52 protein-coding genes and 1 tRNA gene (1 of these 53 only partly in view) are annotated in these 55821 nt (G+C 68.4%); 29 read left to right on the top strand and 24 right to left on the bottom strand.

Annotated features, from left to right (window positions below; all coding sequences use genetic code 11):
• A tRNA-Gly gene (locus tag AC1DF3_RS23165) sits at positions 1-34 on the bottom strand (it extends 40 nt beyond the left edge of the window).
• Between the two features lie 181 nt (positions 35-215).
• On the opposite strand from AC1DF3_RS23165, the gene AC1DF3_RS23160 reads away from it, so the two are divergent.
• Positions 216-1313 carry an acyltransferase family protein gene (locus tag AC1DF3_RS23160; protein ID WP_286531521.1) on the top strand — a complete coding sequence of 366 codons (1098 nt, stop codon included), beginning with the start codon at positions 216-218 and terminating at the stop codon, positions 1311-1313.
• 51 nt (positions 1314-1364) lie between these two features.
• Here AC1DF3_RS23160 and AC1DF3_RS23155 read toward each other — a convergent pair whose 3' ends face one another.
• Positions 1365-2279: a hypothetical protein gene (locus tag AC1DF3_RS23155; RefSeq protein WP_478140963.1), complete on the bottom strand. Its 915-nt coding sequence runs from the start codon at positions 2277-2279 to the stop codon at positions 1365-1367.
• A 67-nt stretch (positions 2280-2346) separates the two neighbouring features.
• Positions 2347-2619 (bottom strand): hypothetical protein, encoded by a 273-nt coding sequence (locus AC1DF3_RS23150; protein ID WP_478140962.1) that lies wholly within the window; start codon positions 2617-2619, stop codon positions 2347-2349.
• A gap of 162 nt (positions 2620-2781) precedes the next feature.
• On the opposite strand from AC1DF3_RS23150, the gene AC1DF3_RS23145 reads away from it, so the two are divergent.
• The 5 genes from AC1DF3_RS23145 to AC1DF3_RS23125 all read left to right on the top strand — a co-directional run bounded on the left by AC1DF3_RS23145 (position 2782) and on the right by AC1DF3_RS23125 (position 7544).
• Positions 2782-3678 carry a S1C family serine protease gene (locus AC1DF3_RS23145; protein WP_286531516.1) on the top strand — a complete coding sequence of 299 codons (897 nt, stop codon included), beginning with the start codon at positions 2782-2784 and terminating at the stop codon, positions 3676-3678.
• A 2-nt stretch (positions 3679-3680) separates the two neighbouring features.
• Positions 3681-4052: a response regulator transcription factor gene (locus tag AC1DF3_RS23140; RefSeq protein WP_478140961.1), complete on the top strand. Its 372-nt coding sequence runs from the start codon at positions 3681-3683 to the stop codon at positions 4050-4052.
• A gap of 8 nt (positions 4053-4060) precedes the next feature.
• Positions 4061-5053, top strand: coding sequence for a S1C family serine protease (locus tag AC1DF3_RS23135; protein ID WP_478140960.1), 993 nt, complete (start codon positions 4061-4063; stop codon positions 5051-5053).
• A 470-nt stretch (positions 5054-5523) separates the two neighbouring features.
• Positions 5524-5874 (top strand): alpha/beta hydrolase, encoded by a 351-nt coding sequence (locus AC1DF3_RS23130; protein ID WP_286531510.1) that lies wholly within the window; start codon positions 5524-5526, stop codon positions 5872-5874.
• Positions 5875-5990: 116 nt separating this feature from the next.
• Positions 5991-7544 carry an MFS transporter gene (locus tag AC1DF3_RS23125; protein WP_478140959.1) on the top strand — a complete coding sequence of 518 codons (1554 nt, stop codon included), beginning with the start codon at positions 5991-5993 and terminating at the stop codon, positions 7542-7544.
• A gap of 43 nt (positions 7545-7587) precedes the next feature.
• On the opposite strand, the gene AC1DF3_RS23120 is transcribed toward AC1DF3_RS23125, so the two are convergent.
• The 3 genes from AC1DF3_RS23120 to imuA are packed head-to-tail and all read right to left on the bottom strand — an operon-like array spanning position 7588 to position 13028.
• Positions 7588-10953: an error-prone DNA polymerase gene (locus tag AC1DF3_RS23120; RefSeq protein WP_478140958.1), complete on the bottom strand. Its 3366-nt coding sequence runs from the start codon at positions 10951-10953 to the stop codon at positions 7588-7590.
• Positions 10946-12262 carry a Y-family DNA polymerase gene (locus tag AC1DF3_RS23115; RefSeq protein WP_478140957.1) on the bottom strand — a complete coding sequence of 439 codons (1317 nt, stop codon included), beginning with the start codon at positions 12260-12262 and terminating at the stop codon, positions 10946-10948. The genes AC1DF3_RS23120 and AC1DF3_RS23115 overlap by 8 nt, the downstream gene beginning before the upstream one ends.
• The gene (gene imuA, locus AC1DF3_RS23110; RefSeq protein WP_478140956.1) at positions 12231-13028 is read right to left on the bottom strand and encodes a translesion DNA synthesis-associated protein ImuA; all 798 of its coding nucleotides are present in this window, start codon (positions 13026-13028) and stop codon (positions 12231-12233) included. Before imuA ends, AC1DF3_RS23115 begins: the two co-directional genes overlap by 32 nt.
• Positions 13029-13173: 145 nt before the next feature.
• On the opposite strand from imuA, the gene AC1DF3_RS23105 reads away from it, so the two are divergent.
• From AC1DF3_RS23105 to AC1DF3_RS23085, 5 genes are read left to right on the top strand one after another with little or no spacing between them, the layout of a single operon-like run.
• Entirely contained in the window at positions 13174-13554 is a 381-nt protein-coding gene (locus AC1DF3_RS23105; protein WP_286531501.1) for a type II toxin-antitoxin system RelE/ParE family toxin, read from the top strand.
• Complete coding sequence (locus AC1DF3_RS23100) at positions 13535-13870, top strand: helix-turn-helix domain-containing protein (protein WP_286531499.1); 336 nt, start codon at positions 13535-13537, stop codon at positions 13868-13870. Before AC1DF3_RS23105 ends, AC1DF3_RS23100 begins: the two co-directional genes overlap by 20 nt.
• Positions 13871-13879: 9 nt before the next feature.
• On the top strand, positions 13880-14809 hold the full coding sequence (locus AC1DF3_RS23095; protein WP_478140955.1) for an aldo/keto reductase: 930 nt from the start codon (positions 13880-13882) through the stop codon (positions 14807-14809).
• 45 nt (positions 14810-14854) lie between these two features.
• On the top strand, positions 14855-15094 hold the full coding sequence (locus AC1DF3_RS23090) for a DUF4160 domain-containing protein (RefSeq protein ID WP_478140954.1): 240 nt from the start codon (positions 14855-14857) through the stop codon (positions 15092-15094).
• A complete protein-coding gene (locus AC1DF3_RS23085; RefSeq protein ID WP_286531493.1) occupies positions 15081-15497 on the top strand; it encodes a DUF2442 domain-containing protein in 417 nt (138 codons plus the stop codon). Before AC1DF3_RS23090 ends, AC1DF3_RS23085 begins: the two co-directional genes overlap by 14 nt.
• 30 nt (positions 15498-15527) lie before the next feature.
• On the opposite strand, the gene AC1DF3_RS23080 is transcribed toward AC1DF3_RS23085, so the two are convergent.
• Together AC1DF3_RS23080 and AC1DF3_RS23075 are read right to left on the bottom strand one after the other, a co-directional pair.
• Positions 15528-16409 carry an alpha/beta fold hydrolase gene (locus AC1DF3_RS23080; protein WP_478140953.1) on the bottom strand — a complete coding sequence of 294 codons (882 nt, stop codon included), beginning with the start codon at positions 16407-16409 and terminating at the stop codon, positions 15528-15530.
• Between the two features lie 30 nt (positions 16410-16439).
• Positions 16440-17261, bottom strand: coding sequence for a DODA-type extradiol aromatic ring-opening family dioxygenase (locus AC1DF3_RS23075; protein WP_478140952.1), 822 nt, complete (start codon positions 17259-17261; stop codon positions 16440-16442).
• Positions 17262-17352: 91 nt separating this feature from the next.
• On the opposite strand from AC1DF3_RS23075, the gene AC1DF3_RS23070 reads away from it, so the two are divergent.
• The gene (locus tag AC1DF3_RS23070) at positions 17353-18240 is read left to right on the top strand and encodes a LysR family transcriptional regulator (protein ID WP_478140951.1); all 888 of its coding nucleotides are present in this window, start codon (positions 17353-17355) and stop codon (positions 18238-18240) included.
• A gap of 52 nt (positions 18241-18292) precedes the next feature.
• Here the strand turns inward: AC1DF3_RS23070 and AC1DF3_RS23065 are convergent, their stop codons facing one another.
• The 6 genes from AC1DF3_RS23065 to AC1DF3_RS23040 are packed head-to-tail and all read right to left on the bottom strand — an operon-like array spanning position 18293 to position 24722.
• Positions 18293-19051, bottom strand: a complete 759-nt coding sequence (locus tag AC1DF3_RS23065; RefSeq protein WP_478140973.1) for an ABC transporter ATP-binding protein — start codon at positions 19049-19051, stop codon at positions 18293-18295.
• A gap of 16 nt (positions 19052-19067) precedes the next feature.
• On the bottom strand, positions 19068-19931 hold the full coding sequence (locus AC1DF3_RS23060) for an ABC transporter ATP-binding protein (RefSeq protein WP_478140950.1): 864 nt from the start codon (positions 19929-19931) through the stop codon (positions 19068-19070).
• A gap of 11 nt (positions 19932-19942) precedes the next feature.
• Positions 19943-20851, bottom strand: a complete 909-nt coding sequence (locus AC1DF3_RS23055) for an ABC transporter permease (RefSeq protein ID WP_478140949.1) — start codon at positions 20849-20851, stop codon at positions 19943-19945.
• Positions 20848-21855, bottom strand: coding sequence for an ABC transporter permease (locus tag AC1DF3_RS23050; RefSeq protein WP_478140972.1), 1008 nt, complete (start codon positions 21853-21855; stop codon positions 20848-20850). Before AC1DF3_RS23050 ends, AC1DF3_RS23055 begins: the two co-directional genes overlap by 4 nt.
• Before the next feature lie 43 nt (positions 21856-21898).
• Positions 21899-23518, bottom strand: coding sequence for an ABC transporter substrate-binding protein (locus AC1DF3_RS23045; RefSeq protein WP_478140948.1), 1620 nt, complete (start codon positions 23516-23518; stop codon positions 21899-21901).
• 49 nt (positions 23519-23567) lie between these two features.
• Entirely contained in the window at positions 23568-24722 is a 1155-nt protein-coding gene (locus tag AC1DF3_RS23040; RefSeq protein WP_478140947.1) for a mandelate racemase family protein, read from the bottom strand.
• Positions 24723-24823: 101 nt separating this feature from the next.
• On the opposite strand from AC1DF3_RS23040, the gene AC1DF3_RS23035 reads away from it, so the two are divergent.
• The 13 genes from AC1DF3_RS23035 to AC1DF3_RS22975 all read left to right on the top strand — a co-directional run bounded on the left by AC1DF3_RS23035 (position 24824) and on the right by AC1DF3_RS22975 (position 39500).
• Entirely contained in the window at positions 24824-25600 is a 777-nt protein-coding gene (locus AC1DF3_RS23035) for a FadR/GntR family transcriptional regulator (RefSeq protein ID WP_478140946.1), read from the top strand.
• Between the two features lie 125 nt (positions 25601-25725).
• Positions 25726-26784, top strand: a complete 1059-nt coding sequence (locus tag AC1DF3_RS23030; RefSeq protein WP_478140945.1) for a porin — start codon at positions 25726-25728, stop codon at positions 26782-26784.
• Positions 26785-26878: 94 nt separating this feature from the next.
• Positions 26879-28759, top strand: a complete 1881-nt coding sequence (locus AC1DF3_RS23025) for an ABC transporter ATP-binding protein (RefSeq protein WP_478140944.1) — start codon at positions 26879-26881, stop codon at positions 28757-28759.
• Between the two features lie 22 nt (positions 28760-28781).
• A complete protein-coding gene (locus AC1DF3_RS23020; protein ID WP_478140943.1) occupies positions 28782-28931 on the top strand; it encodes a hypothetical protein in 150 nt (49 codons plus the stop codon).
• 155 nt (positions 28932-29086) lie between these two features.
• Complete coding sequence (locus tag AC1DF3_RS23015; RefSeq protein WP_478140942.1) at positions 29087-30466, top strand: DUF2868 domain-containing protein; 1380 nt, start codon at positions 29087-29089, stop codon at positions 30464-30466.
• Positions 30463-31872, top strand: coding sequence for a GTPase/DUF3482 domain-containing protein (locus AC1DF3_RS23010; protein ID WP_478140941.1), 1410 nt, complete (start codon positions 30463-30465; stop codon positions 31870-31872). Before AC1DF3_RS23015 ends, AC1DF3_RS23010 begins: the two co-directional genes overlap by 4 nt.
• A 53-nt stretch (positions 31873-31925) precedes the next feature.
• The gene (locus tag AC1DF3_RS23005; protein WP_478140940.1) at positions 31926-32684 is read left to right on the top strand and encodes a glutamine amidotransferase; all 759 of its coding nucleotides are present in this window, start codon (positions 31926-31928) and stop codon (positions 32682-32684) included.
• Between the two features lie 66 nt (positions 32685-32750).
• On the top strand, positions 32751-35144 hold the full coding sequence (locus AC1DF3_RS23000) for a penicillin acylase family protein (protein WP_478140939.1): 2394 nt from the start codon (positions 32751-32753) through the stop codon (positions 35142-35144).
• 96 nt (positions 35145-35240) lie between these two features.
• The gene (locus tag AC1DF3_RS22995) at positions 35241-35879 is read left to right on the top strand and encodes a CDP-alcohol phosphatidyltransferase family protein (protein ID WP_286531472.1); all 639 of its coding nucleotides are present in this window, start codon (positions 35241-35243) and stop codon (positions 35877-35879) included.
• Between the two features lie 79 nt (positions 35880-35958).
• Positions 35959-37548, top strand: a complete 1590-nt coding sequence (locus AC1DF3_RS22990) for a phospholipase D family protein (RefSeq protein ID WP_478140938.1) — start codon at positions 35959-35961, stop codon at positions 37546-37548.
• Between the two features lie 25 nt (positions 37549-37573).
• Positions 37574-38188 (top strand): histidine phosphatase family protein, encoded by a 615-nt coding sequence (locus AC1DF3_RS22985; RefSeq protein ID WP_286531469.1) that lies wholly within the window; start codon positions 37574-37576, stop codon positions 38186-38188.
• 20 nt (positions 38189-38208) lie between these two features.
• Positions 38209-39168, top strand: coding sequence for a DnaJ C-terminal domain-containing protein (locus AC1DF3_RS22980; RefSeq protein WP_286531466.1), 960 nt, complete (start codon positions 38209-38211; stop codon positions 39166-39168).
• Positions 39169-39173: 5 nt separating this feature from the next.
• Positions 39174-39500 carry a chaperone modulator CbpM gene (locus AC1DF3_RS22975; protein ID WP_301810648.1) on the top strand — a complete coding sequence of 109 codons (327 nt, stop codon included), beginning with the start codon at positions 39174-39176 and terminating at the stop codon, positions 39498-39500.
• Positions 39501-39525: 25 nt separating this feature from the next.
• Here AC1DF3_RS22975 and AC1DF3_RS22970 read toward each other — a convergent pair whose 3' ends face one another.
• The gene (locus AC1DF3_RS22970) at positions 39526-41262 is read right to left on the bottom strand and encodes a dipeptidase (protein ID WP_478140937.1); all 1737 of its coding nucleotides are present in this window, start codon (positions 41260-41262) and stop codon (positions 39526-39528) included.
• A 134-nt stretch (positions 41263-41396) separates the two neighbouring features.
• On the opposite strand from AC1DF3_RS22970, the gene AC1DF3_RS22965 reads away from it, so the two are divergent.
• Positions 41397-42098, top strand: coding sequence for a hypothetical protein (locus AC1DF3_RS22965; protein WP_478140936.1), 702 nt, complete (start codon positions 41397-41399; stop codon positions 42096-42098).
• 32 nt (positions 42099-42130) lie between these two features.
• On the opposite strand, the gene mmsB is transcribed toward AC1DF3_RS22965, so the two are convergent.
• The 6 genes from mmsB to AC1DF3_RS22935 all read right to left on the bottom strand — a co-directional run bounded on the left by mmsB (position 42131) and on the right by AC1DF3_RS22935 (position 48578).
• On the bottom strand, positions 42131-43021 hold the full coding sequence (mmsB, locus tag AC1DF3_RS22960) for a 3-hydroxyisobutyrate dehydrogenase (protein WP_478140935.1): 891 nt from the start codon (positions 43019-43021) through the stop codon (positions 42131-42133).
• 40 nt (positions 43022-43061) lie between these two features.
• Positions 43062-44177: an enoyl-CoA hydratase/isomerase family protein gene (locus tag AC1DF3_RS22955; RefSeq protein WP_478140934.1), complete on the bottom strand. Its 1116-nt coding sequence runs from the start codon at positions 44175-44177 to the stop codon at positions 43062-43064.
• Complete coding sequence (locus tag AC1DF3_RS22950) at positions 44174-45328, bottom strand: acyl-CoA dehydrogenase family protein (RefSeq protein WP_478140933.1); 1155 nt, start codon at positions 45326-45328, stop codon at positions 44174-44176. Before AC1DF3_RS22950 ends, AC1DF3_RS22955 begins: the two co-directional genes overlap by 4 nt.
• Positions 45329-45338: 10 nt before the next feature.
• On the bottom strand, positions 45339-46862 hold the full coding sequence (locus tag AC1DF3_RS22945) for a CoA-acylating methylmalonate-semialdehyde dehydrogenase (protein WP_478140932.1): 1524 nt from the start codon (positions 46860-46862) through the stop codon (positions 45339-45341).
• Positions 46863-46999: 137 nt separating this feature from the next.
• Positions 47000-47650 (bottom strand): isochorismatase family protein, encoded by a 651-nt coding sequence (locus AC1DF3_RS22940; RefSeq protein ID WP_478140971.1) that lies wholly within the window; start codon positions 47648-47650, stop codon positions 47000-47002.
• A gap of 310 nt (positions 47651-47960) precedes the next feature.
• Positions 47961-48578 (bottom strand): cysteine hydrolase family protein, encoded by a 618-nt coding sequence (locus AC1DF3_RS22935; RefSeq protein WP_478140970.1) that lies wholly within the window; start codon positions 48576-48578, stop codon positions 47961-47963.
• A 149-nt stretch (positions 48579-48727) separates the two neighbouring features.
• Between AC1DF3_RS22935 and AC1DF3_RS22930 the strand changes: the two genes are divergently transcribed.
• Positions 48728-49702: a GlxA family transcriptional regulator gene (locus tag AC1DF3_RS22930; RefSeq protein ID WP_478140931.1), complete on the top strand. Its 975-nt coding sequence runs from the start codon at positions 48728-48730 to the stop codon at positions 49700-49702.
• A gap of 100 nt (positions 49703-49802) precedes the next feature.
• On the top strand, positions 49803-50705 hold the full coding sequence (locus tag AC1DF3_RS22925) for a LysR family transcriptional regulator (RefSeq protein WP_478140930.1): 903 nt from the start codon (positions 49803-49805) through the stop codon (positions 50703-50705).
• 52 nt (positions 50706-50757) lie between these two features.
• On the opposite strand, the gene AC1DF3_RS22920 is transcribed toward AC1DF3_RS22925, so the two are convergent.
• Positions 50758-52290, bottom strand: coding sequence for a flavin-containing monooxygenase (locus AC1DF3_RS22920; RefSeq protein ID WP_478140929.1), 1533 nt, complete (start codon positions 52288-52290; stop codon positions 50758-50760).
• 94 nt (positions 52291-52384) lie between these two features.
• Here AC1DF3_RS22920 and AC1DF3_RS22915 point away from each other — a divergent pair, with 94 nt between their 5' ends.
• The gene (locus AC1DF3_RS22915) at positions 52385-53605 is read left to right on the top strand and encodes an FAD-dependent oxidoreductase (RefSeq protein ID WP_478140928.1); all 1221 of its coding nucleotides are present in this window, start codon (positions 52385-52387) and stop codon (positions 53603-53605) included.
• A gap of 39 nt (positions 53606-53644) precedes the next feature.
• Here AC1DF3_RS22915 and AC1DF3_RS22910 read toward each other — a convergent pair whose 3' ends face one another.
• Together AC1DF3_RS22910 and AC1DF3_RS22905 are read right to left on the bottom strand one after the other, a co-directional pair.
• Positions 53645-54355 carry a YebC/PmpR family DNA-binding transcriptional regulator gene (locus tag AC1DF3_RS22910; RefSeq protein WP_478140927.1) on the bottom strand — a complete coding sequence of 237 codons (711 nt, stop codon included), beginning with the start codon at positions 54353-54355 and terminating at the stop codon, positions 53645-53647.
• Between the two features lie 71 nt (positions 54356-54426).
• Positions 54427-55818, bottom strand: a complete 1392-nt coding sequence (locus AC1DF3_RS22905) for a CoA transferase (protein ID WP_478140926.1) — start codon at positions 55816-55818, stop codon at positions 54427-54429.
• Positions 55819-55821: the final 3 nt, after the last annotated feature.

Genomic DNA, 55821 nt, shown 5'->3' with positions numbered 1-55821 from the left:
GGAAGCTGCCGTTCTACCATTGAACTACACCCGCATTCCTGGACAGCAGCATTCTAGCCACCACCGCCGGCCGTCTCGCCGGCGCCTCATGCTGCCTCAAATAGTGTCACGTTGTAATGCAAAAGTGATATAAATGTAGCATCCAGTTACCGACCTTCACCGCGGCTGTCCGTCGGCGCCGAAAACCCCGTCCAGACCCTTGTCCTGGGAATGAAATGACCAGAGTTCCTGAACTGACCGGCCTTCGGTGCGTCGCCGTGATGATGGTGGTGTTCGGACACGCGCACGACACGGCGCCCGACGGCTACCACGGATGGCTCGCGCCGCTCAACTTCTTCTCGAGCGGAGCGTTGGGCGTGCAGATCTTCTTCGTCCTGAGCGGTTTCCTGATCACCGGCATCCTGGAGGCCGAGTTCAGGAGCAGGAGCCGGATCGACCTCTGGCAGTTCTACCTGCGGCGCGCGCTGCGGATCTGGCCGGCCTTCTATGCCTTCCTCATCGTGCTGGTCCTGCTGTCGTACGCCGGGCTGATCGATATCGCATGGCAGCAATTCGTCTTTGCCGCAACCTACACCTGGAACTACGCGGAAATGCTGGGGATCGGGCCGGTCAACAACGCCCACCTCGAAGGCGCCTGGTATCTCGGCCATTTCTGGAGCCTCGCGCTCGAAGAGCAGTTCTACTGGTTCTGGCCACCGCTGCTGATCTTCATCCTGCTGCGCAAGAGCGAGAAGCTGCTTCCCGTGCTCATCCTTGCCATCCCGATGGTCAGGGTCGTGTCCTACTTCCTGGCGCCCGGCCTTCGAGGCCAGTTGGGAATGATGCTGCACACGGGTGTCGACTCGATCCTGATCGGCTGCTACGCCTCGTTGAAGCGAGAGCCGATCAAGGCTTTTCTCGATTCGGTCAAGTACCGGAATCTGCTGGTGGGCCTGTTGTTCGTCCTGCTGCTGGCACTGCCCTCGGTGAACCTGGGCAGGTACTGGTCGAACACCTATGGAACCACCTTCAACGCCGCCCTCATGGCGCTGATCGTCGTCGCACTCACCCACCTGAAGAATTTCTGGCTGTGCGGGTTGCTGCGCACCCGGGTGTTCGTCTTCGTCGGCACGATTTCGTACAGCCTCTACCTTTGGCAGCAGCTGTTTCTGCACAACGCTTCGCCCGCCACCTGGGGCTTCCCACTCAACATCGTGCAGGCGTTCGCGGCCGCCACGCTGAGCTACTGGCTGATCGAGACGCCCTTCCTCAAGCTCAAGGACGGACTGCACGCGATGCGGCGCTACGCAAAGCCGAGCCGGCGCGATGCGTGAGGGCTTCCGCCCGGCCCGGCCGCGGCCGGATGCCATGACGACGAACGCGTCTCACTCGCCGAATTCGCTCAAAAGCCCTTGCATCTCGTCGTCGAAGCCGGCCACGGGCTGCGCCTTGGCCAGGGCCATCCAGACCGCGAACGGGATTCTCGGCAGCGGGCGGTGCGCCGCCGAGCGCGCGACCACCAGCCGCCCCTGCTGCGCGATCAGCACGCCGCATTCGGCCGGGATCTCGTCCGGCTCGCCGATCGGACGCCCCTTGGCGTCGCAGCCCAGCACGTACCAGCACTCGCCGCCGAGGTCCAGGTAGGCGGCGCGCTTGTCGGGCTTGCGAAGGTCGCTCAGCAGGTCGGCCCGGTTGACCTTGACCTCGTGCACGATCGGCTGCGCATAGGCCTCGACGCTGGTGTTGCGGATCGAGAAGACATCGGGCCGGGCGATGCACCAGCGTGGCTTGTCGCCCTCGGCCGCACCGGCCAGGCGGGCCCGCAGGCTCAAGCCGCGCCAGGCCAGGCGCCCGGCGCGCGTCATCTCGCGCGCGACCTGCTCGACCAGCGCTTCGTGCCGCGACAGCGCGGCCCGGTTGACCACGCCTGTGCGCGCCAGCTGGGCGATGCCCGCATCGGTCAGGCGCAGGGTCTCGTGGCCCTGGGCCGAACGCACGCGCGCCAGCAAGCCCGCGGCGAGCAGGTCGACTTCGATCGCGTCGCAGCAGGGCCAGCCGGCCGAGCGATGGACCTCGCGCAGCCGCCGCGCATGCAGCCGGCCGAGCGCCGACGCGCCCGGCGGCGGGTCGGCGACCGGTGGTGGCGCACCCGGCTCGACCTGCGGCGGGTCGACAGCCGGCGGGTCGCCCGCGGGAGCGGGCGGCGGGAGGGTGGGCGGCGGCACCGGCAGGTCGGGCGCCGGGGGCGGCGGCCCGATCGGCGCACCGACACGGGTGGGCTGCAAGGCGATGGCGTTCATCGCGACAGGTTAGCGAAAACTCGAGCGATCGGATGCTGGTCGACAACCCGGCTGCGCTCTGCGGCTTCTAGAACCAGCCGAGCGCGGCTGCCGCCATGAAGGCGCCGCCGACCGCCACGCTGAGCCAGTGCGCCACATCGGCGACGGCGTCCCAGGCGCGGTAGCGGTCTTCGGCCGCGCGGACGAAGAATTCGGCGATCGGATCGGTGCGATCGGCGCGGTGCCCCAGCGCAGGCGCAGGCGTGGGCGCCGGCCTTGCTTCGGCGGCCCGCGTTGCGGGCGCGTGCGCGCCCGGCACGGTCGTCGCACCGCTGTTCGCACCTTGAAAATTCAGCACCATGATCGCACCTCGTCGTGCGTCGATGCTAGACCTGCAGACGCCTTCTCCTCGATGAAATCGAGTGCGGGCATTGATGCGCAACCGACATGAGTCCGCCTGCCCATCCGGGCAGTTACCGCGGGCCTTGTGGCTTCCCACAATGAAGCCATCTAAGGAGCTCCCATGTCCATCGACCCTTCTTCCCCGACGCTGATCGAACAGTTGTCGACCGCCATGGCCGGCGCCGTGGCCCAGGCCTCGCGCAGCGTGGTCGCGGTGCAGTCCGTGCCACCGGGGCGGGTACGCGCCAGCGGATTCGCCTGGCGCGAAGGGCTGATCGTGACCTGCGAGGAAGCGATTCCCGACGAGGTGGAACTGGCCGTCGGGCTGCCCGATGGCAGGCACGCGGCCGCAACGCTGGTCGGCCGCGATCCCGCCACGGACATCGCGCTGCTGCGCATCGCCGGCGCCTCGCCCACTCCCGCCGCCTTCGATGCACCGCCGGTGCAAAGCGGCGCCATCGCGCTCGGCGTCGGCGCCGCCGACGGCACCACGGTCGCGGCCGCCGGCGTCGTGGCGCTGGCCGGACCGGCCTGGCGCAGCCTGCGCGGCGGCGACATCGACGCCCGGATCGAACTCGACCTGCGACTGCGGCGCAGCGCCGAAGGCGGCCTGGCGCTGGATGCGCGCGGCCGGGCCATCGGCATGACGGTGTTCGGCCCGCGCCGCCGCGTGCTGGTGATCCCGGGCCCGACGATCGAGCGCGTGGCCGGCCTGCTGGCGGCCCACGGCCGGGTGCCGCGCGGCTACCTCGGCCTGGCGCTGCAAGCGGTGAAGGTCGAGCCGACGGGCTTCGGCGCCATGGTGATGGGCGTGGCCGCCGACGGCCCCGGCGCGGCCGCCGGACTGCGCCAGGGCGACCTGCTGCTGGCCTGGAACGGCGAGCCGGTGCACAGCGTGCGCCGGCTGCTGCGCGCGCTCGGTCCGAGCAGCGTCGGCAGCGTGGTCCGGCTGTCGCTGCAACGAGGCGGCGAGCCGCTCGAGGCGCAGCTCATCGTGGGCGAAAGGCCGGCCGATTGAGCATGACGACCGCGCAGGACCCGATCGTGATCGCGCTCGACATCGCCGACCCGCGACTGTCGGAGCGTCTGCTCGCGCTGTTGGCGCCCCTGCCGGAACTGCGGCTGGCGCGGCCCGGCGAGCCGGCCGACCTGCGGCTCGCAACGGCCCCCGCGCAGCCCGCGCCCGAGCCCGACACGGCCCTGACCCGGCGCGAACTCGAGGTGCTGGACCTGCTGGCCGAGGGCGCCTCGAACAAGGGCATCGCGCGCCGGCTGGGCATCTCGGTCCACACCGCCAAGTTCCACGTCGGCTCGCTGCTCGACAAGCTCGACGCCACCGGCCGCACCGACGCCGTGGCCCAGGCCGTGCGCCAGGGCGTCATCCATCTTTGAGGATTCCCATGTTCGACGAACGCCCCGCCACCGACGCCCCCGACGAAAGCGGCCTGCCCGAGGCGCCGCAGGAGGCGCTGCTCGACGCCTACTCGCGCGCGGTAGCCGGCGTGGCCGACAGCGTCGGTCCCGCAGTGGTGCGGGTGCAGAGCGGCCCGCCGGGGAGGCGCGGCGGGCTGGGCTCGGGCGTGGTCATCGCCAACGACGGGCTCGTGCTGACGAACAGCCACGTGGTCGCCGGCGCGCGCCGCGTGCGCGTGGGCAGCACCGAAGCCGGCGACCGCGAAGCCGAGGTGATCGGCGACGATCCCGCGACCGATCTCGCGCTGCTGCGCGTGGAACTGCCGCGCGGCGCCGCCACTGCCCGGCTCGGCGATTCGAAGATGCTCAAGCGCGGCCATCTGGTGGTGGGCATCGGCAATCCGCTGGGCTTCGAATCGACGATCACCGCGGGCATCGTCTCGGCGCTCGGCCGTTCCCTGCGCTCGCAGAGCGGGCACCTGATCGACGACGTGATCCAGACCGACGTGGCGCTGAACCCCGGCAACTCCGGCGGCGCCCTGGTGGCGGCTTCGGGCCAGGTGGTGGGCATCAACACGGCGATGATCGCGGGCGCGCAAGGGCTCGCGTTCGCGGTATCGAGCAACACCGCGGGTTTCGTGATCGGCGAGTTCATCGCCCATGGCCGCGTGCGGCGCGCGCACCTCGGCATCGCGGCGCAGACGGTGCCGCTTCCACGCCGCGTCGCCCTCGCGATCCACTCGGGCGCGAATGCGGTGCGCATCGGCGAGGTGCAACCCGCAAGCGCGGCGGAGCAGGCAGGACTGCGTGTCGGCGACGTCCTCGTGGCGCTGGACGGCAGGGTGGTCGCGGGTGCAGACGACCTGCTGCGGCTCTTGAGCGCAGACCGCATCGGCCGCAGCGTGGAGGTGTCGGTGTTGCGCGATGGGCGGCTCATCACGCGATCGGTGACGGCGCAGGAGCGGCCAGCGCCGCGATAGAACGGCGACTTGCGATCGATGCGAAGCCATTCGCGCCTCGCATCTCCAAGAAAACCCCTTGATTCAATTGAGTCATTTCTCTGCGTTGGAGCTTTGTTTCCTATTTTTATTGGGAATGAGTATTCGCCTTTTCAGATTTATCTGATTAACGCCAGTGAAAGATAGTTTGATACTTGGATCCGCTTCTTCTCGATTGAGATGAAGCAGCGCAATCCTGACCTTGAAAATTCGCGTTCTCGCCTGTGGGAACCGCACTGAGAGCCGTTGCATTTGGGGTTTTATTCGACCTCCGATAACCGCTCGATTGTTTCAGTCCCGTGAACATCACGATCGCATTTCACAGGGTTTATACGCATATAACTGTGGCGGGTTGTCGCTAGCAGAACAGTGCCAACTGATCCGTTCGGCCGGGATCCATGCGTGACCGGTCGAGACATTCTTCAAAACCAGATCCAGGAACGAATCCAAAAATGAATCCCTCGAAACTCATCGCAGCCGCCGCCCTTTCGGTTCTCGCCGTCGCCGGCGCTCAAGCCGAAACCTACGGCGGCGTGCATGCCCCCGTTTCGGCCAACAGCCGCGCCGATGTCCAGTCCCAGGCCGTGATCGCCGCTCGGAGCGGGAATCCGTACAGCGATGCCGCTTCGTCGCACGTGGCGCCGGCGCTGACTGCTTCGGCCGACCGCTCGGGCGTTCGCGCCGCTGCCATTGCGGCAGCCCACTCGCCGAACCAGAACGAGTATCGCGAAGCGTTCGTGAACAGCACGCTTCCGTCACAACTCAAGGCAACCGGGTCGGACGCGCGGCACGCCGGCCGGTAATTTCCCGCCGAATCAACCCACGGCCCGCTGCCGACCGCGGGCCTTTTTTTTGCCCTTCCCTCCATGACGGTCTCCGAACGCGGAGCGGGCTTCTCGTCATCTCTCAGCGCATCCTCTTGCAACCCGCTACCCCCATCCCCGCGCCGAGGCGTTCCATCGACTTCGCAGCCTTCGCGCCGCTGGTCCTCGGCCTCGTCATCGCCATCGACTATTTCGACAGCGCCCTGTTTTCTTTTTTCTCGAGCTATATCGCGGGCGGTGTGAGCGCCACCGCCGACGAGCTCATCTGGGCCTCGAGCGCCTATGCGCTGTGCGCAGTGCTCGGCATTCTTCAGGAGCACGCCTGGGTCGAACGCGTCGGATACCGTCGCTACATTGCCACCTGCATGTTCGCCTTCGGCATTGGCGGAATCTGCGCGGCGCTCGCCGAGACGCCGATTCAGCTCATGTTGGCGCGCGGCTTCCAGGGCTACTTCGTCGGCCCCATGCTCGGCGCCTGCCGCATCCTCATCCAGGTCGGCATCCCGCCTCGACGCCAGCCCTCGGCGCTGAGCTCCTTCGCGGTGTCCGTCACCTTCGCCGGTGCGCTCGCATCGATCATCGGCGCATTCCTCGTCACCCACTTCGAATGGCGCTCGCTCTTCGTCGTCTCCGTGCCTTTCGCGGCGCTTGCCGGCTTTGCCGCGCTTCGCACGCTGCCCGACGTAGGCGACCTCGAGCCGCACGAAAGAACCGAGCCCCACTACGTCGCCTGCATCGTGTTCGCGCTCACTCAGGCGGCGCTGCAGGTGGTCGTCACCCGGACTCGCTTCGAGCTCTTCTCCGGCTCGCCCACGCTCATCGGACTCACCATCGCGAGCGTCGCAGGCATCGCGTGGTTCGCCTGGCACCAGTGGCGCCATCCTGCGCCGCTCATGCGCTTGAGCGTGCTGCGCGAATCGAGCTTTCAGGCCGGACTGGCGCTCTACATCGTCTTCTACTACCTCTCCACGGGCATGAGCTTGCTGCTGCCCCGCCTCATGGAAGGCGGCCTCGGTTTCACTGTCGGCGACACTGGCTACTTCACCGGTTCGATGTCCCTCCTGGGTGCATTGACCATCTTCCTGCACCTCAAGTACGCGCGGCGCGTCAAGCGCCAGCGCTGGCTCGTCGTCTCGGGTTTTGCCTTCGCTACCCTCTCGGCCTGGTGGTTCACGCAGATCACGCCGCAGGTCGACCGCCTGCACCTCGTGGTGCCGCTGGTGCTCTACGGCACCATTCCGCTGTTCGTCATGCTGCCAGTCGGGGGCATGACCTTCCGCGCCTTCAACGACGACGCCTTTGCCCACAGCTACCGGCTCAAGAACCTCGTGCGCCAACTCGCCATCTCGTTCGCGACCGCCACCTTCATCGCGTTGCAGCAGCACCGCATCGCGCTGCACGAAACGCGGTTGAGCGAAGCCACGACCCCTTCGAATCCGGGTTTTGTGCAAGCGCTCGACGCACTCACACGCGGTTTCGTTGCCACGGGCCACGCGGCGGCCGAGGCACACACGATGGCGCTGGCCAGCCTCGCGCGCGTGATGGAACAGCAGGCCACGTTCATGGCCTCGCTGGACGGGTTCGAGGTCCTCGCCGTCATTGCGGTCCTGGCAGGCATCTACGCCGCCTGGCACCGCAGGATCGGCTGAGTCATACCGGCCGAAATGACAAGTCGACTTCGCGCTGGAGCGCTTAGTGGAAATCCCTGCTCTTGTTGCTGTCCGCCAGCCGCCCGAGCAGCGGCGTCAGGTCCTTGAAGCCGGTCGCCACCAGGTGGCGCACCTCGCCGCCGCTGTCGACGTCGCGCTGCCAGGTGCCCTGCACCGCCAGCAGCTGCGACTTGAGCAGCGGCTCGCGCCAAGCCTCGACCACGTGGCTCCAGACGATCACGTTGACGTTGCCGGTCTCGTCCTCGAGCGTGACGAAGATCGTGCCGTTGGCGGTCTGCGGACGCTGGCGGCCCTTGACGATGCCGCAGGCGCGCACGGTCTGGCCGCTGGGCAGCGGGCGCAGCTGCTCGGCGCTCATGAGCCGCATCCGCGCCAGCCGCGAACGCAGCAGCGCCAGCGGATGGCGGCGCAGCGTGAGACCGAGCGAGGCGTAGTCGCCGACGATCTCCTCGCCCTCGGGCGCGGGCGTCAACTGCAAGGACGGCTCGTCGATCGGCACGCCCTTGAGCAGGGCCGGCGCGCGGCGCTGCGCGGTGGCATCCCACACCTGCTGCCGGCGATGGCCCGAGAGCGACATCAGGGCATCGGCCGCGGCCAGCGCCGCCATGTCCCGGGCATCGAGTTCGGCCCGCAGCGCCAGGTCTTCGGTGCTGGTGAAGGCCGCCTGGGCGCGTGCCGCCAGCAGGCGCTTCGCCCCCGCCTCGCTGAGGCTGGCCACGCGCTTCAGGCCCAGCCGAACGGCCGGCGGGTTGTCGTTGCCCAGGCGCTCGGCATGGCGCGCATCGGTGCCGGGCGGCATGCGCGGCGCATCGGGGGCGCGCGCCTCGAGCGTGCTGTCCATGTCGCTGGCCGTGACGTCGACCGGCCGCACCTCGACACCATGGCGCCGCGCATCCTGCACCAGCTGCGACGGGCTGTAGAAGCCCATCGGCTGGGCATCGAGCAGCGCGGCCAGGAAGCAGGCGGGTTCGTGGCGCTTGAGCCAGGCGCTGACGCAGACCAGCAGCGCGAAGCTGGCCGCATGGCTTTCGGGAAAGCCGTAGTCGCCGAAGCCGAGGATCTGCTTGAAGATCGCCTCGGCGAAGCTGCGCTGATAGCCCCGCCCGACCATGCCCTCGACGAGCTTGTCGTGGAACTTGCCGAGGCCGCCCTTGCGCTTCCAGGCGGCCATGGCGCGGCGCAGCTGGTCGGCCTCGTCGGCCGTGAACTCGGCCGCGATCATCGCGATCTGCATCACCTGCTCCTGGAAGATCGGCACCCCCAGCGTGCGCTCCAGCGCGGGCCGCAGCTCTTCCTTCTCGTAGTGGATCGCCAGCCCCTTGCTCACCCGCTCGCGCTGCTTCAGGTAGGGGTGCACCATGCCGCCTTGTATCGGCCCGGGCCGCACGATCGCGACCTCGATCACCAGGTCTTCGTAGGTGCGCGGCTTCAGGCGCGGCAGCATCGACATCTGGGCCCGGCTCTCGATCTGGAACACGCCGACCGTGTCGGCGTCGCAGACCATATCGAACACCTTCGGATCGTCGTGCGGCACCTGGTGCATCTCGATCGTGCTGCCGCGCCAGCGGTTCATGAGCTCGAGCCCGCGGCGGATGGCGCTCAGCATGCCGAGCGCGAGCACGTCGACCTTGAGCATGCCGATGGCCTCGAGGTCGTCCTTCTCCCACTGGATGACCGAGCGGTCTTTCATCGACGCCTTCTCGACCGGCACCAGGCGCGTGAGCCGGGTGTGGGTGAGCACGAAGCCGCCCACGTGCTGGCTCAGGTGGCGCGGGAAGCCCTTGAGGGCGACGGTGAGATCAATCCACTGCTGCAGCCTGAGCGCGTCTTCCTGGACACAAGCGCGCTCGGCCGCCGCCTGCAGCTGCTCTCCGAGCACGGTCTCGTCGAACCAGTAGTGGTCCTTGGCGAATTCGTCAACCAGCCGGGCATCGATGCCGAGCGCCTTGCCGACGTCGCGCAGTGCGCTGCGGGAGCGATAGCAGATCACGACCGCGGCGATGGCGGCCCGGTCACGGCCGTACTTCTCGTAGATGTACTGGATGACCACTTCGCGCCGCTGGTGCTCGAAGTCGACGTCGATGTCGGGCGGCTCGAGGCGATGGCGGCTCAGGAAGCGCTCGAACAGCAGCGTGCCTTTTTCGGGTGGGATCGCGGTGATGCCCAGGCAATAGCAGACCGCCGAGTTGGCCGAGGAGCCGCGGCCCTGGCACAGGATGTTCTGCGAGCGCGCGAAACGCACGATGTCCTCGACCGTGAGGAAGAACATCTCGTAGCCTAGCTCGTGGATCAGCGCGAGCTCGCGCTGGACCTGCCGGCACACGCGCTCGGGAATGCCCGAGGCGAACCTTTCGATCGGGTACCGCGCGAGCGCCCCTTCCCAGGTCTTGCGTGCCAGCGTCTGCGTCGGGGTCTCGCCGGTGCCAACGCTTTCGAGCGGGTACTTGTAGTTCTCGCGGATCACCTGGGGGTCGAAGCGGCAGCGATCGGCCACGACCAGGGTGTTGGCGAGCATCTCGGCCATGTAGAGCCCGGCCAGCCGCACCCGCGGGCGCAGATAGCGTTCGGCATTGGACTGCAGCGCGAAGCCGCACTCGGCGACGGTCCGGCCTTCGCGCACCGCGGTCAGCACGTCGTGCAGCGGCTTGCGCGCCCGCGAATGCATGCGGACGTCGCCGGCCGCCACCAGCGGCACGCCGGCGCGCCGGCCGGCTTCGACAAGCGCGACGAACCAGAGGTCGTCGTCGAGTTCGTTGAGCATCTCCAGGGCCAGCCAGAGACTGTCGCCGAACAGCGCCCTGGCGGCTGTCAGGTCGTCGTGCAGCGCGTCGGCATCGATGTCCTCGCCGGGCTTGCGATCGGGCACGATGAGGATCTGGCAGTGCTGCAGCGAGGCCACCTCGCTGTCTTCCCAGCTCACGCGGTACTCGCCCTTCGGCAGCTCGGTGTTGCGCGCCGCGGTGATGAACTCGCAGAGGTTGCCCCAGCCCTCGGTGTCGTCGGCGATCACCACCAGCCGGAAGCGCTCGAAGCGGAACTCGCTGCCGAACAGCAGCTGGAAATCCGGGTTGCGCGGGATCGGCTGCTCTTCGGGATGTTCGCGCTCCCAGGCATCGAACTTGGCCGGGAGTTCGCGCAAGCCCACGTAGGCCCGCACCACGCCGGCCACCGAGCACTCGTCGGTGATCGCGAGCGCCGCATAGCCGAGCTGGTAGGCACGCTCGACCATTTCTTCGGGGCTGGAAGCGCCGCGCTGGAAGCTGAAATTGGTCAGGCAATGCAGCTCGGCATAGTCCGGCAGGCCCGGCGCAGGCGCATGACGCCGGGCCAGCGGATGCGCTTCGCCGAGCGTCAGCGAGCGGATCTTCTTGTCGCTGAGTTCAGGCATAGAGGCCTTGCAGGTACCAGCGCACCTCGCCCTCCGAAAAGCAGGCCGTCGGGCGCTCGCGGAAGATCCAGACCAGGCCGGCTTCGGGGCTCTCGGCGACGTAGTAGTCGCGCACCGCGGGATGGCCGCCCTCCCCCACGCCGCCCCACCAGCCGGCCTCGACCCGCTGGGGCCCGATCAGCTTGCGCAGCGGTCCGCGCCAGCACGGACGCTCGCCGTCCATCTCGAGGCGCAGGGGTTCGGGCAGCAGCCACGCAGGGTAGATCGCATCGGCCTGAGATGGCGCGGGCGCCGCCACTGCCTTGCCCGCCGTGCGCAGCGCCGGCTGCCAGGACTGCCGGCGTTCGGGGCGGTGATCGGCCTGCGCCACCGCGCGCAGCACCTGCTGCGGGCCGAGCCGCGCGCTGAGCCGCTCGACCAGTTCGTGCAGCTTGTCGCCCTTGCGGTTGTCCTCGGGCAGGAAGCTGGTGCTGGCGCCGGCCCAGGGCGTGGTGTCGAGCGTGCGCAGGCGCAGCCAGCTCGCCGGTGCGGCCAGCGTGGTGAGGGCGAGCTTCTCGGCCATCAGGCGGCGCAGGTGCGCCATGTCCTGGGTCGGCTCGGCCGTGCGCACCACGATCTGCTGGTGCGGCGGCAGGTCGACGCCGTTGAAGCGCTTGAGGTCGAGCGTCCATTGCAGCTCGAGCGACACCGCGCCGCGCTGCCGGGCGCGCAGCCAGATCGACAGTGCGGCGAGCAGCCGGTTGGCCGACCACATGAGCTCGCTGGCGCCCTCGGCCAGCGCGGGCAGTTCGAGCTTCTGCTCGAACACGTCGGGCAGCGTGAGCCAGCGATGGCTCTCGGGACCCAGGCCCCAGGCCGCATCGAGCGCCGCGCGCAGTTCCTTGCCGAAGCGGCGCGTGAGGCCGCCGCGCGGCAGCGCCGCCACCTCGCCCCAGGTGCGGCAGCCCAGGTGCGCCAGCACGTCGAGGTGCGCGTGCGCGGCGCTCAGCGTGTCGAGCGGCAGGCCTGCGGGCAGATCGGCCGGCGGCCGCTGGCCGCGCGCGAACATCCGCAGCCGGGCCAGCGCCACCAGGCTGGTCGCGCCCTGGGCCTGCTGCACGCGCACCGGGGCCGCGGGGTTGAGGCTGGCGATCTGCCGCATCAGGCCCAGCCGCCCGCCCCACAGTCGCTCGCAGGCCGACACCTCGAGCAGCAGGGCTTCGTCGACCCAGGCGACGCGCGGGGTGAACTGCAGGGCCCACCAGCCGAGGGCTTCGTGGGACGGAAGCAGTACTTCATCAGGCTGCCAACGCAATGCGATCCAGTGCATGCCGTTTTCCTGAAAAGATATCGAGCCGCAGCACCGTCGCACCTTCGCCGGGCTGCGCCACACCTTCTTGCTGCCGCAGCAGCTTGCGCCGCAACTGGCTCGCGGCGAGCAGCGCCGTCATGCGCTGGCTGCGCGCCGGCAGCTGGATCGGCGAGGCCAGCGGCGGGCCGCGGCGCTTGAGGATGTGGACATCGACCTGCGTCCGGTCCCCCTCACAGGCCATCAGTTGCAGCCGCAGGCGCGCCGGCGAGGTCGACGCCGCCGCGTTCGCCGGCCGGAACACGAACAGCAGCGACTCGTGCTGCGCCGCCGCCAGCTGCAGCCGCCGCAATTCGCCGACCCGCGCCTGCGGCAGCCAGGCCAGCACGGCGGCCACTTCGGCGCAGCGCAGCGTCTGTTCGCAGGCCCAGAGCCGGGCGGCGGGCGCCTCGCTGCGCACCCACAGCAGCGATTCGATCGGCAGTCCACCGGCCGCCAGGGACGGCCCGAAAGGCTCGTGCGGCGCGCCGATCAGCGCGACCGGGCCGGCGCCGCCCTGCACCGCCTGCGCCAGGGCGGGCAGCAGCAGTTGCCAGGCATGGGCTTCGGGCGCCGACTGCAGCAGTTCGGTCATGGCGCCGACCGGCCAGCCGCCGCCCGGCAGCTGCGCGTCGAGGGCGGCGTGGCCGGTGCCGATGACCTGCGCATCGGCCAGGCCCAGCTCGTCCGCGCGCCAGACCTTGTGGCGCGCGGAGGAGGAGAAGGGGTCGAGGGAAGGGAGGCCCATGATGGTCAAGTTACTGTATTTTTATACAGTATCATTGCGCCCAGTGGTTTTTTGTTTGCATGTCGACTTGCCTGCAGGGACATGCATGGCGTCGACCTCGCCCCCCCCCTTTTGCGCCTTTCATTCCAGTTATGGGATAAATTACATGCCACTCGCTCCGGAAAGAAGGCTCTTCTGGATCGGGAGCAGCAAGAAGGATCTGGTGGCTTTGCCACCCTCCATCAGGAGATTCTTTGGCCACGCCCTCGACTTTGCCCAACACGGACAACAGCATGCAGCCGCCAAGGTGCTGCAAGGCTTTGCCGGTGCCGGCGTCCTGGAAGTGGTCGACAGTGACATCGGCGGGACCTACCGAGCCGTCTACACAGTCAAGTTTCCCGAAGCCGTATTCGTCTTGCATTGCTTTCAAAAGAAAAGCAAAAGCGGCATCGCAACCCCCAAGCACGACATCGACGTCATTCGCATGCGGCTCAAGGCAGCCGAAGCACTGATCAAGGAACTACGCGATGAAAAAACGCATCGTTGACGATATCGAGGTGACAGAGAGCTCCGGCAACGTCTTTGCGGATCTGGCCTTGCCGGACGCCGCGAAACTCCAGATCAAGTCCGGCCTCACCATCGAAATCAACCGCGCGATACAACGCCTGCAACTGACTCAGGACCAGGCTGCCGAACGGATGGGCATCTCCCAACCCAAGGTGTCCGCCCTGATGCGTGGCGCGTTCTCCAATTTTTCGGAACGCAAGCTGATGGACTGTCTCAATCGACTGGGTTACGACATTGAGATCAAGCTCAAGCCCGCCACCCAGCCGACCGGGCACCTGATACTCGCCATCGCCTGAGGACTCCTCATGCCCTCGGCACCCGCCCTCACCCGCAGCCAGTTTCTGCACCTGGGCGCCGCGCTGCCACTGCTCGCCACGCTGCCGATTCTTGCCCCAGCCCAGTCTCCGGGAGTCAAGCGCATGAACACCCGCCCCATCCCCAGCACCCGCGAAGCCCTGCCGGTCGTCGGCTGCGGCACCTGGATCGGCTTCGACGTTGCGCCCGGCAGCGCCGAATTCCAGCGGCTGCCCGGCGTCATCGACGCGCTGTTCGCCGCCGGCGGCTCGGTCCTCGACAGCTCGCCGATGTACGGCCGCTCCGAGTCCGTGACCGGCGAGCTGCTGGCCGCATCGAACCAGCGCGCCAGGGCCTTCCTCGCCACCAAGGTCTGGACCTCCGGCCGCGACGCCGGCATCGCGCAGATGGAGCAGTCCTTCCAGCGCCTGCGCACCGAGCGCATCGACCTGATGCAGGTCCACAACCTGCTCGACTGGCGCTTTCACCTGAAGACCCTGCGCGGCTGGAAGGACAAGGGCCGCGTGCGCTACCTGGGCATCACGCACTACACCGCATCGGCCTATCCCGATGTCGAGGCGGTGCTGCGCGCCGAGCCGCTCGACTTCCTGCAGATCAACTATTCGCTCGATGCGCCCGAAGCCGCCCAGCGCCTGCTGCCGCTGGCGGCCGAGCGCGGCGCGGCCGTGATCGTCAACATGCCGTTCGGCGGCGGGGGACTGCTGCGCCGGCTGCGCGGCAAGCCCCTGCCCCCCTGGGCCACCGAGATCGGCTGCACCAGCTGGGCCCAGGTACTGATCAAGTTCGTGCTGAGCCATCCGGCCGTGACCTGCACCATTCCGGGCACCAGCCAGCCCGAGCACATGGCGGACAACGCTGCGGCCGGCGCGGGCGAGTTTCCGGACGCCGACTTCTGGCAGCGCAATGCGGCGTCGCTGTAATAACCCAAGCGTTTTGGTTAAAATACATTCGAACGCGATGGATTCATGCCTACAGTGCTGCGCCTAGGCAAATTGCGGGTAGCCAACGACCATCGACCGGCGCATGTTCATGTGATCAGTCCGGACGGAGAGGCCGTGTTCGACCTGCATTGTCCGAAGGGGCCGCCCGAACTGCGGGAGAGCATGGGTTTTGCATTGCATGAATTGAACGGGATCGTGAACCAGCTGCAAAGCGCCCTCGACAAGCTCTGCATTCAATGGAGCAGCATTCATGGCACTCACTGAGGCCGCATTGAAGCAAGCCGAAGCGCGAATGCAAAGACGTCGCGACGCCGGCCCTCGTGCCGTTTCGGCGCACTACGATCGCCGTGTGGGGCGGGTCGTCGTGCAGCTGAACACTGGCGTCGAGTTGGGCTTTCCACCGAGCCTCGCGGAGGGACTGGCGCAGGCCCGGCCCAAGGATCTTGTCGACATCGAAGTCAGCCCCGCCGGCACCGGACTGCACTTCCCCCTGCTCGACGTCGATCTCTACGTACCGGCACTGCTCGAAGGCATTCTGGGTTCGCGAAAGTGGATGGCGCAGGCCATGGGCAAAGCGGGCGGAGCGCAAACATCCGAAGCCAAGGCCCAAGCCGCGCGCAGCAATGGAAAATTGGGCGGGAGGCCACGCAAGAGGGTCGAAAGCTGAGCCTGCTTTGCGGACCCGAGCGGACCCGCGCTACCGATCCAGGAAGCGCAGCACCGCCGAGTTGAACTCGTCCGCCCGCTCGAACTGCACCCAGTGCCCGGCGCCGTCGATCACCACACCTTCGCGTTGGGGATGGCCGGCGGCGAGCTGCGCCACCAGCGGCCGCGAATCCGCCGTCACGTCGTGCACGCCCCAGAGCAGCAACTGAGGGCCGCCGATGGCTTCCAGAGCGGCCTGAAGTCCGCCCGACAACGAGACCTCCTTGCTGCGAAAGCGCGTGCCGTGGCAGGAGATGTCGTGGATCGCGAAAGCCAGTGCATCGATTGCCGACTTGTCGTGCAGCATCAGCGCGGCCAGGTTGTGCAGCAACGCGGCGCGCTCCTGGTCGCGGTCCTCGGCGGCGCGCCAGTTGACCATCTCGACCGTCATGCGCCGCAGCGTGCCGTGGCCACCGCTGCCCACCAGGACCATGCGCCGGATGTGGCCCCGGCGCTGGCCGAACTTGGCGGCGACCAGGCCGCCGAACGAGAAGCCGCCGAGGTCGATCGGGGTACCGGCTCCGATCAGGCTGTCGAGCGTTCCGGACAGCGCGTCGAGCAATGGGTCGACCGCGGCCTGGCCGGGCTGCGGCTTCGGCGGCGCGTCGGACTCGTTGAAGCCCGGCAGGTCGGGCAGCCACAGCGTGCGCGAGGCCGACAGCGCCTCGGCGTTGCGCAGCCAGTGCATCCAGCTGCCGTGGCCGCCGTGCAGCAGCACCAGCGGAGGCCGCGTGTCGTCGCCGCCGAAGCAGCGCCAGCGTACGCGCACGCCGTCGTGCTCGACGTCGTGGAGGGTGGCGAGCGCGTCGATGCGCGCGATCAGGTCGAGCGCATCGGCTTCGGCCTGGGGATCGAAGGTCGAGAAATATGGCACCGCGCCATTGTGCCGCGCGGCGACCCAGGCTCAGGCGGACGCGGCCCCGAACCGGAAGCTCGACACCGAGATCCCGCCCATGAACGCATCCTCGTGGTAGATGCGTTCGCCGGCCTCGCCCTCGGCCGCGCCGACTGCGACCATCAGCGGAATCAGGTGTTCTTCTCGCGGATGCGCGATGCGCGCCGCCGGTGCCGCCGACCAGTGCAGCAGTTGCTCGATCCGCTGCTGCGGCGTGGTTCGCACCACTGCGCCGTCGAGCCAGTCGTCGAAGGCCTTCGAGACATCGCGCGCCTGCGGGCCGAAGTTCCGCAGGTTGTGATAGCTCAGGCCGCTGCCGACGATCAGCACGTTCTCGTCGCGCAGCGGCGCGATCGCCCGGCCCAGCGCGATGTGCTCGGCCGGATCGAGGCCGCGCCGCAGCGACAGCTGCACCACCGGCACCTCGGCCTTCGGATAGATCGCGGCCATCGGCGAGAAGGTGCCGTGGTCGAAGCCGCGCTCGGCATCGAGCGCCGCAGGCAGGCCCGCGGCCTCGAGCAGCGACTGCACGCGGCGCGCCAGTTCGGGCGAGCCCGGCGCGTCGTAGTGCACCTGGTAGGTATGGGCCGGGAAGCCGCCGTAGTCGTAGATCATCGGCGGGCGCGGGCTGCCCATCACGGTGAAGGCGGGCTCTTCCCAGTGCGCCGACACCATGAGGATCGCGGCCGGCGTGCGGCCGATCTGGCGCGGCATGTCGGCCAGCGAGGCCTCGAGCTTGTCGTAGGTGGGGCCCATTTCCTTCTTCATCCACGGCCAGGGGCCGCCGCCGTGCGAAATGAAATAGGTGGGCAATCTGGTAGTCGTGGTCATGGGATGCTCCTTGAACGCAAGTCTAGAGATTTCCCAGAAGGAAATCGATAGGCTAGGATTCATCGATTCATTTCCCAGGAGGAAATCATCGATGGATCGCCTGACCAGTTTGCGCGTCTTCAGGGAGGTGGTGGAGTCGGGCAGTTTCGTCGCCGCCGCCGACCGGCTCGCGATCTCGGCCCCCATGGCCAGCAAGCATGTGGCGCAGCTCGAAAAGTCGCTGGGTGCACGGCTTCTTCACCGATCGAGCCGCCACCTGAGCCTTACCGAAGCGGGACAGGCCTGGTATGAGCAGAGCTGTCGCGCGCTCGACCTGCTCGATGCAGCCGAGGCCGCCATCGGACAGACCAGCGCCACGCCGCGCGGGCAGCTCAAGGTGAGCGCGCCGGTGTGGTGCGCGACGCCGCGATTCGCGCGCGTGCTGGCAGGCTACCGCGCGCAATACCCCGAAGTCGTGGTCGACATGCATCTGGAGAACCGCAAGGTCGACCTCGCGGCCGATGGCTACGACCTCGCGCTGCGCGCAACGCAGGAGCCCTCGCCTGCGCTGATTGCACGGCCGCTGTGCCGGCTGCAGTTTCACCTGGTGGCGACACCCGGGTGCATCGCACGCAGCGGGCTCCCCGCCTCGCCGGCCGACCTCGCAAAGCTCGATGCGATCGTGCCCAGTTACGTCAACCTCGAAGGCTTCACGCTCAAGGGTCCGGGCGGCCGGCAGGCGCCGCTGCGGCTGCAGCCGGTGATGAAGTCCGACGACACCAACCTGACATTGCATGCCGTGCACGCAGGGATCGGCATCTCGTTCCTGCCCGAATGGCTGATCGACGACGATCTGGCCGCGGGTCGGCTGGTTCGCCTGGTGCCGGACTACGCCGCGCCGCCGGTGACCCTGTTCGCGGTGTACACGAGCCGGCAATACATGGCGCCCAAGCTGCGCAGCTTCATCGATTTCCTGGACTCCAGCCTGGGCGCGCCGTAGTGCATGCGGAGCGTGCATCTCGCGGCGATCGCCGGTGAAGCGGCCCATTGGCCTAGGCGACAGCTTCTTCTCCCACCTCCCGGTCACGATGGCGCGTCGCGTCCACCAGCATTTGCGTATAGGCATGCCTTGCCTCGCTGCGACACAGCGCATCAGTGGAGAGCGTTTCCACGATCCGGCCCTGCTGCATCACCGCCAGCCGGTCGCACAGGTGGGCGACCACGCCGAGGTCGTGGGTCACCATCAGATAGGTCAGTCCGTCGCGTTCCCGCAGGTCGACCAGCAGGTTGAGGATTTCGGCCTGCACCGACACATCGAGCGCCGAGGTCGGCTCGTCGAGCAGGAGCACGCGTGGCTCCAGGATGAGGGCTCGCGCGATCGCCACGCGCTGCCGCTGTCCGCCCGACAGCTGGTGCGGGTAGCGAAACCGGAAGTCGCTGTTCAGCCCCACCTTGCCGAGGATGCCGTCGATGCGCTCGCGCTGGTCGCCGATGCCGTGGATGCGCAGCGGTTCGGCGAGCGCGGTGTGAATGGTGTGCCGCGGGTGCAATGAACCGTAAGGATCCTGGAACACCATCTGCACCTCCCGGCAGCGTGCGCGATCGCGCTTGTGTCCGAGCGCGTGGCCGGCGATCTCGGCATTGCCGGTCCAGTGCGTGAACTGGCCGGCAAGGCAGCGCAGTACGGTGGTCTTGCCCGAACCCGATTCGCCCACCAGGCCGAACGACTCGCCAGGCTGGACTTGCAGGCTCACATCGTGGAGCACCCGGTTCGCGCCGAAGGCGAGATTGAGCGCGTTGACTTGGATCATGGCCATGGGTGTCCTCTCAGTCGGCAAGCCACGCAGGGTCGCGCCGCAGCACGGGCAGGCGCGCCCGGCGATGGTCCAGGCTGGGCATGGCGCCCAGCAGCCCACGGGTATAAGGATGCTCGGCGCGATCCAGGTCGGTAGCGGCAAGGCTCTCGACCACGCGGCCGGCATACATCACCAGCACCCGGTCACAGAAATGGCGGACCAGATTCAGGTCGTGGCTGATGAAGATGAGGCCCAGTCCGCGCTCGCGAACCAGTTCGCCGAGCACGTCCAGCACCTGAAGGCGCACCGACACGTCGAGCGCGGAAGTCGGTTCGTCCGCGATCAATACCTCGGGCTCGGTGATGAGCATCATCGCGATCATGATTCGCTGCCCCATGCCGCCCGACACCTCATGCGGATAGAGATCGAACACCCGTTGCGGATCGCGGATGCGCACCGATTCAAGCATGGCCAGCGCACGTTCGCGGGCTTCGGCACGGGGGACGTCGTGGTGGGCCAGATAGGCTTCGGCAATCTGCTGGCCCACCCGCACGACCGGGTTCAGCGAGTACTTCGGATCCTGCATGATCATCGACATGCGCTTGCCGCGCAGGGCCTGCATGGTCCAGGGGCTGGCAGTCAGAAGGTCGATGCCATCGAAAGCCAGGGTGCGAGCCTCGACGCGCGCACTGTGCGGGTGCAGCTTGAGCAAGGCGCGGCCCACGGTGGACTTGCCCGAGCCGGACTCGCCGACGATGGCGAGCTTCTCGCGCGAGAGGTTGAACGACACGCCGCGCACGGCATGCATCGGGCCGTCGGGGGTGGCAAAGCGGATGTGCAGGTCGTCGACCTGCAGCTTCGGGCGCAGGGGCGGCTCGGAAACGGGAGAGTGCATGGGAGAGTTCCTCATTCGCTGCGGGGATCGAGGATGTCGCGCAGGCCATCGCCGATCAGGTTGAAGGCGAGGCTCACCAGCATGATCGCCATCCCTGGCGCGGCCACGAGCCACCAGCACTCGATCATGTAGCGCCGGCCGCTGGAGATCATCGCGCCCCACTCCGGCGCAGGCGGCTGCGCGCCCAGCCCCAGGAAGCCGAGACCGGCGGCGATCAGGAGCACGTTGGCCATGTTCATGGTCAACCGGACCACCACCGACGACATCAGCATGGGCGCGATGCAGCGCACCAGGATGCGGGCCGACGAGGCGCCCTGCAATTGCGCGGCCACCACATAGTCGGCATGCCGCAGCGACAGGGCCTCGGCCCGCGCCAGCCGCGCGATCGGTGGCCATGCGGTCAACGCGATGGCGATCACCGCATGGTCGAGCCCCGGGCCCAGTGCGGCCACGAAGGCCAGCGCCAGCACCAGGCCCGGGAACGAGATGAAGATGTCGGTGATGCGCATGAACAGGTTGTCCACCCAGCCACCGAAATAGCCGGCCATGCTGCCCACCGCGAGGCCGACCGGGCCGACGATGACCGTGACCAGCGCGATGATGTAGAGCGAAATGCGCGAGCCATGCACGAGGCGGCTGAAGATGTCGCGGCCGTACTCGTCGGTGCCGAACCAGTTCGCGTGCGATGGCGCCCGGAGTGCCTGCTTCAGATTCTGTTCGAGCGGATCGTAGGCGGCGATCCATGGCGCGAGCAAGGCGACCAGCAGCAATACGGCGATGACCAGCACGCCGGCAACGGTCATCGGATTGCGCAGCAGCCTGCGCAATCCCTGGCGCAGGTTCAGCAGCACGGCCTCTGCAGCCGAGTCGGGCATGCGGGAAGAGGTGATGGTGGTGGTGGTGGTGGTGGAAGCCATCATGAGCGGGTCCTCGGATCGAGCAGGTGGTAGAGCGCATCGGACAGAAGATTCAGCGTGATGAAGATCACCCCCACCACCAGCACGCAACCCATCACCGCGTTCATGTCGCCCAGCAACAGGCCGTTGGTGAGGTACAGGCCGAAGCCGGGCCAGGCGAAGACGGTTTCGATCAGCACGGCGCCCTCCAGCAGGCCGCCATAGGCCAGCGCCACGATGGTCAGCAACTGCACGAGGATGTTGCGGAACGCGTGGTGCCAGACCACGCTGCGCTCCGGCAGCCCCTTGACCCGCGCGGTGGTGATGTACTCCTGCGACAACTGCGCCAGCATGAAGCTGCGCGTCATGCGGCTGATGTAGGCCATCGAATGCAGGCCGAGGACGCAGGCCGGCAGGAAGAGGAACTTGAGCGCGCTGCGAAACACTTCCCAGTTCCCGGCGAGCGCCGAGTCGACCAGCAGCAGGCCGGTGCGCGTGGGCACGACGCCGTCGAACGGCAGGTCGACCCGCCCTGCCCCGCCGGCCCAGCCGAGCCAGGCGTAGAACACCAGCAGCCCCATCATGCCGAACCAGAACACCGGCGTCGAATAGCCGAACAGGCTGATGACGCGCACCAGGTGGTCCGCGAGTCGACCGCGCCGCGTGGCCGCGAACACACCGAGCGAGACGCCGGCGCAGGTGCCGAGCAAGAGCGCCATCGTGGCGAGCTCGACGGTGGCCGGCAACACCCGCGCCAAGTCGTCCGTCACCGCATGTCCGGTGAACAGCGCGTGACCCAGATCGCCGTGAAGCAGGTCGCGCAGGTAGTAGCCGAACTGCACGGTCAGCGGCCGATCGAAGCCAAGCTGCTTGTAGACCTGGTCGTAGGTGGATTTGTCCGCATCGGGGCCGACGATGGACAGCACCGGATCGAGCGGCATCACGCGGCCGATCACGAAGGTCAGCAACAACAGTCCCAGCAGGGTCAGCACCACGCTGACCGCGCGATGCGCGGCCGCGCGCAGCATCGGATGGCTCAAGAATGCGAACACGGAAACCTCCCCATCCAATTCAGACGCCGGCTTCGGCATGCTGCTTGTCGACATCGCGCAGCCGCGTGGTGGCAGCCGGGTGGGCCTGGTAGTTGCGCACTTCCCTGCGCATCACCACGGTGTCCACCATCTGCGAAATCGGCTGGATGCCACCGACTTCGGCGTCGTACAGCCGCTGCGCCTGCCCGTAGTCGGCCATCTGCCGGGCTTCGTCGCGCTCGATCTCGGCCTTGCGGATCAATTGGTTCAATGCGGGGCTGAAGAACGAGGTGCGCCATCCCTGGAAGTTGGTCAGCCGGGCCGCATCGCTGTTGTCGGGGTTGTAGACCAGTGCCCGGAAACTGCCGTGCGGATGCGGCTCCACCCCGACACCGCGCCCCACCAGGATCTCGAACTTGCGCTCGCGCATTGCGCCATACACCTGGTTGCCGGTGCCCGACAGCACGCTCGCACGGATGCCGGCCTGCGCCAGCGTCGCCTGCAGGCTGGTAGCGATGTTGATGAAGGGCGGGTCGGACAGCACGCGGATGGTGGTGTCGAAGCCGTCCGGATAACCCGCCTCCGCCAGCAGCGCCTTGGCGCCGGCCACGTCGAGCTTGTAGCCGGGGCCGGGCAGCGTCGCAGCCAGTCCGAGCGGCACGGGCCGCTGGTTGGGCACGCCATAGTCGGGCATCACGGTGGTGTTGATGCCCTCGTAGTCGATCAGCTTGCGGATCGCGAGGCGCACGCGCCGGTCGGCGTACCTCGGGTCCTTCAAGCTCACGGCCACGTAGTACATCGTGCCGCGCTGCGTCGATCGAACGACGACCTCGGGGTTCTTGCGCATGGCCTCGATGTCGGGCACCGAGAGCCCCGAAGCCAGGTCCAGATCGCCGCGTGAGAGCATCAGCCGCAGCGTCTGCGATTCGGTCATGTGGCGCATGACGACCCGTTTCATCTTCGCCGGACCCCGCCAGTAGCCATCGAAGCGATTCATGATCAGCGTGTCCTTGGCCCGCCACTGGGCGAGCGAGAACGGCCCGGAGCCCGCCGAGTGCGTGGCGAGCCATGCGCGACCCATGTCGCCGTTCTTCTCGTTGGCCATGACGGTGCGGCGATCGAGCACCACGGCGCTGACCGAGGTGGCCAGCGTGAACAAGACCATCTTCGGGTCGGTGACGACAGGCAGGTCGATCACCAGCGTGTGGGCGTCGGTCGCGCGGATGGCCTTCTCGACGTTCTGCGCGCTGAGGCCGTAGCTCTTCCACGGCGAGGCCATGGCCAGGTTGAGCTTGAGCACCCGGTGCAGCGACCACGCCGCATCGTCCGCGGTCAACGCATGGCCCGACTGGAACCTGACGCCATCCCGCAGCCAGAACGTGATGCGGCGGCCGTCGTCCGAAACGCTCCACCGCTCGGCCAGACCGGGCAGGATCTTGTCGGGCACGAGCGCATCCAGCTCGATCAGGTAGTCGTACAGGTTGACGTTGACCTCCACCACGTCGTTGCCGGTGGCGGCGGCCGGGTCCAGCGTGAGCAGGTTGTTCATGCTGAACCCCACGATCAGCTGGTCGTCCGGCGTTCTGGCCTGCAGCCCGCTGACGCCGGCGCACAGCACCACGGCCAGCGCCAGCGGGCGCAGCCATTGCTTTTTATTCATGGCTTGTGTCTCCTCCCCGATTGGACGAACGAACGCGCCTGCGTCCGTCTCAGTATGTGCGGATGGTATGGGCTTCGATGTAGCCGAAATCGATGTCCTCACCCAGCCCCGGCAGCGATGAAAGGTGCACGTAGCCTTCCGCATCCATCGGGTCGGCGAGCTGATTCAGATAGGCCGGCACTTCGTCATAGTCCAGGAACGGGTGAAGCAGTCCGCGCTCGTACCAGCGGCAGTTCTTGATGGCCGCGCAAACGGCCAGGTTGGCCGCACCGTTGCCGTGCACCTCGCACTGCATGCCGAAGGATTCTGCGAGATGCGCCACTTTCAGCGTCGGCGAGATGCCGCCCACGCCCGGCACACCGGCGCGCAGGATGTCGCAGGCACCCGCCTTCACCCAGTCAGCCCGGCTGTGGTGCTTGCCCGAGAGACTTTCGGGTCCGATGATGGGGATGTCGAGCTGCTCGGCCAGCCACGCATAGGACGCCATGCTCTGCTCGTCCATCATTTCCTCGAACCAGGTGAAGTTGAGCTTCTCGAGCGCCCGGCCGATGGAGAGTGCGTCGATACGGCTGTAGTTGTGATAGCCGTCCAGCATCAGCGGGATGTGCGGCCCCACTGCCTCGCGCACGGCGGCGCAGGCCTTGATGTCCATCTCGACGCTGGGCGCGAACGACACCGGGGGCATCCAGGTGTGGAGCTTGATGGCCTTGTAGCCGCGCGACACCAACCTTTCCGCGAAGGCGGCATATTCATCCGGCGTGGACAGGCCGCCCTGAAGCTCGTCGCCGCACATCGTGCTGCCGTAGGCCGGCACCTTGTCGCGGTAACCACCGATGAGCCGGTACACAGGCTGGCCCAGCGCACGGCCCGCCAGATCCCACAGCGCCTGGTCGACGGCCGCCAGGCTGCGGTCGGTGAGCTGCCCCGCGCTGCCGCGCTGCCAATGCGCGAGCCCATGCCAGAGTTGCTCGCGCTGGAACGCGTTCTGCCCGACCAGCACCTTGCGCACGAAGGCATCGAGCACGTGCGGGCGGATCACCTCCGGCGGCGCGAAGGCATGACCGCTTTGACCCTCCTCGGTCACGATGGTCAGCAGCGCCAGCTTGCCCTCGATCTCGAGACCGGGATGGGAATGGCCAGCGGCATCCACTGAACGCCGGGTAGGAAAGCTGAATTCGGTGCCCTGCACCTTGGCAATCTTCATAAAATCCTCTGAATCATCAGTCGTCAGACTTGCATGAAAGTCTATCCAACACGTCTGACGTGTTGGCCCGTATTTACCCTAGGTCGTCTGTCGCCTTGCCCATGAACGAAAACCCGATCCGCGCCAAGAGCCAGCCACAGCGCGTGGTGGACGGCGTCTCCGAGCGCATCCGGCACGGCAGCCTGAAACCCGGCGATCGCGTGCCGCCCGAGCCGAGCCTGATGCGCGAATTCGGCGTCAGCCGGACCGTCGTGCGCGAGGCCATGTCCCGCTTGCAGGCCAGCGGCCTCGTCGAAACGCGGCAAGGCATCGGCACCTTCGTGCTGGCACCGCCGACCAGCGGGCCATTGCTTTCGGTCGACGCGCGGGACGTGCAGGACCGCCAGAAGCTCGCCATGCTGGAACTGCGCATCAGCCTCGAATCCGAAGCCGCCAGCCTGGCCGCGATGCGCCGCCGCGACGAGCAGCTCCAGGGCATGCGCCTGGCACTGGACACCTTCGACGCCCAGCGCCGGGCGGGCGGCAGCACCGTCGAAGCCGACTACCAATTCCATGCGCAGATCGCCGCGGCCACCGGTAACGAGTACTTCGAGGAAGTGCTGCGCAACCTCGGCAATGCCACCATTGCACGCCGCGAGGGCGCGTCAGCGCCCTCCTCCAACGCCCGCTTCGGCGAGGCGCAACCGGCACTGGAAAGCGGCAAGGCCATCACCCAGCGGGAGCACGAAGCCATCTACGAGGCCATCCGCCGCGGCGATCCGGCCGCGGCGCGTGCCGCGATGTTCATGCATCTGAGCAACAGCCGCGAACGACTGCGGGCCAGCGCCCAGGCGCTCGACATTCAAGCCCCGCCGACCTCGGAACCTCCCGTCGCATAGCCCGCCGCCCAGCAAAGGGTTTTCACGGGGTAGCAGGACAAGTGAGCGAGACCTTACTATCAATCAGCACATCTGACGACTGACGTCTTATGAATGTTTGATAGGCAAGGGAGAGGTTTTCAAAAATGAAATCGTCCGCGCTCGCCCCGCTGTGCTGCGCAGGCGTCTTCGCGTCTGCGGCATCCGCGCAATCCAGCCTGACGCTGTGGGGCATCACCGATCTCTGGATCGGCCAAATCACTCAAAAGAGCAGCGACGGCCCCACAACCCGGCAGTCGGTTCTGGAGAATGGCGGCGCATCGGTCAGCCGATGGGGCCTGAGGGGCATGGAAGACCTGGGCGGCGGCCTTCAGGCGCGCTTCGTTCTCGAGCAGGGCATCGCGCCCGATACCGGCACCATCAGCAAGGTGTCGAATCTGGACCAGGGATTCAACCGCGCCGCCTACGTCGGCCTCGTCGGCCCTGCGGGCGAAGTGCGCCTGGGCCGCATGCTCACCGCTTTCGACGCGCTGCGCGGCTCCACCAACCACCTCTATGACTCCTCGGGCTTTGCCTCCACCGGCCAGGTCTGGAGCGCCAGCACCACCGCCGCCCACGGCCTTCCGGCGGTGATCGGCAGCGACTACCTGGCGCGGGGCAACAACACCGTCTACTACGCCACGCCGAGCCTGGGCCCCTTCAGCGGCTCGATCAGCTACAGCGCCGACGAAGGGGCCTCGACGGCCACGCTCAACCCGCGCTTGTGGACAGGGCACATGCAGTACGCCGCCGGTCCGCTGAGGATCGGCTATGGCTACCAGACCGAACGCTTCTCGACCGGAAGGAACAACTTCCACATCGTCGCCGGCCACTACGACTTCGGTCCTGTCAGGATGGTCGGCGCGATGCAGCGACAGACCGACGAACGCGTCCTCGGCCACCTCAAGTCGAACGAATGGGAGATCGGCTTCGATGCACCGTTCGGCGCCGCGACCGCCGCCATCGGCTATGCCAGTTCGATCACCAGGGACGACGCCGGCAGGCGGGTCATCGATGCACGCGGCCTGAGCCTGCTGGGCACCTACGACCTGTCGCGCCGTACGCGCCTCTACATCGGGTTCCGCAAGCGCAAGACCTTGCGCGTCGACGGCAGCGTCTCGCTCGATGCCACGCGCATCGGCACGGGCGTCATGCACCGGTTCTGATCGCGTCACTGCGCGCGAGTCGGCACCAATCCCCGATCGCTGCATGTGCAGAAAGAGGCCGGTACAGTCACCTCCTCACTGGAGACCGTCCGCCTTGTTCCGCTTCTTCGAAAAACTGCTTCCCGCCTACCCCGCCGCCGAACCCGAATTGCCGCCGCGCGGCCTCCTCGCCTTCCTGTGGGCCTGCACCCAGGGCCTGCGCGGCAAGATCGCCGCGATGGCGCTGCTGACGGCCGCGATGTCGGCCTTCGAGGCGCTGCTGTTCGCGATGCTCGGGCGCATCGTCGACTGGCTCGGCGGCCAGGCGCCGGCGCGCCTGTGGGAAGAACGCGGCACCACGCTGATGTGGCTGGCCTTCGCGCTGGCCGCGAGCATCGGCGTGGTGGCGCTGCAGACCATCGTCAAGCACCAGACACTGGCAGTGAACCTGCCGATGAGGCTGCGCTGGAACTTCCACCGGCTGATGCTCGGCCAGAGCATGGCCTTCTACCAGGACGAGTTCGCCGGCCGCATCACGGCCAAGGTCATGCAGACCGCGCTGGCGGTGCGCGAAACCATCTTCGTGCTGGCCGACGTGCTGGTCGCCATGGTGGTCTACGTGGCGACGATGATCGTGCTGGCGGCGGTGCTCGACCGCCAGCTGATGCTGCCCTTCCTGGTCTGGCTCGCGTGCTACATCGGCTCGCTGGTGTTCTTCGTGCCGCGCCTGGGCAAGGTCGGCAAGGCCCAGGCCGATGCGCGGGCCTCGATGACCGGCCGCGTCACCGACGCCTACACCAACATCGCCACCGTCAAGCTGTTCTCGCACACCCAGCGCGAGGCCGGCTTCGCGCGCTCGGCCATGAAGGAGTTCATGGGCACCGGCTATGCCCAGATGCGGCTGGTGAGTGCCTTCGAGATCGTCAACCACACGCTCAGCATGGGCCTGACCGCCGGCATGGCCGGCACCGCGCTGTGGCTCTGGTCGCAGGGCGCGGTCGGCGTCGGCGCGGTGGCGGCGGCCACCGCGATGGCGCTGCGCCTGCAGGGCATGTCCCACTGGATCATGTGGGAGATGACCAGCCTGTTCGAGAACATCGGCACGGTGCAGGACGGCATGAACACGCTGTCGCGCCCGCGCACGGTGCTCGACGCCGCCGACGCGAAGACGCTCGAAGTGCCGCGCGGCGAGGTGCGCTTCGAACATGCCAGCTTCCGCTACGCGGATGCGGGCCGCCGGGTCATCGACGACATGACGCTGACGGTCGCACCGGGCGAGAAGATCGGCCTGGTCGGCCGCTCCGGCGCCGGCAAGTCGACGCTGGTCAACCTGCTGCTGCGCTTCCATGACCTGGAAAGCGGCCGCATCCTGGTCGACGGCCAGGACATCGCCCACGTCACGCAGGACAGCCTGCGCGCCCATATCGGCATGGTGACGCAGGACACCTCGCTGATGCACCGCTCGGTGGCCGACAACATCGCCTATGGCCGGCCCGACGCCGGCGAGATCGCGATCCGCGCCGCCGCCGAACGCGCCGAGGCGCACGATTTCATCCAGACGCTGGGCGACGCCAGTGGCCGGCACGGCTACCAGGCCCACGTGGGCGAGCGCGGCGTGAAGCTGTCGGGCGGCCAGCGCCAGCGCATCGCGATCGCCCGCGTGATGCTCAAGGACGCGCCGATCCTGCTGCTGGACGAGGCCACCAGCGCACTCGACTCCGAGGTCGAGGCCGCGATCCAGGCCAGCCTCTACCGGCTGATGGAAGGCAAGACGGTGATCGCGATCGCGCACCGGCTGTCGACCATCGCGGCGATGGACCGGCTCATCGTCCTCGACCAGGGCCGGGTGGTCGAGGAAGGCGACCACAAGACGCTTTTGGCCCGCGGCGGCCTCTATGCCCGGCTGTGGGCGCACCAGAGCGGAGGCTTCCTCGGCGACGGCGACGAGGACGACGACCAGGAGAGCGGCACGATCGCCGAGCCCTCGACGGTCTGACTCGCGAGTCCTACAGGGGGCGATGATCGCCGACTACACACAGGGCGCGGCGTCGCGCGCAGAGTGGAAACGTCTTCAACAAAGAGGAGTTTCCACCGTGAATTCCATCATCTACATCGTCGGTCTGGTCGTGGTCGTGGTTGCAGTGCTCTCGTTCTTCGGCCTGCGCTGACCCGGCTGGTTTCCTCTTTCATCCGCCCTCCAACGGGGATTCACGGGGTCGCTCGCGGCCCCGTTTTTCGTGGGCCGGCGGCGCGGCATCGACGGGCATAATTTCGCGCTCCACCCCGGTGCGCCGGCACCGCTCCCCCGTTGTGAAGGAAGCCGTTGAATTCCGTTGCGCCCCCCTCTTCGTTCCAGGACGCCGCCGTCACCGAGGCCGTCAAGCTGATCGAGGAAACGGGGCCGCTCGAGGATGCACAGGCGGTGCGGCAGGCGATGGCGCTTCATGGCGACGCGGCGGCCCGCATCGCCGAACGCGCGCGGCTGCTGGGGCAGCGCATCGGGCTGCAGGCCGAGCTGGCGCGCGCACGCGCCTGGGCGCCGTGGGTGCTGCTGGCGCTGGTGGCACTGATCGTTGTCGCCGGGCTGACGCTCGCGGGCAACGTGCTCGGGAGCGGCCAGCGGCAGATCAACGTCGTGGTGGCGCTGACCAGCCTGCTGGGCCTGCACCTGGTCACCCTGCTGCTGTGGCTGGCCGGGCTGGTGCTGCCGCTCCGCGCTTTCCAGGCCTCATTCGGATGGCTGTGGCTGAGCCTCACGGCCCGCGTGGCCGGTGGCCGGAGCGGCCAGGCGCCGGTGCTGCTGCGGGCGATCACCCGGCTGCTGGCGCGCGCCCGGCTGCTGCCATGGGCACTGGGGCTGGCGAGCCATGCGATCTGGACGCTCTCGTTCGCCGTGGTGCTGGCGGCGCTGCTGTTCGCGCTGGCCTTTCGCAACTACACGCTGAGCTGGGAAACGACCATCCTCGAGCCCGACTTCTTCGTGCGCAGCGTCCAGTGGCTCGGGCGCGCACCGGCCTGGCTGGGCTTTCCGGTGCCTGATGCACAAGCCGTGCTGTCGCCGCTCGCGGCGGCGTCGGGCCAGCGTGCCTGGGCCTTGTGGCTCACCGGCTGCATCGTGGTCTACGGGCTGCTGCCGCGGCTGGCGCTGGCGCTGCTGAGCGCCGCGGTCTGGGCCCTGCGTCGGAAAGCGCTGCAGCCCGATCTGTCCGAGCCCTATTTCCAGCGGCTGCTGGCGCGCTTCGATGCCCTCGCCCCGCGGCAGATCGTCGATGCCGATCCGGGCCGGATCGCCCACGGCAGGCCCGCGCACCTGTCAGCCGACGACACCGCCGACACCCTGGTCGCGATCGGATTCGAACTGCCGCCGGAGCAGGATTGGCCTCCGGTCGCGCTCGACACCGCCGCCCGCATACTGCGCATCGACGGCAGCGCGGCGCAGCGGCGCGAGCTGCTCGACATGCTGGCGCACATCCGCCCGCGCCGCGCCGTGATCGGCTGCCGGGCCGCCGCCAGCCCGGACCGTGGCACCGAGCGCTTCCTGCGCGAGGTGATGGCCCTGTGCGGCGAATGCCGGCTGTGGCTGCTCGGCGTGCCGGACGACGCCGCGGCCCGCGCGCGCTGGCAGGCCTGGCTGGCGGATGCCGGCCTCGACGCGCTCGGCGCCGCCGAAGCCCCGGAGGCCGTGATGCACGGCTGGGCATGACGGAGCCGATCCGCATCGCCGTGGTCGGCCATGCCAATGCCGGCAAGACCTCGCTGCTTCGCACGCTGACCCGGCGCGTGAATTTCGGCGAGGTGTCCGAGCGGCCGGGCACCACGCGCCACGTCGAGGCGGTCGACCTGCGGGTCGACGGCGCCGCGGCCGTCCGCTTCCTCGACACGCCCGGGCTGGAGGACGGGGTGGCGCTGCGCGAGCACATCGACGGCCTCGACAAGGCGGCCACGCCGCCCGAGCGGATCCGCCAGTTCCTGCGAGGCCCGGAGGCGCATGGCATGTTCGAGCAGGAGGCGAAGGTGCTGCGCGCCTTGCTCGAGGTCGACGCCGCCTTCCTGGTGATCGACGCCCGTGAACCGGTGCTGCCCAAGTTMCGCGCCGAGATCGAATTGCTCGCTGCCTGTGCGCGGCCGGTGCTGCCGGTACTGAACTTCGTGCGCGATGCGGCCAGCCGCGAAGCGGCCTGGAAAGAGCTGCTGTCGGCCTACGGGCTGCACGTGGTGGTGCGCTTCGACGCGGCGGCGCCCTTCGTCGGCGCCGAGCGCGAGCTCTACCGCGACCTGGCGACCCTGCTGCGCGACCGGCGCGCAGCGCTCGACCGGGTGGCCGAATGCCTCGAGGCGGAAGCCGCCCAGCGCCGCCGGGCGGCCGGGACGCGCATCGCCGATCTGCTGGTCGATGCCGCATCGATGCGGCGGACGGCGTCGGCCGACGACTTCGCCGACCCGCCGACCCGCCTGCGCCTCGTCGCCGAACTGCAGAAGTCCGTGTTCGACAAGGCGCAGCGCTGCGCCGACGACCTGCTGGCGCTCCATGGCTTTCGCGAAGGCGACGCCGACGAAGCCGCCCTGCCCTTGCTCGAAGGCCGCTGGGCCATGGATTTTTTCAATCCCGAGGCGCTCAAAGACGCCGGCATCCTGCTCGGCAAGGGGGTGGCCGTGGGCGCCGCCGTCGGCGTGGTGGCCGACCTCGCGCTCGCCGGCCTGTCGCTCGGCGCCGGCGCGGCGCTGGGCGGCGCCATTGGCGGCGCGGTCTCGCAGGGACTGGGACCGCTGGGCCGCAAGCTGGTCAACAAGCTGCGCGACGTCCATGAGCTGACGGTGGAGGACCGGGTGCTGTTGGTGCTGGCGGCCTGGCAACTCGAACTTCTGCGCGCGCTCGAGTCGCGCGGCCACGCCGCGGTCGACCGCATCGCAAGCAGCCCCGGCGAGCCGGCGGCGGCGGCCCGGCGCGCGCTGGCCGACCTGGTGCGCGCGGCACAGCCGGCGCGCAGCCACCCGGAATGGGAGACCGGCAGCCGCCTGCGCTGGCGCGAGGCGCCGCAACGGCAGGCGCTGGTGGACGCAGTCGCGCGGCAGGTGCCGGACGCGATCACGGCCCTGGCCGGTCCTTGAGCCGGTCGGCCCCACGCCCTCTGGGCGATCCGGATTGCGGCATCATCCCGGCCATGGAAAACAGCTCTCCCCGCCCGCTCGCGATCATCAAGGTCGGTGAAACCTTCGACGCCTTGCGTGACCGGCGCGGCGACTTCGAACACTGGATGGCCGACGGCCTCGGCGACACCCCGCTGCCGGTCGTGGTGCTCGACCCGCGCCGCGGCGACGCGCTGCCCTCGCCCGACCAGATTTCGGGCGCCATCGTCTCCGGCTCGCATGCCATGGTCTCCCACCGCGCGCCCTGGAGCGAAGCCACCGGCCGCTGGCTCGCTCAACTGGTCGCTCACGGCACGCCGGTGCTCGGCATCTGTTTCGGCCATCAACTGCTGGCCGATGCGCTCGGCGGCGAGGCCGGCGACCACCCGGGCGGCATGGAGATCGGCACCGTCGAGGTCGAACTCCGGCCCGAGGCCGCCGACGATGCCCTCATGGCTGGCCTGCCCGCGCGCTTCGAGGCCCATGTGGTGCATCGGCAGAGCGCGCTGCAACTGCCCGAAGGCGCGGTCCGCCTCGCGGGCAATGCCTTCGAGCCGACGCAGGCCTTCCGGATCGGCGACCAGGCCTGGGGCCTGCAGTTCCACCCCGAATTCGACGCCGAGATCATGCGCGGCTATGTCGACCACCTGGGCGACGACCTGCGCGGCCAGGGCCTCGATCCGGCCGCGCTGCGCGACCGGGTGGCCCCCACCGCGCTCGCGGCCGGGCTGCTCGGCCGGTTCGCCCGCATCGCCGAGGCGCACGACGCCTTGGCGACAGCGACCGCGGGTTAGCACGCTTCGCAGGGCCGGGCCCGCACCCTGTAATCGACGGCTCGTTTCCACTCCCGAGCCTCGAACATGAATCACAGGAAGAGTCCGCTGCCCGCCCCGGGCGCGGTGGCCCTCGCACTGGCCGCGCTGCTGGCCGGCTGCGCCAGCACCCCGGCCCCCGGCACCCGCAGCGTGACGATCGAACGCACCACCTTCGGCATCGCCCACATCACGGCGCCCGACTACGAAGGCATCGCCTACGGCGTCGGCTACGCCCATGCGCAGGACAACGTCTGCCAGACCGCCGAGCATCTGCTGACGGTGCGCGGCGAGCGCTCGCAGTTCCTCGGCGCCGACGGCATGGGCGAGCTCGGCCTGGGCCGGGCCAAGAACGCCCAGATCGACCTCTTCGTGCGCGCGCACATGGACGACGCCGCCCTCGCGCGGGCCGCCGCCGACCTCAAGCCCGACGTGCGCGACTCGCTGCGCGGCTATGTGGCCGGCTACAACCGCTATCTGCAGGACGTGGGCCCGAACGGCCTGCCCGAAGCGTGCCGCGGCAAGCCCTGGGTGCGGCCGATGACGCAGGCCGACCTGGCGCGCACCACCGAGATGTCGATGATCCAGGGCGGCATCGGCGCCCTGGCGGCCGCCGTGCTCGCCGCCGAGCCGCCGGCCGCCGGCACCAAGACCTCGGCCGCTGCGGTCGACCTGCCGCAGGCGGTGGCCGAAATCGCGCGCCACAGCTTCAATGCCAATCCCGAAGGCGGCGAGTTCGGCTCCAACGGCTGGGCCTTCGGCCGCAACGCCACGCCGGACGGCCGCGGGCTGGTGCTCGGCAATCCGCACTTCCCGTGGACCGGCACCAACCGCTTCTGGGAGCTGCACCTGACGATCCCCGGCAAGCTCGACGTCATGGGCGCCACCGGCGGCCTGAGCCCGGTGGTGTCGATCGGCTTCAACAAGGACGTGGCCTGGACCCACACGGTGTCGACCGGCAAGCGCTTCACGCTGTACGAGCTGAAGCTCGATCCGGCCGACCCGACGGTCTACCTCGTCGACGGCCAGCGCCGGAAGATGAGCGCCAGGACGATCGTCCTTCCCGCGGCGGCCGCGCCGGGCGGCGCGCCGGCGCAGAAGACCTTCTACAGCACCGAATGGGGCCCGGTCATCTCGATGCCGCGGGCCGGGCTCGACTGGACCGCCACCAAGGCCTACGCGATCCGCGACGTCAACACGCTCAACACCCGCTCGGCCCAGAGCTGGATGCAGATGGCGCTGGCGCGCAACGTGGCCGAACTGCGCACCGCGATGGGCAACCAGGGCATGCCGTGGATCAACACCATCGCCGCCGACCGCGACGGCAACGCGATGTACGCCGACCTGTCGGTGGTGCCCGACGTCTCGGCCGAGCTGCTCAAGTCGTGCGCCCCGTCGCCGGCCGCCGCGGCGCTGCTCGGCGCCGCCGGCCTGCCGGTGCTCGACGGCTCGCGCTCGGCCTGCGCCTGGAACCGCGACGGCGCGGCCGCCCAGCCCGGCACGATTCCGCCGGCGCGGATGCCGGTGGTCGTCACGTCCGACTGGGTCCAGAACAGCAACGACAGCTTCTGGCTCAGCAACCCGCGCATCGCGGCGCCGGCCGGCATCTCGCCGCTGGTCGGCTTCACCGGCACCGCGCAGCGGCTGCGCACCCGCAGCGGCATCATGGAGATCGAAGGCCGGCTCGCCGGCAGCGACGGCCTGCCCGGCAACAAGATGGGCGGCAACGAACTGCGCAGCGTGATCTTCCGCGACAAGAATCTGGCAGGCATGCTGGTGATGGACGACCTCGCGGCGGCCTGCGGCGCCAACGCCGCGGCCCTGGCCCCCGACCAGGCGCTCGGCTGCCGCGTGCTGGCCGGCTGGGACCGCACCAGCAACAGCGCCTCCAAGGGGGCGCCGCTGTTCCGCGAGTTCTGGCGCAAGGCGAAGGACGTGCCGAAGGTCTGGCGCGTGCCCTTCGATCCGGCGCGTCCGGTGGTCACGCCGGCCGGCCTCGACATGGCCACGCCGGCCACCCGCGACGCGGTCTTCAAGGCGCTCGGCGATGCGGTCGGCATCGTGCGCGTCGCCGGCTTCGCGGCCGACGTGCCGCTGGCCGAGGTACAGGCGCGCACGGTGCGCGGCCAGAAGATCGCCATCCCGGGCGGCGACGAGTTCGAAGGCGTGCTCAACAAGGTCGAGAGCCAGGGCCAGTCCTATATCGATCCGAAGGGCTACAACGTCAACTACGGCAGCAGCTACATCCAGACCGTCGGCTTCGACGAGCGCGGCCCGGTGGCGCAAGGCCTGCTGACCTACGGCCAGAGCAGCGACCCGGCCTCGCCGCGCTCATACGACCAACTGCCGCTGTTCTCGGCCAAGAAATGGCACCCGCTGCCCTTCCACCGCGCCGACATCGAGGCCCAGCGCGAAGGCGCCCCACTGCGACTCGCCTATTGAACCGCCCTGCGGAGCCGGCTCGGCATCAGAATGCGACTACACGCCCCGGCTCGCGGTTGAGCTAAGGTGCAGTCGCATTTCTCCATGGAACCCAGCATGTCCACTTCAGCCCCCGCGCCGGCCCGCAAGCATTTTTCGATGATCCGCGGCTTCCATCTCGCAGATGCGTTCACGCTCGGCAACGCGGCCTGCGGCGTCGGCGCCATCTTCCTGGCCATGGCCTTCATGCGCAGCCAGTCGCTGGCGCACTTCCTCTGGGCCGCGGCGCTGGCGCCCGCGGCCTTCGTCTTCGACGTCTTCGACGGCCGCATCGCGCGCTGGCGCCAGACCCACTCGGCGCTGGGCCGCGAACTCGACTCGCTGGCCGACGTGATCTCCTTCGGCGTGCTGCCGGCGACCCTGGCCTTCGCGGCCGGCCTCGACGGCGGCTGGGACTGCGTGCTGCTGATCTATTTCGTCTGCTGCGGCGTGAGCCGCCTGGCGCGCTACAACGTCACGGCCGAAGCGCTCTCCGAGGGCGCGGACAAGGTCAAGTACTTCGAGGGCACGCCGATCCCGACCAGCGTGGTGCTGGTCGGCCTGCTGGCCCTGGCGGCCTGGCAGGGCCACATCGGCGACGCCGTCTGGGGCGGCGCCTGGTCGATCGGGCCCTGGGTGCTGCATCCGCTGGCCCTGCTGTTCGGCCTCTCGGGCACCTTGATGATCAGCAAGACGCTGCACATCCCGAAACTGTGACGCGTCGATGACGGCTGACGGCCGGCTCGCGGTTTCAACCTGCCTAGAATGGCCGCACCGTCATCGTCGGAAACGCGCCGTGCCACTTTCAGCCTCACGTGTCCTGATCGCCTTCGTTCTCGGCCTGGTCCTCACCGGCTGCGCCAGTCTGCCCGGGAAGGTCGAACGGACCGAGTCGCACGCCCTCGCCAACACGGCCGACACCCGGCTGGCCAAGACCTTCGGTCCGGCGGTGGCGGCCCATCCGAATCAATCCGGCATCCGCGCGCTGCAGTCGGCCGAGGACGCTTTCGCGGCCCGCATCCTGCTGGGCCGCCGTGCCGACCGCAGCCTCGACCTGCAGTACTACATCTGGCGCAACGACACCACCGGCAAGCTCATGTGGCAGGCCCTGTGGGACGCGGCCGAACGCGGCGTGCGGGTGCGCGTGCTGCTCGATGACGCCAACACCGGCGGGCTCGACCCGATGCTGGCGGCGCTCGACGCCCATCCCAACATCGAGGTGCGGCTCTTCAATCCGTTCGCCAACCGGGGCCTGCGGGTCGGCGACTTCGCCCTCGACTTCTCGCGCGTCAACCGGCGCATGCACAACAAGTCCTTCACCGCCGACAACCAGCTCACGATCGTCGGCGGCCGCAACATCGGCGACGAGTATTTCGGCGCCAACATGGAAGTCGGCTTCCAGGACCTCGACGTGGTGGCGGTCGGCCCGGTGGTGCGTGAAGTCTCGACCGCCTTCGACCTGTTCTGGAACAGCGCCTCGGCCTATCCCGCCGCCAGCCTGCTGGCGCCACCGGGCCCGGGGGCGCAGGCCGACCTGAAGGCCGGCTGGGACCAGGTCGCGCGCGACCCCGAGGCCACGCGCTACATCGACGCCGTGCGCCAGACCCCGCTGCTGCGCGAGCTCAACGACGGCCGCCTGACGCTCGACTGGACGAGCGCCCACGTCATCCACGACGACCCGGCCAAGGTGCTCGAAGCGACCGACCGCAGCGACCTGCAGATGATGCCCCTGCTGGTCGCGGCCTTCGGCCAGCCCCGCCGCGAACTGGACCTGGTCTCGCCCTACTTCGTGCCCGGCAAGGACGGCACCAGGTCGCTGGTGACGATGGCCGGCTCGGGCGTCAAGGTGCGCGTGCTGACCAACTCGCTGTCGGCGACCGACGTCAGCGCGGTCCATGCCGGCTACGCCAAGTACCGCAAGCAGCTGCTTGAGGGCGGGGTCCGGGTCTACGAGCTGAAGCCCGGCGATGCGGTGCCGCCGCCCGACAAGGACAAGGGCCAGGACGGCGAACGAGGCGGCGGACTGCCGGGCAGCGGCAGCCGCGGCAGCTCGGCGTCCAGCCTGCACGCCAAGACCTTCGCGATCGATCGCGAGCGCATCTTCGTCGGCTCCTTCAACCTCGATCCGCGATCGGCCCGGCTCAACACCGAGATGGGCGTGATCATCGACAGCCAGAACCTGTCCGGCCAACTGGCCCGGCAGTTCGACGCCGCGATCCCAGCCAAGGCCTTCGAGGTGCGGCTGCAGGCGGACGGCCAGGGCATGGAATGGATCGAGCAGAGTCCGCAGGGCGAGGTGCGCTACACCACCGAACCCGGCGCCGGCGCGCTCAAGCGGGGCTGGATCGACTTCCTCGGCGTGCTGCCGATCGAATGGCTGCTGTAACTCCCCTTTACCCGGAACCCACCCGATGAATCCCGGCCTGCTCCAACTCGCCACCCTGGCCGCCGCGCATCCGCTCGCGCCGGCCTGCGACCACTTCTACTTCCTGCGCCATGGCCAGACCGAGTGCAATGCGCGGCGCATCTTCCAGGCCGCCGACGAACCGCTCAGCGCGCTCGGCCTGCAGCAGGCGGCGCGCGCCGCCGAGCTGCTGGCCGGCGAGCCGATCCGCAGCATCGTGAGCAGCAACGTGCATCGGGCCCTGACCACGGCGCAGGCGGTGTCGGCGCCGCACGGCATCGCGCCCTGGGTGCACGAGGGCCTGCGCGAGCGCCACTTCGGAGAGCTGATCGGCACCTCGTCCGCGAACATCGACTGGGCCTGCGCGCCCGCGGGCGGCGAGACCCTGCCCGAGTTCGTGGCCCGCAAGCGGGAAGCCCTCGACCAGGCGCTGGCGCAGCCGGCACCGGTGCTGATCGTGGCCCACGGCGGCTCGCTCTACGTGCTGGCGGCGCTGCTCGGCGTGCCGGTCGACATGGGACTGCTCGGCAACGCGCAGCCGCTGCGCTTCGAACGCGACGGCGCCGGCTGGCGCGTCAAGTCGCTGCTGCAGCAAGTCGACGGCGGCGCCGCCATTGCCTGACAACTCTTCGCGGAACCGCCATGGACTTCAAGGACTACTACAAGACGCTCGGCCTCGAGCGCGGGGCCTCGGAAGACGAGGTGCGCAAGGCCTACCGCAAGCTGGCGCGCAAGTACCACCCCGACGTCAGCAAGGAAGCCGACGCCGACCAGCGAATGCGCGAGATCAATGAGGCCAACGACGTGCTGCGCGACAAGGAAAAGCGCGCCGCCTACGACCAGCTGGCCGACCATGTCGCGCGCGGCGGCAGTCCGGACGGCAGCTTCAGGCCGCCGCCGAACTGGGACGAAGGCTTCGAGTTCCACCGGGGCGCCAACCAGGGGCCGGCCGACCACGCAGACTTCAGCGAGTTCTTCTCGTCGGTGTTCGGCGCCGCCGAACGGCGCGGTGCCGAACGCCGCAACTACCGCGCCCGCGGCGAGGACCATCACGCGGCCATCGAGATCGCGCTGGAAGATGCGCTCAACGGTGCCGAGCGCGAGATCACGCTGCGCTCGCAGGAGCTCGACGCCCAGGGCCGTCCCGAGTTCAAGACCCGGACGCTCTCAGTGAAGATCCCGCCCGGCGTGCATCCGGGCCAGTACATCCGGCTGGCGGGCCAGGGCATGCCGGGCCACGGCGGCGAGCCGGCCGGCGACCTGTACCTCGAGGTGCGCATCGCGCCGCATCCGCTGTACCGGGTCGAGGACCGCGATCTCTACATGACCTTGCCGATCACGCCGACCGAAGGCGCGCTCGGCGCGCAGGTCAAGGTGCCGACGCCGGGCGGCGGCGTGGTCGAGGTCACGGTGCCGCCCAAGGCCCGCAACGGACTCAAGCTGCGCCTCAAGGAACGCGGCCTGCCGGGCAAGCCGCCGGGCCACCTGTATCTGCTGCTCGAGATCGCACTGCCGCCGGCCGACACCGACGCCGCGCGCAAGGCCTACGAGCAGCTCGCCCAGGCCGCGCCATTCGATCCGCGGCGCCATCTCGGAGTGTGACGACCATGACTTCCTCCGTCTCCATCACGACCACCACCCTGAGCGCCTCGCACCCCCTGGCCGCCAGCGAACTCGCGCATGCCTGCGGCGCGCAGCTCGACTGGGTGGTCCAGCTGGTCGAGGTCGGCATCATCGAGTCGCGCACGCCGGCCGAACGGCCGGACGACTGGCGCTTCCATGGCAGCGACCTGCAATGCGCACTGGAGGCCCGACGGCTGGAGCGCGACTTCGGCGTCGGGCTCGACGCGGCAGCCCTGATCCTCGACCTCGAGCACGAGGTGCGGCGGCTGAAGGGCGTGCTGCGGGCGCAGGGCCTGGGGCGCGAGATCTGAAGAAGATCCTGCCGCCGGGCGGGGCCTACTGTATCGTCTTCAGGTTCCCGATCCGCACCAGCATCTCGGTGAACATCTGCATGTCGGCGTCGAGGTCTGCCAGTTCCTTGTATTCCTTGGCGTTGTGCGCCGTGTACTTCTTGCCGGGCATCGCCGGACCGAAGTTGATGGCATTGGGCATCAGCTTGGCGGTGGTGCTGCCCGCGGTCGGCACCGGCTTGGCTTCGAGTCCCGTGGTGTCGCCGAAGATGTTCAGCAAGGTCGACAACCAGGCGCCCTTCGGGTCGCGTGCCATCCAGTCGACCTGCACATAGTCGATTTCGACCCGGGCCTGGCTCGCCGCGGCCCACTCGTCGATCTTGGCCTTCAGCGTGGCGGTGAGCTGCTCGGGCGTGCTGCCGCGCGGCATGCGCACATTGGTGGTCACTTCGAGCTTGCCGTCCTTTTCGCGGATCAGGTTGGGCGACAGGGTCAGCGGCCCCATGAAGTCGTCCTGGTAGCCGACGCCCATCTTCTCGCCGAGGTAGCCGGTGCCATAGAGGTCGATCAGGTACCTGACGGCCTTGGTGTAGTGGTTGCCCGCGGTCACCACGCCGGACTCCTGCAGGAAGAGCGCGAGCCGCGGCAGCGGGTTGACGCCCTCCTCCGGCCGCGAGCCGTGCGCCGACACGCCCGTGACCTTCACCTCGATGCTGTCCGCGCCCTTGGCGATGTCGATGCCGAACTTGCCGCCCTGGCCCTCGTACTTGCGAATGAAGGGGCCCTTGACGAATTCGAGCCGGGCCGCCACCTGCGCCAGGTCGCCGCCCTTCAGCGTGGCGGTCGCCGTCTGCGGCACCGCATTGGCCGACGAGGCGCCCGCCATCGCGGTGATGGCGGTGCGCACGGCGCTGCTGCCGTCCGCCTCCTCGACCGGGAAGAAGACCTTGAGCGCACCCGGGCCCTTCTCGGCGACCACGGCCGGGTACTTGCTGTCGAGCACGATGTTGTAGTCGGGCAGCGGCGTCTTCGCGCGGTAGTACTTCATGCCGTCGCCGCCGGACTCCTCGGTGGTCTCGATCATCAGGCGGATCGTGCGGGCCAGCGGCAGGCCGCTTTCCTTCACGGCCTTCATCGCGTACAGCACCGCCGCGATCGAGCCCTTGTCGTCGATCGTGCCGCGCCCGTAGAGCGTGCCGCCCACGCGCGTCATCTTGAAGGGATCGAGCCGCGTGCCATCGTCGAGCACCCACTCGTCGGCCACCACGGGCACGACGTCGGCGTGGGTCAGGATGCCGAACTCGTCGGCACTCCGGCCCGGCAGCTTGACCTCGAAGATCCGGTTGTCGACGTTGCGGTATTGCAGTCCGAAGTCCTTGGCCATGCGTTCGACCAGGCGTCCGAACTCGATGATCTGCGGGCTCTCGTGCGGCGGCACCTTGTCGTCGCGCACCGTCGGGATCGCGACCATCGCCTCGAGCGACGACAGCACCGCCTTCTGGTTGTGAAGGCGGTTGTAGAGCCCCAGCAGGCGCGCGACCTGGGTCAGGTCATCGCCGGCGAGCGGCCGCCTGTGCTCGTAGGCCGCAATGGCGGGCTTGAGCCTGGGATCGGCCTTGGCGGCCTGCGCCAGGAAGGCGCGGAAGCTGGCCGAAGGCGCCGCCTGCTGGGTCGCGGCGAGGCGGTCGAGCTCGGGCTTCTTGAGGGTGTCGGCGGCAACAACCGGGGCGGCGAGGGCCAGCGCGAGGCTCACCGGGAAAATGGATAAAGTGAATCGATGCATGGTGAGGGTCCGGCCTGGGAACTTGGGCAGAGGCATGCAAGTCTACGACCGGAAAAAGTAGGCGGCGGCTGGCAGACGCCGCGGCGCCCAGGCCGAAAAATGCACGTTTGCGTCCCGTTGCCCAAGGAGTTCCGATGCCGGTGATCTGCGCCGCCTGCCAGACCGAAAACCGCGATGCCGCGAAGTTCTGCCACGGCTGCGCCCGCAAGCTGCCCGGCTTTGCCGCCACCGGGCCTTCTTTGCTGGATGGCCTGCGCTCGAAGCGGCCGGCCGCCGCAGCCGCGGCGCACCCGGCCGGCCTCGCCGGGCAGAACGCGCCGCGCGAATTCTGGCTCGGGCTGGGTGCGCTCATGCTCGCGGTGGCGATCGGATTCGGCGGCTGGTTCGGCTACGTGACACGCAAGGTGCCCGCACCCGCGCCCGCAAGCGGCGCGGCGCCGGTGGCGGTCGCGCCGCCAGCACCCGCGCAGGCCGCCGAGGCGCGCAGGCCGCCGGAGCCGATGCCGCAGCCGGTGCCGCTCGGCTCGTCGCTGAGCGCCGGCGAAGCGGAAGTGACCGACAAGCCGCCCGCGCCGCCACCCGCCGTCGTCGCAGCGCCCGCGCCGCCGCCCCCCACGCCCGCGGCGGTCGAACGCCGGCCGGCGCCGACCGCACCCGCGCGCGCGGCCGCACTCGACCCACGCCAGGGCTGCCAGAACCTCAACTTCTTCTCCGCCGCCCGCTGCGAAGCCGCGCATTGCGACCAACCCGCCTACACCCGCCATCCGCGCTGCAATGAAGTGCGGGCCGACCGGCGCCGCGACGAGGCGCGGCGCAATCCGATGCTCGGGACCTGAGGCGGCGGCGCCGAATCTGGCCTGCTTCGGAATCAGGCTGCCTTGCCCTGCACCAGCTTGATCACGCTCGAGAAATCCAGCGCCCCATGGCCGCCGAGGCTGTGGGCGGCATACAGGTTGCGCGCCAGCCCACCGAGCGGCGTCGAGGCGCGCACCGCGGCCGCGTTCTCCTGCGCCAGACCCAGGTCCTTCAGCATCAGGTCGGTGCCGAAGCCGCCCGCATAGCCCTTGGATGCCGGCGCGTTTTCCATCACGCCAGGCAGCGGGTTGTACTTCTCGAGCGCCCAGTTGCCGCCCGAAGAGCGCCGCATGATCTCGGACAGCACCTTCGGATCGAGGCCGTTGGCCACCCCCAGTGCGATCGCCTCCGAGGTGCCGATCATCAGGATGCCGAGCAGCATGTTGTTGCAGATCTTGGCGGTCTGGCCGGCACCCGCGGCGCCGGCGTGGAAGATGTTGGCGCCCATCTTCTCGAGCACCGGACGGGCGCGCTCGAGGTCGGCCTCGGCACCGCCGATCATGAAGGTCAGCGTGCCTGCGATCGCGCCGCCGGTGCCGCCCGACACCGGCGCGTCGATCACCGCGATGCCTCGCCTGGCACCCGCTTCGGCGACCTTTCGCGAGGTCGCCGCCGCGATGGTGCTGCTGTCGATCACCAGCGTGCCCGGTGCGATCTTCTCGAGCAGCCCGTCGCTGCCCAGGTACAGGCCTTCGACATGCGCGCTGGCCGGCAGCATGCTGATCACGACCTCGGCGCCGGCCACGGTCTCGGCCGCCGAGGCGGCGATCGCCAGGCCCTCGGCCGCGAACTTCCTGCAGGCCTCGGCCGAGAGGTCGAAGGCGCTCAGCGTGTAGCCGGCCTTCAGCAAATTGAGGGCCATGGGCCYGCCCATGTTGCCGAGGCCGATGAATGCGATCTTCATGTCGTCTGTCTCCGTTCTTGTGGGGATGCGGGCGGCACGCTCAGGCGAGCGACACCAGTTCGGGCGCCATCTCGCCGCGCGGGCGCAGATGATCTTCGATGAAGGCCGGCGTGATCTCCTCGAGGGTGGCCGGGCTCCAGCGCGGATTGCGGTCCTTGTCGACCAGCACGGCGCGGATGCCCTCGGCGAAGTCCTTGTGGGCACAGAAGCCCAGCGAGGCCCAGTACTCGAGCCGGAACACCTCGGCCAGCGACATCCGCGGCACCCGCTGCCAGAGCGCGAAGCTCAGCGCGGCCGAACTCGGCGCGCCCTTGGCGAAGGTCTTCGCGGCCGTCTGCAGCCATGGGTCTTCGTGCTGCAGATTGCGCAGCCGCTTGGCGATGTCGAGCAGGTCGTCGCCGGCCATCAGCGCGTTGATGGTGTCGAAGTGCTCGCGCAGCTTCGAGGGCGGCAGTTCGGCGCCTTCGCCGGCCTGCGCCAGCAGACGAGACAAGGTGGCGCGGTCGGCTGGCGCATCCGATTGCCATGCGGTCGAAGCGATCGAGGACAGGACTTGCGCCTTGTTCTCGTGCGGCACCAGCAGGTCGGCCAGGCCGCAGAAGATCGCATCCGCGGCATTCAGCGGCGCCGCCGTCAGCGCCAGGAACAGCCCCACCCGCCCCGGCATGCGGCGCAGGAACCAGCTGCCGCCCACATCCGGGTACAGGCCGATGTTGATCTCGGGCATGGCGACCCGGCTCTGCGCCGTGACCACGCGGTGCGAGCAGCCCGCCATCAGGCCGACGCCGCCCCCCATCACGATGCCGTGGCCCCAGCACAGGAAGGGCTTCGGGAAGGTGTGGATCAGGTGGTCGAGCTCGTACTCCTCGGCGAAGAAACGCTCGGCATATTCGTTGCGTTCCGGACCGCATTCGAGCAGCGTCTGGTAGTGCTGGCGCAAGTCGCCGCCGGCGCAGAAGGCCTTCTCGCCCGCCGCATCGAGCAGCACGCCGACGATGCCCGCATCCGCCGCCCATTCGCGCAGCTTCGGCGTCAGCAGCCGCACCATCGCGACCGACAGCGAGTTGAGCGAAGCCGGCGCGTTGAGCGTGGCGACGCCGAAGCGCTTGCCGTCGGCGGTCTTGATTTCGTTGAAGAGAAGGACGGAGTCGGTCATCGGATGTCGGAGTCGCCTTCGAGAAGTTTGCGCGCGACGATCACGCGCATGATTTCATTGGTGCCTTCGAGGATCTGGTGCACGCGCGCATCGCGCACCAGCCGCTCCAGCGGGAATTCGCTCAGGTAGCCGTAGCCGCCGTGCAGCTGCAGCGCGTCGTTGCAGACATTGAAGCCGGCATCGGTCGCGAAGCGCTTGGCCATCGCGCAATAGGTGCTTGCGTCGGCATGGCCGGCATCGAGCTTGCTCGCGGCCAGCCGCACCATCTGCCGCGCCGCGACCAGTTCGGTCGCCATGTCGGCGAGCTTGAACTGCAGCGCCTGGAAGCTGGCCAGCGGCTTGCCGAACTGCTGGCGCTCGTGCAGGTAGCGCCGGGCGGCGTCGAGCGCGCCTTGCGCCGCGCCGACCGAGCAGGTCGCGATGTTGATGCGACCGCCGTCGAGCCCCTTCATCGCGATGCGGAAGCCCTCGCCTTCGCTGCCCAGCAGGTTCTCGGCCGGCACCCGCACGTTGTCGAAGTCGATGGTGCGCGTGGRCTGGCTGTTCCAGCCCATCTTGTGTTCCTTCTTGCCGTAGCTGATGCCGGGCGCATCGGCCGGCACCGCCAGCGCCGAGATGCCGCCGGCGCCGCCGCCGCCGGTGCGCGCCATCAGCACCAGCACGTCGGTCGATCCGGCGCCCGAGATGAAGGCCTTGCCGCCGTTGATGACGTACTCGCTGCCCTGCAGCTCGGCGCGCGTCTTGAGCGATGCGGCGTCCGAGCCGGCGCCGGGCTCGGTCAGGCAGTACGAGGCCAGCTTGCGCCCGCTGGTCAGGTCCGCGCCCCAGCGCTCTCGCACTGCCGGACCGCCCCAGGCGCCGAGCATCCAGGTCGCCATGTTGTGGATCGTGATGAAGGCCGTCGTCGACGGATCGACCGCGGCCATCTCCTCGAACACCAGCGTGGCATCGAGGCGCGGCAAGGCCAGGCCATCGATGCTGTCCGGCGCATAGAGCCCGCAGAAGCCGAGCTCGCCGGCCTTGGCGATGGCGTCCTTCGGGAAGATCGCCTCGGCGTCCCAGCGCGCCGCGTGCGGTGCGAATTCGTTCAGGGCAAAGTCGCGCGCCGTCTGGGCGAAGGCGCGCTGCTCCTCGGTCAGCTCGAAGTCCATGCGGACGAGCTTACTTCAGGCTGATGGTCGTGTTGACGCCGTGCGAGACGGTGCTGTCGTCGAACCAGCGCGCCGTGATCGTCTTGGTCTGGGTGTAGAACATGATCACTTGCTTGCCGTACGGCCCCAGGTCGCCGAGCTTCGAGGCCCGCGATCCCGTGAACGAGAACATCGGCACCGGCACCGGGATCGGCACGTTGATGCCGACCTGGCCGACGTCGATGTCTTCCTGGAAGCGGCGCGCCGCGGCACCCGACTGCGTGAAGATCGCGGTGCCGTTGCCGTTCGGGTTGGCGTTGATCAGCTCGATCGCCTCGTCGATGCTCTCGGCATTGGCCAGGCACAGCACGGGGCCGAAGATCTCCTGTTCGTAGATCGTCATGCCGGGCTTGACGTCGGCGAACACCGTCGGGCCGACGAAGTTGCCCTTCTCGTAGCCGGGCACGGTGGGCTTGCGGCCATCGAGCGCCAGGGTCGCGCCATCGGCCACGCCGCGCTCGATCAGGCCGTTGACCCGGTCGTAGGCCGCGCAGGACACCAGCGGGCCGACGTCGACGCCCTTCTCGGTGCCGGCGCCGATCTTCAGCGTCCTGGCCTTCTCGACCAGGTCGGGCACCCACTTCTGCGCCTCGCCGACCAGCACCGCCACCGACACCGCCATGCAGCGCTGGCCCGCGGCGCCGAAGCTCGCGCCGGCCAGCGCGTTGAGCGTCTGCTCCTTGTTGGCGTCGGGCATCACGATGGCGTGGTTCTTCGCGCCCATCATGCATTGCACGCGCTTGCCGGTGAGCGTGGCGCGGTTGTAGACGTGGGTGCCGACCTTGGTCGAGCCGACGAAGGAAATCGCCTTGATGTCCTTGTGGTCGCAGATCGCGTTGACCACCTGCTCGCCACCGTGGACCACGTTGAGCACCCCGGCCGGGATGCCGGCTTCGAGCGCCAGTTCGCACAGGCGCATCGTGACCATCGGGTCTTGCTCGGAGGGCTTCAGCACGAAGGTGTTGCCGGTGACGATCGCCATCGGGAACATCCACAGCGGGATCATCGCCGGGAAATTGAAGGGCGTGATGCCGGCGCAGACGCCCAGCGGCTGCAGCAGCGTGTAGGTGTCGACCCCATTGGCCACGTTGTTGGCCAGTTCGCCCAGCTGCAGGTTGCCGATCGACGCCGCATGCTCGACCACTTCGAGGCCGCGGAACACGTCGCCCTCGGCGTCGGGCAGGGTCTTGCCCTGCTCGGCCGTGAGGATCGCGGCCAGTTCGGCCATGTTTTCGCGGATCAGCTGCTGGTACTTGAGGAAGATCCGGGCCCGGGCGCCGATCGGCGTCTTGCGCCAGGTCGTGAAGGCTTCCTTGCCCGAGGCGACCGCGGCGTCGACTTCGGCCGGGGTCGCGAACGGCACCTTGGCCAGCACTTCCTGCGTGGCGGGGTTGACGATGTCGCGCCACTCGGTGGTCTTCGACTCGACGAACTTGCCGCCGATCAGCAGCTTGACGGTGGCGACCTGGGTCGCGGAGTTGGTGGTGGCGTCCATGTGAACTTGTCTCCTTGGAATGGGGGGGTCTGCAGCGGCTCATCCTAGCTTTGCACTTTTGCCATGGCAATAGACAAATATGCACCTTCGATCTGCATAATTGCAGATCGAAGGTGGGGACAACCTGCGACCGCCAACTAACGCAGAGGCAAGCGAAGAATCTCTGCGGTGGTCATCACGTCGCCGAAGGTGTCTTCGATTTCGGCGAGTGCGGCGGCGTGCAACTCGGCGCTTTCGACGGCATCGCCATTCCTGCGGGTAATGACGCGTGTTGCCGCGGCATCGGACGCCACCAGCACCTGGTAGCCCAGCGGCACTGCATCACGTGCGGCAGCAGCGATACAGGCGTGGGTCATCAGCCCGGCGACAACGATCGTCTTGATCCCGGCTTCTTTCAGCCGGCGATCCAGGTCGGTGCTGGCGAACACGCTGACGGAGGTCTTTTGCAGCACGGTGTCCTGCGGACGCGGCTCCATTCCAGGATGAAACTTGACCGTCTCGCCGTCCACGGCGAACACCGCCGATCCTGCCGGCGCGATGTGCTGGACCTGGAACACCTGCATCTTCGCGGCGTCGGCGAGTCGCAAAAGGCGCTGGGCGTTGGCCTGTGCCTTCTCGCCGTCGGGAATCGGCATGCGGCCGTTGAAGTATTCGTTCTGAAAATCGATGACTACGAGCGCCGTGGTTCGTGGGTCGAGGTGATCGAGCGGCTTCACGCCGAGCATGGCGCGGATGGTCGGATGGCTGTTGGCCGGCGGCTCGGCGGCCATCGCCCCTCCGAAGACCATCGGCGCGAGCCCGAGTAGCAGGGTGTTGCAGACCGCAAAGAACTTGCGTTGGAACATGGAGAAGCAGTTCAAGGCACTGTCCCTTGCTTGAGGTTGTGTCCATAGGGGCAACGAAGGATCGTCTCGATCGCGTTGGAGAGCAGGCCGTTGGCTCAGACGCCATGTCAGCGCTGATTCCAGCAAGGCGTAGTTTTTCTGCATGGCTGTATCGACCGCAAGAACTGCGTTGCGTGCACGCACGCGAGTACCCGAAGCGAATGCCACCATGTCGAGATCGTGGGAGTCAATGTCTTCCAAAATGAACGCACCCTCAGATCAGCGACAGACGCAGTACCTGCTCGGTCGTCAGGATGTCGCCGAAGGTGTCGTCGATGGAGGCCAGGGCCGCTCGATGCAGATTCGCATGAGTCACGCCTGACGACGCACCATCGTTGCCGTCCAGATCGCGCGTGGCGCAGGCATCGTCAACGACGATGACTGAGTACCCCAGCGGCACCGCGTCGCGCGCAGCGCCGGCCACGCAGGCATGGGTCATCAGGCCGGCAATGATCAGGGTTTCGATGCCGGCGGCGCGCAGACGACGGTCGAGATCGGTGGTGGGGAACACGCTGACCGAGGACTTTTTCAGCACCACATGATGCGGTGCGGGCTGCAGGTCGCGGTGGAATCGAACGCCGTCGCCGCCCTCCGCGAAGATCGGGCTCCCTGCCGGCGTGACATGCTGGACATGGAACACCGGCATCTTCGCCTGATCGGCGTGGTCGATCAGGCGCTGGGCATTGCGCAATGCGCGCTCGCCGTCCGGCAGCGGCATCCTGCCGCTGAAATACTCGTTCTGGAAATCGATGACCAGCAAGGCGCTGCTGGACGCATGGATGGTCTGAGCCGCGGTGGCGCCGCTCATGGTGCGGATCGTGGGATGATTCATAGTGTGTTCGATGTTGTTTCGTGTTCGTTGTTGACGTGGCTTCTTCTCAGCTCTCCCTGGCCTTGGCGGCAGGAAGTGGATCTTCCAGGACCGGCCCGTTTGCCGAAAGCACGCTGGAAGACAACAAGTGATCGATTCGGGCCAAAACAATGACCACCTTGGATTCAACAGAAACACATACCGTCGCCGTGATCGCTTTCGACGGCATCAGCGCCTTTCATCTTTCGGTACCCAGCATCGTGTTTGGCGACAACCTCGCGCGCCTGGGCGTGCCCCGTTACCGACTGCTGATTTGCGGCGAAAGGACGGGGTTGGTATCGACCCTGTCAGGCTTCGATATCGATGTGCCGCACGACCTGTCGGTGCTGCAGGAGGCCCACACCGTGATCGTGCCGGCGTGGCGGGACCCCGATGAACGCCCGCCCGAAGCACTGTTGCAAGCCCTGTGCGCAGCCCACGAACGCGGCGCACGGATGGTTGGCCTTTGCCTGGGCGCGTTCGTCCTCGCCGAAGCGGGCCTGCTGGATGGCCGCACCGCATCGACCCACTGGGTATGGGGCAGCGACTTCGCGAAGAAATACCCCAAGATCAAGCTGGACCCGAAGGCCCTCTTCCTGGACGATGACGACATCCTCACCTCGGCGGGCACGGCCGCCGCCATCGACTGCTGCCTTCACCTGCTGCGGCGTGATCACGGCGCCGAGGTGGCGAATCACGTGGCCCGGCGCCTGGTGGTGGCGCCTTGCCGACATGGCAATCAGGCGCAATACATCGAACAGCCGCTGCCGAAGGCAGACGGCCGGGATCTGCTCGGCAAGACGCTCGACTGGGCCATCGCGCATCTGGAACAACCGTTGTGCCTTGACCAACTCGCGGCCAGATCGGGGCTGAGCCGGCGCAGCTTCACCCGGCGCTTCAAGATGAAGACGGGGACCACGGTGACGCAATGGCTGCTGAGCCACCGGTTGTCCGCGGCGCAGCGCCTGTTGGAGACCACCGACAAACCGATCGAGCGCATCGCCGACCTCGTCGGCTTTGGCTCGACGGTGTCGCTGCGCCGGCACTTCGTCGCGGCCTTCTCGATTTCTCCTTCTGCCTACCGAAAGCAGTTCCCTCGAGCCTGATCGGTCGACATCGGAGTTGCGCGAAGGGGGTCTGCAGCGACGGTTCCCGGCTTTTCACTTTTGCGATCGCAATAGAAATCGATCTGCATAATTGCAGATCATGGACTGGGACAACCTGCGCTTTTTTCTCGAGCTTTCCCGCACCGGCACGCTGGTCGGCGCGGCGCGGCGGCTGGCGGTCGACCACACGACGGTCGCGCGCCGCATCCAGGCGCTCGAGAAGCAGGTCGGCGGCGCCCTCTTCTCGCGCGAAGCCGACGGCCACCGCCTGACCGAGGCCGGCCGACGGCTGCAGCCGCAGGTCGAGGCGATGGAGGCAGCCTTCCAGACGGTCGAGCGGTCGGCGCCGGCGTCGCAGGAGGGCTTGTCGGGACTGGTGCGGATCGGCGCCACCGAGGGCTTCGGCACCGTGGTGCTGGCGCCGCAGCTGGCGCTGTTCGCGCAGTCGCATCCGAAGCTGGTGATCGACCTGCTCGCCATGCCGCGGCTGGTGCACCTGTCGCGGCGCGAAGCCGACATCGTGATCTCGCTCGAACGGCCGGCCCGCGGGCCGGTGGTCGTCGCCAAGCTCAGCGACTACGTGCTGCGGCTCTATGCCTCGAAGGCGTACCTGTCGAAGCACGCCCCGATCCGCAACCGCGACGACCTGCGCGGCCACACCTTCATCAGCTACGTCGACGACCTGCTCTTCAGCAAGGAACTGCAATACCTCGACGAGCTGTACAAGCCCGACTCCTTCGCGCTGCGCAGCACCAGCATCCTGGCGCAGCACCAGGCCACGGCGGCCGGCGCCGGCATCGCGGTGCTGCCGGCCTTCATCGCCGAGCGCGACAAGTCGCTGCGCCGCGTGCTGCCGGCCGAAGCCAACTTCACGCGCACCTTCTGGATATCGGTGCCGGCGGAGACGCGGCACCTGGCGCGGATGAAGGCGGTGTGGGATTTCCTGCGCGCGACGGTGGAGGCTCAGCGGGACGTCTTGTTGCCGCCGGGGTCCGAAGGCTGAAGTCTGGCGGGCACCTGCGGCTTTCTCGATGGACCTGATGGCACAACTTACATTACGGCCGCGCCCACGCCGCCGCCTGCGGAGACTGCGCGCCGCCGGCCAGCCGCCGCAGCTGCTGCAATTCGAATTCCTGAAACTGCGAAGACTGCATGCAGCCGAAGGCCCTGGCCTCTTCGGCAAACCGGTCCGGCGCATCCGGCAACGCATCGCGACCTTCGAGGCGAAACGAAACCGGCGCCAACGGCCCGAACAACAAGGCACGCGCGAGCCGAGGCCAGCGCTGCGGATCGGGCTCCACGCCCGCGGCGCGCGCAAACAGCAAGGCCATCAGGTTCATCTTGGTTTTCTCCGGCACGCCACGCGCGCGGCACTCGGCAACGCCCACCTCCATTTCTTCAAGTGTGGGCGCTGCGATGGCGCCGCTCCAGACGTAGGCGATCCAACGGGCCTGCAACTCGACCGGCGGAAACATCGGGCCCGACTGATCCCAGATGCCCACGAACGCGAGTCCGGGCAGCTGCGGATGGAAGGTGTGGCGGAAGAGATCGAGCCGTTGCGCGTCAAGGCCCAGCATGCGGCGGGTCGGCTCGCCGAGGAAGGGCATCTTCAGCTCGAAGCCGGTGCCGAAAACGATGCCGTCGTAGGTCTCGGAGGACCCGTCCTTGAAACGAACACGCGTGTCGTCTACCCTGTCGAACCAGGGACGCACCTCGATCCGGCCCTCGGCGACCAGTGGCAAGAAATGCTGGCTCAATGTCAGACCCGCTTCGAAGATGCTGTCGGCCGGCTTCGGCGCGCCGAATTGTTCGGGACTACCGCCCCAGGCCAGCACCAGCGCCTTGAGCATTTCTCCGAATTCGCCGCGCGGCAGCGACTCCTCCGCCAACGCCTGGAAGCGCGTGAACACGCGATGGTCGGAGGGCACGCCCGCCACCAGCTTCGGCAACACATAGCGCTGCCGACGATGGCACAGGTCTACCCTTGCCGCGCCGAGCATGCAGAGATCGCTGGCGACCTCGAGGGCACTGATGGCACAGCCCGCGACGAGCACGCGCTTGCCGCGGTAGCGCTCCGGATGCTTGTAGGCAGAGGTATGCGCCACGCCATGGCTGCCCGAAAAAGACGCCAGCCCCGGCACCTCGGGAATGCGCGAGTGCTGGAAGCGGCCACAGGCGACCACGACTCTGTCAAAGATCTCTGCGTCGTGCGCATCGTGGCGCACGGCCCAGCCGCCAGGCACGGGCGCAATCTCGTGCACCTTGGTGCGCAGTCGTATTCGCCGGGACAGGTCGAATCGGTCCGCATAGCGCAGCAGGTAGTCGCCGATCTCGCGATTGGACGGATAGACCGCGAGACCCGGCGCGTGCGGCAGGTCGCTGAACTGGGTGAGAACGCGGCTGGTGTTGGTGCGCATCGATGGCCATACGCCGCTGCAGATCGGATCGCCGCTCCATTGGCCGCCAGGCCTTTGCGCCTGCTCGAACAGCACGGGCTCGAAGCCTTCGGATTGCAGGTAGCGGGCAGCGACCAACCCGCCCGGCCCGGCCCCGATGATTGCGACTCTTGGCATCGTTGGAACCTCCATCCTCGCCGGGATCGTCGCTGCTGGGGACGCTTCCCGATGCGGGGTCGATTCTCTCAGCTGCTGCTGATATGCTGGCGCATCGCATCTCCTCCGCATGCAGCCACTGCAAAGAAAACTGAACATCGGAATCGCCGGTGCCGGGCCCGCCGGTCTGGCGACCTCCATCGCGCTGGCGGGCTTGGGCCACCGGGTCGAGGTCTTCGAGAAGCACCCGACGCTTGAACCCTTGGGCGCGGGGCTGCTCATCCAACCGCAAGGACTTCGCGCGCTCGAAGCACTCGGCGTGCGGCGCAAGTTCGATGAGGTCAGCGTCCCCATCGGACGACTGCTTGGAACCAGCCACCGCGGCTGGCGCGTGGTCGACATCGACTACGAAGATGCACCCGCGCGCGCCGTCAGCCGGGCCCTGCTTGCTCGTGTTCTCTACGAGGCGGCCCGATCCGCCGGCGTCCATTTCTCATTGGCTCGCCATGTCGAGTCACTGGATGTGGTGGATGGGCGTGCGAGAGCGACGACGAATGCCGGCGCCTCGGATTTCGACCTGTTCGCCATTGCGGATGGGGCAGCTTCCCGCTTGAGGGAAAGCGCCGGCCTTGCGGGCCCTTCCAAGGCCTACCGGTGGGGCGCCCTTTGGGGCCAGTTCTGGGTGCCGGCCTGGAAGGATTCCGGAGTGCTTCTGCAGCGGTTCCGGGGAACCTCGGAGATGATGGGCCTTCTGCCGACCGAGCTTTCGGGCAGCGCCGTCCGGCTGTCCTTCTTCTGGAGCATTCGCGGCGACCGCTACGCAGCCTGGCGCTCGGCCGACCTGGCTGGATGGCGAGCGCATGTGCTGTCGCTCTGGCCCGAGTCCGAGCCCGTGGTCAGCCAGATTCGCCATCACGACGATCTGGCGTTCGCGACCTATCGCCATACGTGGCCGCGCTCGATGGGCGCCGGCCCGCTGTGCGTGGTCGGCGATGCGGCGCATGCCATGAGCCCTCAGCTCGGACTGGGGACGACGCTCGCCGTGGAAGACGCCCTCGCGCTTGCCCAGGCCGTGGCGCAGCACGGGGCGATGGGAGCGACGCAAGCGTTTTCATCGCGACGGTTGCGGCGTTCCCAGAGTTTTCAGACCTTGAGCCGATTGCTGACCCCGTGCTTCCAGGCGCAGGGTGCAGGCGTGTGGCAGGACGTGGCGTTCGCAACGGGACTGCGCATTCCGGGCGTGCCCTGGCTGATGAAGCGCAGCCTGGCGGCGCCTGCGAGATCCCATCCTGGCGGGACGGCGGCGGCGTATCCACCAGCCGACCCCAGTCGGCCCGCCCCTCTCGCATGACGCCCGGGCCGGTACGCCAGGCCTGGCGACAATCGCGAGCTACCCCGCCAGCCCCACGAACACGTTCTGCACGTCGTCGTTCGCATCGATGGCGGCCAGGAAGGCTTCCACCTCTTCGAGATGCTCGGCGCTCAGGCTCGCCGGATCGATCGGGTTCTTGGCCTTGTAGCCGAGCTTGGCCGACAGTACCGTGAAGCCCTGGGCCGGCAGCGCGCGGCTGACCAGGTCGAGGTCCGCCGGACTGGTCAGGAACACGGTGACGCCCTCGTCGCCCGGCTCGAAGTCCTGGGCCCCGGCCTCGATGGCCGCGAGTTCAGGGTCGGCACCGGCCTGCCGGGCTTCGGCCTCGATCATCCCCAGGTGGTCGAAGTCCCAGGCGACCGAACCGGACGCGCCCAGTTGCCCCTTGCGGAACAGCACCCGCATCTCGGGCGCGGTGCGGTTGACGTTGTCGGTCAGGCATTCGACCATCACCGGCACCCGGTGCGGTGCGAAGCCTTCGTAGATCACGTGATCGAAATGCACCGACTCGCCGGTCAGGCCGGCACCCTTCTTGATGGCACGCTCGAGCGTGTCCTTGGGCATCGAGACCTTGCGGGCCTGCTCGACCACCAGCCGCAGCCGCGCGTTCGACGCCGGATCGGCCCCGCTGCGAGCGGCGATCATGATTTCTTTCGCGAGCTTGCCGAACAGCCGGCCCTTGGCGTTGGCCGCCAGGTCCTTGTGCTTGGCTTTCCATTGCGCGCCCATGTGTTGTGTCCTTGAAGTTCGGCTTTGCCGCGGGTACAGGATTTTGCCGCAAGGCCAAGGCACGACGGCCGCTACCGGCCTTGCGCCGGCCACACCGCCGGATCGCTCCCCGGCGGCACCGAAGGCCGCGTCCACCCCGCTGGCGTCCGCGCCAACTGCGCGCTGTGCCTCAACCCGCACAGCTCGCCGAAGCCCGAGGCCGAGGTCTCCAGGTACGGCGTCCGATCGGGCACGGCCACCCCGAGACCGCCTTCGATCCGCCCCAACCCGCGCAGCCAGCGCCCGGTCTGCGCCAGCGACACCTGCACGTGCCAGCTGCCGCCCTCGCGCTGCTGGCGCCACAGCGCCGCCGCCGCGCCCATCGCGATCAGGTAGCCGGTGGCCTCGTCGAGGATCTGCATCGGCAGCGGCCGGGGCTTGCCGTCGCCGGCGGCCTCGCCCTCGGCGTGGTTGAAGCCCATGGCCGTCTGAACCAGCGAATCGAAGCCGCGCCGCCCGGCCCAGGGTCCGCGCGTGCCGTAGGCCGAGAGCGAGACGTGGACGATGCCGGGCCGGATGCGCGACGTGTCTTCAGGCCCGAAGCCGAGCGCCGCCAGCCCTCCGGGGCGATAGCCCTGCACGAACACATGCGCGTCGGCCAGCAGGCGCGCCAGCGTCTCCTTGCCTTCGGCGGTCTGGAGGTCGACATGCGCCGACAGCTTGCCGCGGCTGGTGTCGGCGATGGCCTCGATGTTCGGCAGCTTCGGCGAGTTGACCAGCATCACGTCGGCGCCATAGGCCGCCAGCGCGCGACCGCCCACCGGGCCGGCCAGGATGCGCGTGAGGTCGAGCACGCGCAGGCCGGCCAGCGGGCGCTGGTCGTTCGCCAGCGGCGGCAGCGACTGTGGCGATGCATCGCCGATGCGCTCGATGGTGAACAGCGGCTGATCGGCCAGCGCCCTGCCCTGCGGGGTCGCATCCCACTCTTCGAAGCGCCGCAGCGCGGTCGCGACCAGGCCTTGCGCGGCCGCCGCCTCTTCGAAATCGACCGCCTTCCAGCCCTGCATCGCGGCTTCGGCATCGGCGCGCTGCGCGCGCTGCGGGTCCAGCCCCAGCAGCCGCAGCGCACCTTCGCGATGGTGAGCGAAGTTGGCATGGATGCGCACCCAGCCATCCGAGCTGCGATAAAGGCCCGAGAAGGCATCCCAGAGCTCGGGCACCCGGCCGTCGAGGCTGAACCACCCGGTGCATTCGAGCGCCGCATGCCGCATGTCGACGCTCACCGCCTGGCGCGCGACGCCGCGCTGGTGGCCGAGTTCGCAGGCCGCCAGTGCCGCCGCCGCGATGCTGCACTGGGCCGCGGTGCCCACCGCAAAAGACGAAGGCAGCACCGGGTCGGCGCCCAGAAGCTGCGCAGAGGCCAGTGCCTCCTCGGGCAGTCCGGCCTGCAGCCAAATGCTGCGCAGGGCATCGAAGGCATTCATGGC

This window comes from Variovorax sp. 10N432 (genome assembly GCF_056394465.1).
Note: the sequence above shows the minus strand (reverse complement) of the source record. Positions and strands in the feature narration are given on the sequence as shown.

Coding starts and splice junctions, on each gene's coding strand:
- AC1DF3_RS23160 (WP_286531521.1), top strand. CDS start 216: ATGACCAGAGTTCCTGAACTGACCGGCCTTCGGTGCGTCGCCGTGATG.
- AC1DF3_RS23155 (WP_478140963.1), bottom strand. CDS start 2,279: ATGAACGCCATCGCCTTGCAGCCCACCCGTGTCGGTGCGCCGATCGGG.
- AC1DF3_RS23150 (WP_478140962.1), bottom strand. CDS start 2,619: ATGGTGCTGAATTTTCAAGGTGCGAACAGCGGTGCGACGACCGTGCCG.
- AC1DF3_RS23145 (WP_286531516.1), top strand. CDS start 2,782: ATGTCCATCGACCCTTCTTCCCCGACGCTGATCGAACAGTTGTCGACC.
- AC1DF3_RS23140 (WP_478140961.1), top strand. CDS start 3,681: ATGACGACCGCGCAGGACCCGATCGTGATCGCGCTCGACATCGCCGAC.
- AC1DF3_RS23135 (WP_478140960.1), top strand. CDS start 4,061: ATGTTCGACGAACGCCCCGCCACCGACGCCCCCGACGAAAGCGGCCTG.
- AC1DF3_RS23130 (WP_286531510.1), top strand. CDS start 5,524: ATGAATCCCTCGAAACTCATCGCAGCCGCCGCCCTTTCGGTTCTCGCC.
- AC1DF3_RS23120 (WP_478140958.1), bottom strand. CDS start 10,953: ATGCCTGAACTCAGCGACAAGAAGATCCGCTCGCTGACGCTCGGCGAA.
- AC1DF3_RS23115 (WP_478140957.1), bottom strand. CDS start 12,262: ATGCACTGGATCGCATTGCGTTGGCAGCCTGATGAAGTACTGCTTCCG.
- imuA (WP_478140956.1), bottom strand. CDS start 13,028: ATGGGCCTCCCTTCCCTCGACCCCTTCTCCTCCTCCGCGCGCCACAAG.
- AC1DF3_RS23105 (WP_286531501.1), top strand. CDS start 13,174: ATGCCACTCGCTCCGGAAAGAAGGCTCTTCTGGATCGGGAGCAGCAAG.
- AC1DF3_RS23100 (WP_286531499.1), top strand. CDS start 13,535: ATGAAAAAACGCATCGTTGACGATATCGAGGTGACAGAGAGCTCCGGC.
- AC1DF3_RS23095 (WP_478140955.1), top strand. CDS start 13,880: ATGCCCTCGGCACCCGCCCTCACCCGCAGCCAGTTTCTGCACCTGGGC.
- AC1DF3_RS23090 (WP_478140954.1), top strand. CDS start 14,855: ATGCCTACAGTGCTGCGCCTAGGCAAATTGCGGGTAGCCAACGACCAT.
- AC1DF3_RS23085 (WP_286531493.1), top strand. CDS start 15,081: ATGGCACTCACTGAGGCCGCATTGAAGCAAGCCGAAGCGCGAATGCAA.
- AC1DF3_RS23075 (WP_478140952.1), bottom strand. CDS start 17,261: ATGACCACGACTACCAGATTGCCCACCTATTTCATTTCGCACGGCGGC.
- AC1DF3_RS23070 (WP_478140951.1), top strand. CDS start 17,353: ATGGATCGCCTGACCAGTTTGCGCGTCTTCAGGGAGGTGGTGGAGTCG.
- AC1DF3_RS23065 (WP_478140973.1), bottom strand. CDS start 19,051: ATGATCCAAGTCAACGCGCTCAATCTCGCCTTCGGCGCGAACCGGGTG.
- AC1DF3_RS23060 (WP_478140950.1), bottom strand. CDS start 19,931: ATGCACTCTCCCGTTTCCGAGCCGCCCCTGCGCCCGAAGCTGCAGGTC.
- AC1DF3_RS23055 (WP_478140949.1), bottom strand. CDS start 20,851: ATGATGGCTTCCACCACCACCACCACCACCATCACCTCTTCCCGCATG.
- AC1DF3_RS23050 (WP_478140972.1), bottom strand. CDS start 21,855: ATGCTGCGCGCGGCCGCGCATCGCGCGGTCAGCGTGGTGCTGACCCTG.
- AC1DF3_RS23045 (WP_478140948.1), bottom strand. CDS start 23,518: ATGAATAAAAAGCAATGGCTGCGCCCGCTGGCGCTGGCCGTGGTGCTG.
- AC1DF3_RS23040 (WP_478140947.1), bottom strand. CDS start 24,722: ATGAAGATTGCCAAGGTGCAGGGCACCGAATTCAGCTTTCCTACCCGG.
- AC1DF3_RS23035 (WP_478140946.1), top strand. CDS start 24,824: ATGAACGAAAACCCGATCCGCGCCAAGAGCCAGCCACAGCGCGTGGTG.
- AC1DF3_RS23030 (WP_478140945.1), top strand. CDS start 25,726: ATGAAATCGTCCGCGCTCGCCCCGCTGTGCTGCGCAGGCGTCTTCGCG.
- AC1DF3_RS23020 (WP_478140943.1), top strand. CDS start 28,782: ATGATCGCCGACTACACACAGGGCGCGGCGTCGCGCGCAGAGTGGAAA.
- AC1DF3_RS23005 (WP_478140940.1), top strand. CDS start 31,926: ATGGAAAACAGCTCTCCCCGCCCGCTCGCGATCATCAAGGTCGGTGAA.
- AC1DF3_RS23000 (WP_478140939.1), top strand. CDS start 32,751: ATGAATCACAGGAAGAGTCCGCTGCCCGCCCCGGGCGCGGTGGCCCTC.
- AC1DF3_RS22995 (WP_286531472.1), top strand. CDS start 35,241: ATGTCCACTTCAGCCCCCGCGCCGGCCCGCAAGCATTTTTCGATGATC.
- AC1DF3_RS22985 (WP_286531469.1), top strand. CDS start 37,574: ATGAATCCCGGCCTGCTCCAACTCGCCACCCTGGCCGCCGCGCATCCG.
- AC1DF3_RS22980 (WP_286531466.1), top strand. CDS start 38,209: ATGGACTTCAAGGACTACTACAAGACGCTCGGCCTCGAGCGCGGGGCC.
- AC1DF3_RS22975 (WP_301810648.1), top strand. CDS start 39,174: ATGACTTCCTCCGTCTCCATCACGACCACCACCCTGAGCGCCTCGCAC.
- AC1DF3_RS22970 (WP_478140937.1), bottom strand. CDS start 41,262: ATGCATCGATTCACTTTATCCATTTTCCCGGTGAGCCTCGCGCTGGCC.
- AC1DF3_RS22965 (WP_478140936.1), top strand. CDS start 41,397: ATGCCGGTGATCTGCGCCGCCTGCCAGACCGAAAACCGCGATGCCGCG.
- AC1DF3_RS22955 (WP_478140934.1), bottom strand. CDS start 44,177: ATGACCGACTCCGTCCTTCTCTTCAACGAAATCAAGACCGCCGACGGC.
- AC1DF3_RS22945 (WP_478140932.1), bottom strand. CDS start 46,862: ATGGACGCCACCACCAACTCCGCGACCCAGGTCGCCACCGTCAAGCTG.
- AC1DF3_RS22940 (WP_478140971.1), bottom strand. CDS start 47,650: ATGGTCTTCGGAGGGGCGATGGCCGCCGAGCCGCCGGCCAACAGCCAT.
- AC1DF3_RS22935 (WP_478140970.1), bottom strand. CDS start 48,578: ATGAATCATCCCACGATCCGCACCATGAGCGGCGCCACCGCGGCTCAG.
- AC1DF3_RS22930 (WP_478140931.1), top strand. CDS start 48,728: ATGACCACCTTGGATTCAACAGAAACACATACCGTCGCCGTGATCGCT.
- AC1DF3_RS22925 (WP_478140930.1), top strand. CDS start 49,803: ATGGACTGGGACAACCTGCGCTTTTTTCTCGAGCTTTCCCGCACCGGC.
- AC1DF3_RS22920 (WP_478140929.1), bottom strand. CDS start 52,290: ATGGAGGTTCCAACGATGCCAAGAGTCGCAATCATCGGGGCCGGGCCG.
- AC1DF3_RS22915 (WP_478140928.1), top strand. CDS start 52,385: ATGCAGCCACTGCAAAGAAAACTGAACATCGGAATCGCCGGTGCCGGG.
- AC1DF3_RS22910 (WP_478140927.1), bottom strand. CDS start 54,355: ATGGGCGCGCAATGGAAAGCCAAGCACAAGGACCTGGCGGCCAACGCC.
- AC1DF3_RS22905 (WP_478140926.1), bottom strand. CDS start 55,818: ATGAATGCCTTCGATGCCCTGCGCAGCATTTGGCTGCAGGCCGGACTG.